This window comes from Amycolatopsis pretoriensis (assembly GCF_900107925.1).
Lineage (GTDB): Bacteria > Actinomycetota > Actinomycetes > Mycobacteriales > Pseudonocardiaceae > Amycolatopsis > Amycolatopsis pretoriensis.
Genome location: NZ_FNUJ01000013.1, coordinates 226,021 through 280,889, shown reverse-complemented (window position 1 = coordinate 280,889; position 54,869 = coordinate 226,021). Strand labels below are relative to the sequence as shown.

Sequence of the window (54,869 nt, the reverse complement as noted above, 5' to 3'; positions counted from 1 at the left end):
GAAGAAGGTGCGTTCGGTGAGGCCGACGGCCTGGGCGATCTCCGCGGCCGTCGTCTGCTCGTAGCCGCGGGTGGCGAACAGCTCGAGCGCGACCTTCTGCAGCCGCTCCGCGGTTCCGGGTTCCCAGCGCACCATGGTTCGAGTCTAGGTGATGACAGCGACTGACATGGAGGCGTAGGGTAGGGATGTCAGCCACTGACATCGTCTCATCCTCGAAGGAGTTCACGCCATGCGTGTTTTCGTCACCGGAGCCTCGGGCTGGATCGGCACCGCCGTCGTCGGCGAGCTGCTCGCCACCGGCCACGAGGTCAGCGGGCTGGCCCGCTCGGCCGGATCGGCTGCCAAGCTCGAGGCGAAGGGCGTCGAGGTCCGCCGGGGCGACCTCGACGACCTGGCCGGCCTCCGCGCCGGCGCCGAGGCGGCCGACGCCGTCATCCACCTGGCGAACAAGCACGACTTCGCCAACCCGGCGGTGTCGAACGCGGCCGAGCGGGCCGCGGTCGAGACCATCGGCGACGCGCTTTCCGGCAGCGGCCGCCCGCTGCTGCTGGCGTCCGGGATCGCCGGCATCCGGCAGGGCCGCCCGGCGACCGAAGCGGACGCCTCCCCGTTCCACGGCCCGGACTCCCCGCGCGGCGGCGCGGAGAACCTGGCGCTGGAGTACGCCGGCCGCGGCGTGCGGCCGGTGAGCCTGCGGTTCTCGCCGACCGTGCACGGCACCGGCGACCACGGGTTCATCGCGGTCCTCTCGGCGATCGCCCGCGAGAAGGGCGTGTCGGCGTACCCGGGCGACGGAACCAACCGCTGGGCGGCGGTCCACGTGCGGGACGCGGCGCGGATGGTCGTCCTCGGCCTGGAGAAGGCTCCCGCGGGCGCGCGGCTGCACGCGGTGGCCGAGGAAGGCGTGCCGACGAAGGAGATCGCGGAGGCGATCGGCCGGGCTTTCGACCTGCCGGTCGCGTCGGTGGCCCCGGACGACGTCGCCGCGCACTACGGCTGGATCGGCGGGTTCTTCGCGATGGACCTGGCGGCGACGAGCTCGGCCACGCAGGAACTGCTCGGCTGGACCCCGGAGGGCCCGACGCTGATCGAGGACCTCGACACAGGTGCCTACTCGGGCTAGGAACCGCGGTTGACGGCGCTGATCCGGTCCTGGAGCCGTTCCCGCGTGGGCGTCAGCGCGTCGCGCGGTGCGGGCTCCGGCGCCGGCTGCCCGGTCGCGTCGCCGGCCGGGCCCACCACCGGGAACACCGCCTTCTCACCCGGCAACGGCACCCCCGGGCAGATCGTCGCCGCCGGGCGGGGCGCGCCCAGGAAGTAGCCGCTCACCAGACCGTCCACACAGGAATTGCCGCTGACCGCGTACTGGCCGTGGAACGGCGAATCCGCCACCGACACCATCGGGACCCCGGCCGCCCGCGCCGCCGCCTCGGCCTGCTCGTAGCCCGTCTGCGGGTCGAACTCGCCCTGCACCACCAGCACGTTCTTCGCCGCCTCCACCGGCAGCGTCGGCAGCTGGTGGCGGGGGAGGTCGGACCAGAACCCGCACGGCTCGCTCAGCCCGTACGCCCAGCCGAACAGCGGGTAGGCCGGGCCCTGCAGGTCGCTCAGCAGCTTGTACCAGGTCGACGCGCGGGTCGGCTGGTCGCCGCACGCGACGGCCAGGCGGGTGCCGCCCACGTCCGCGTAGTCGGGCTCGGGCGGCGCCACGTCCGCCGCCGTCAGCCGGGCCACCGGGACGCCGAACTCGGCGCGGGACACGCGGTCGAGGTCGGCCGCCAGCGCGGCGGGCGGGGGCGGGGCGGTGCCGTCGAGGGCCGCCACGCCCTTGGTCAGCACCAGCGCGCCGACCAGCCACTGCCTCGTGCTGCCGTTGCCGACGAAGACCCCGTCGAAGACGTCCGGCGAGACACCCCGGCCGCGGAAGTAGCCGCGTACCCGCTCGAAGGTCTTCTTGACCTCGGGAACGGTCTTGCCGAGCTGGTCCGGGAACCGCCGGGCCAGCCACGGCGCGTAGACGCGGTCGAACTGGCGCTGGTCGATCTTCGGGAACGCCTCGAACGCGGCCTGCAGCCGGCCTTCGAAGTTGACGCTGGAGTCGAGGACGACCCGGCCGGCGTGTTCGGGGAACAGCGACGTGTACTTCGCGCCGAGCCAGGTGCCGTAGGAGTAGCCGAGGTAGTTCAGCTTCTCGTCGCCCAGCAGCGCGCGGATCAGGTCCATGTCGTGGGTGGTCTGCCAGGTCGTGACGTACGGCGCGAGCGCGTCGCTCTGGCAGGCCTCGGCCACCGCGCGCGGCGTCCGCTGGTGGGCCAGGATGCTGGCGGCCGAGCGGTCGCGCGCGTCGAGGCCGGATTCGGCGGGCAGCCGGCCGGTCGGCACCCGGCAGACGAACCCCTCGTCGTCGCCGCCCTCCTGGCCGGTGCCGCGCGGGTCCATGCCGACGAAGTCGAAGTGCTCGTTCACCTTCGGTTCCAGGCCGGCCAGCGCGCCGGCGAGCGACGTGCCCTGCCCGCCGGGACCGCCCGGGTTGATCAGGATCGCGCCGCGCCGCTCGCCCGTCGCGGCGGCGCGGCTGATGGCCACCTTGAGGTCCGTCCCCGGCGAGGGCGCGGACCAGTCCCGCGGCACGGTGATCCGCGCGCACTGGGCCTTGGCGGCCTTGAACAGGCAGGCGCCCCACTCGACCTTCTGCGTCAGGTAGGGCGCGAGCGGGTCGGGCGTCGTCGCCGCGGCCGGCGCCGTCGCCGCCACCAGGATCGAGACGGCGACCGCCAGCCCCGCTTTGGACGTCCGCACCGCAGCTTTCCTTCCGTGTTCCCCGGCAACCCGGGAACACCCAAGCACGGCACGACGGGCGCGGGCAGCCCGAAGACCACCGACGGCACCGAGATTTCCCTCGATCCGGTGATCAGCTCGGCGGTTCGGGCTCGCCGGCGTCCTCGTCGACGTCCTGGTGCTCGGGCTCCTCGCGGTCCGTCTCCGGGATCGGGACGTCGAGGTCGAGCTCCGGCACGCCGGGCGGGCGCGGCGCGTCGGGGGTGATGGGTCCGTTCTCGGCTTCGGTCATGGCACCCGGTTACCCGGGAACCGCTCGGCCAAGCGGGCCGCTCAGGAGCAGAACGCGGTGTCCACTGCGGACAGGACGGCCTTCTCCGCCTTCTCGCCGTCGCCGAACGTGCCCGGCAACGCGGTCACCGCCAGGCCGACCGAGCGGCCGTCCTCGGTGGCGCCGCCGCGGGTCTCGTAGCCGGGGATGTCGCCGCCGTGGCCCCAGTAGACGCCGCCGCAGCTCAGCGGGACGCGGAAGAGGCCGAGGCCGTACTGCCAGCCGGGGAACAGCGGCGCGTCGACCGTCTTGCGCATCTCCGCGAGCTGCGCGGGCGGCAGCAGCTTGCCCTCGAGCAGCGCCCGATCGACCTTCGCGAGGTCGCCCGGCGTCGAGATCAGCTGCCCGGCCGCCCCGCCCCACGACGGGTCCAGCTCGGTCGCGTCGACGACCTTCGTACCCGTGCTGTTCGCCAGCGCGTAGCCGTGCGGGTGCGGTCCCTGGATCGTGTCGTCGCCGGGTTGCGGCCAGTACGTGTCGCGCAGGCCCGCCTTTTCGATCACGCGGTGGGTGATCTGCTCCTGCACCGGGCGTCCGGTGACGTGCTCGATCAGCAGGCCGGCCAGCAGGTAGTTGGTGTTGCTGTACTCCCACTTCGTCCCGGGCGCGAACTTCGCCGGGTGGGCCAGCGCGGCGGCGAGCAGGTCGTGCGGCTGGAAGAACTTGTGCTGCACGTCCTCGAAGTTCTCGACGCCGAGGTACTCGGTGTAGTTCGGCAGCCCGCTGGTGTGCTGCAGCAGCTGCCGGACGGTGATGGCGTGGCCGTCGATGCCCTCGCCGCGCACCAGCCCGGGCAGGTACTTCTCGATCGGCGCGTCCAGCTCGACCTTGCCCTCGGCGACCAGCTGCAGGACGACGACCGCGGTGAACGTCTTGGTGTTGCTGCCGGCCCGGACGCGGCCGTCGCGCGGCACGGGCACCCGGCGGTCCAGCCGAGCGGACCCGGCGACCAGCGACGTGGACCCGCCGCGGTCACCCACCCAGGCGAGGGCCGCGGGGAACTTCTCCTGGCTCACGAGTGCGTTGAGGCTGTCCTGCACCGGAGACTTCGTGTCCGCGGCCGCCGCCGCGGTGGTGACGGTGCCCAGCAGCCCCGCCACGGTCAAGATCGCCACACCCTTGCGCATCGTTGCTCCTCCATGTCCGGATCGGTAACGGAAATGCTGCTCGAACCCGGCACGAAGATCAGTAGCGCGGGCTACCGGATCGCGGGTAGCGCAGGCACTACCGCGCGAAAATCCGTTGCCGAAGAGAACTTCGGCGTGTCACCGTCGCGCGCGTGAGCACGACTATGCGCGCGGCGGTCTGCGTCGGAGCCGGTGGCCCGGAAGTCCTGGAAGTCCGCGAGGTGCCGGTGCCGGCCGTGCGGGACGGCTGGAGCCTCGTCCGGGTGCTCGGCGCGGGCCTGAACCGGTCGGAACTGCGGACCCGGCAAGGCCATTCGCCGAACGTGCGGTTCCCGCGCGTGCTCGGGATCGAATGCGTGGGCGTCGTCGCAGAGTCGACCGATGCGGCGCTGCCGGAGGGCACGACCGTCGCGGCGGTGATGGGCGAGATGGGGCGGGAGTTCGACGGCGGCTACGCCGAATACGCGTTGCTGCCCAACGCTTTGCTGATGCCGCTGACGACGGCGTTGCCCTGGGACGTCCTGGCCGCGTTGCCCGAGACGTACCTGACGGCCCAAGGCGCGCTGGACGCGCTGGGGATCGGCCGGACCCGGCTGCTGATCCGCGGCGGGACGTCGTCGGTCGGGCTGGCGGCGGCGTCGATCGCGGCGGGCCACGGCGCCGAGATCGCGGCGACGACCCGCCGGCCGGACAAGGCGCCCGCGCTGACCGCGGCCGGCGTCACCCACGTCGTCGTCGACGACGGCGGACCGCTGGAGCTGCCCTGGCCCGACGGTCCCGACCACGTGCTCGACCTGGTCGGCGCCCGCACGGCGGTGGACTCGCTGAAGCTGGTCCGCCGCGGCGGCACGGTCTGCGTGGCGGGCTCACTGAGCGGCTGGTCGATCGCGGACTTCCAGCCGGTGGCGATGATCCCGTCCGGCACCCGCCTGACGGCCTTCCACAGCGACGACCTGAAGGGCCGCGCGGACGTGCTGCAGCGGATCGTCGGCGAGGTGGAGGCGGGGGTGTACCGGCCGAACGTCGACCGCGTCTTCGGGCTGGCCGAGATCGTCGAGGCCCACCGGTACATGGAGGCCGACCAGGCGAGCGGGAAGCTCGTCGTGATCCCCTAGCCGCCGGGGACCTCGACCGGTGCCCACAGGCTCGGCAGGTTGACCACGATGCCCTCCTGGCTGCTGCGCGCGATGATCACCACGGCCTCTTCGTCCGTCGGGTTCTCCTCGCGGTGCGGCACGTACGGCGGCACGAAGACGTAGTCGCCCGGCCCCGCTTCGATGCGGATCTCCTCGTCGCCGTCGGCGAAGACGAACACCGGGTGGCCGGACTTGACGTAGATCGCCGTCTCCGCCTCGCCGTGGTGGTGGTCGCCGGAGTTCGTGGTGGGCGCGACGTGCGTCTCGCCCATCCAGACCTTCTGCGAGCCCACCGTCTTGCCGGAGATCGCCTCCAGGCGGTTCATCCCGCTCGTCTGGTTCGTGTCGCCGGTCAGGTCCGCGCCGCGGATGTGCCGCAGCGGCTGGTGCCAGAGGTCGGTCATGCCGCCATCCTCTCAGAGGTCGAGCACCAGCCGGGGCGTGCACGAGCGGGAAACGCAGATCATCATCACGTCGCCGGCCCGCTGTTCCGCCGCGTCGAGCACCGAGTCGCGGTGGTCCGGCGTGCCGCCCAGCACGCCCGTTTCGCAGGTGCCGCACGTCCCTTCGCGACACGACGACAGCACCGGCGCGCCGGAATCCTCGACCACCTCCAGGATCGACCGGTCCGCGGGCACCGTCAGCACGCGGCCCGAGCCGGCCAGCTCGACTTCGAACGCCGTGCGCGCGCCCTCGTCCGCCTTCGGGGTGAACCGCTCGACGTGCAGCGCGTCCTCGGGCCACCCGGCGCAGTGCCGTTCCACCGCGGCCAGCAGCGGTTCCGGCCCGCAGCAGTACACCGCCGTGTCCGGCTGGGGCTCGGCCAGCAGGCCCGGCAGGTCGAGCAGCCCGTGCTCGTCCTGCGGCCGGAGCGTCACGCGGCCCTCGTGGCGGCTCACGTCCTCGGTGAAGGCCATCGACGAGCGCGTGCGGCCGCCGTACACGAGCTGCCACTCGCGGCCGGTCGCGGCGACCCGCTCGAGCATCGGCAGGATCGGCGTGATGCCGATGCCGCCCGCCACGAACAGGTACCGCTTGGCGTCGACGAGCGCGAAGTGGTTGCGCGGACCTTCGAGGGAAACCCGTTGCCCGGCAACGAGTTCGTCGTGCACGTACGCCGAACCGCCACGGCCGTCGGCCTCCCGCAGGACCGCCACCTGGTACGCCGACGTGTCCTCCGGCCGCCCGCACAGCGAGTACTGGCGGACGCCGCCGGGGAGCACGAGGTCGACGTGCGCGCCCGGTTCCCAGGCCGGCAGCGGCTCGCCGCCGGGCGCCCGGAGCGTCAGGCGGACGACTCCGTCGGCGACGGTTTCCTTGTGGGACAACACCAGTTCGAGGGTCATGCGTCGTGTCCTTCGGGGTGGGCGAGGAGCCATTCCCAGAGCTGCACCGGGTCTTCGAACTCGCGCTCGGCCGAGCAGTGGCAGACCGCGCGCAGCCGGTCGGTGCCGAGCACCCAGTGGATCCGGTACACGCGGTCGCCGGTGAGCATCGGCCGCGTCACGACGTGACCAGCCGCTGCAGCAGCCGCCGCGCGGCGAGACCGCCGGTGTCGATGTTGATCGACAGCTCCTGGTAGCCGTCCGGCTCGGTGGCGATCACCCGCTCCAGAACGTCGAGCGCTTCGACGTCCTGCAGGACGACCGTGCGGTTGTTCTCGGCGAGGAACGCCGACACGCCGTCGTCGTCGAGGGCGAAATCCCGGGCCACCGCCCAGAAGTCGTGCGTCGAGTGTTCGGTCTCGGGCGTGATCGCGTAGACGACCTCGACGTGGAAGGCGTCCGGGTCGCTGCCGTCGGGGTTCGGCACGGACCCGACCGGCGCGATCCGGCTGTGCAGCTTGTAGAGGCACGGCGGGGTGTACTCGATGTCCTGCCAGCGCGAGATCCGGCCTTGCAGGCCGGTGGACTTGGCGTAGAACGGCGGGCACGCGGCGTCGGCCATGTGCCGCGAGACGTAGACGATCCCGGCCTCGTCGTCGACCTCGGTCGTGATCGGCGTTTCCGCGACCTCGGGCGTCCCGATGTAGCCGCCGTGCAGGTACGTCTCGTGCGAGAGGTCCAGCAGGTTGTCCACCAGCAGCGAGAACCGCGCCTTCAGCGGCTCCATGCCGGCGACCGTCGTGTAGCCGGGCGCGTCGAGGTAGGGCGCCCGCGGGATCTTCGCCGTGTCCGCCTTTTCGGGGTCGCCGATGAACACCCAGACGAAGGAATCCTGCTCCGCCAACGGATAGCTCCGCAGCCGCGCGGTCCGGGGTACGCGCGTCTGTCCCGGGACGGCCACGCACTTGCCGTCGGTGCCGTAGGTGAAGCCGTGGTAGCCGCAGACGACCTGGTCGTCGACGAGCCGGGAAGGGGCCTGGGACAACGGGAACCGCCGGTGCACGCAGCGGTCGGCCATCGCGGTGACGGCGCCTTCGCGCGTCCGCCAGAACAGGATCGGCTCGCCGCAGACGGTGCGGCTGAACAGGTCCTGGCCGATTTCGGTGCCGTAGGCGGCGACGTACCACTGGTCGCGGGGGATCGCGCTCATCGGTTTCGTCCTTTCGTGGCGGGGCCCACAGCGTGCGGGAGCGGCCCGGTGCCCACGAAGGGCGTTTCCATAAGACGGAAAGGTGTCAGCCGAGTGCGCGGGAGATCGCGCGGGCGCTGGTCATGACCAGCGGAGCCAGCGTGTGCGGCGCGGCGCTGCCGTACCGGACGACGAGCGACACGGCCGCGACGACCTGGCCCCGCCCGTCGTGGATCGGCGCGCCGACCGAGAGGGCGTCGCTGGTGACCTGGCGGTCGCTGATGGAGAAGCCGTGCGTGCGCACGTCGGCCAGCAGGTGCCGCAGCCGGTCCGGATCGGTGACGGTTTCGGGCGTGTACCGCTCGATCGGGCTGTGCAGGACGTCCTCCTGCACGTCGGCGGGCGCGTGGGCGAGCAGGACGAGCCCGACCCCGGTCGCGGTGAGCGCGAACCGGCCGCCGACGCGCGTCAGCACCGGAACGGCACCGGACCCCGCGATCCGCTCGATGTAGACGACTTCGGTGCCCTCGCGGACGGCGAGCTGCACGTTCTCGCGGGTGATCTGCGAGAGGTCCTCGAGGAACGGCAGGGCCCGCTCCCGCAGCCCGAGCCCCCGCGGCGCGAGCGCCCCGAGCTCCCACAGCCGCAGCCCGACGCGGTAGACACCGGCCTCGTCCCGTTCGAGCGCTCCCCACTCGCAGAACTCCCCGAGGACGCGGTGCGCGGTGGCGGCGGGCAGCCCGGCCCGCCGGGCGACTTCCGAGAGCCGCAGGGCGGGCCGGTCGGGGGTGAAGGCGGCGAGCACCCGCAGCGCCCGCCCGAGCACGGGCCCGGTGGCCCCCGGAACCCGGCCTCGAGGTGGCATGACCGGCGAGCATAGCCCTCGGCCGTCACTTGCTCCGGGCCACGATGTCGCCGTACGACGTGGTGGCCTTGATGGCCAGCTCGGCCGTCCCGGTGTTCTTCAGGGCGTTGTCGACGCGGCCGTAGGACGTGCCCGCGTCGAGGGAAGCCGAGACCCCCGGCGCCGCGGCGACCGTGATCGCGCCCTGCTGGGTCTCCAGCACGACGTCACCGCGGACCGCTTCGGCGATGCGGATGTCACCGCGCGCGGTGCTGATCTGCGCGGGGCCGGCGAGGCGGCCGACCTCGACGTCGCCGTCGGTCGCGGTGAGGTGGACGCCGGCCGCTTCCTCGAGCCGGATTTCGCGGTAGGCACCCTCGAAGCGGACGTCGCCGAGGCGGCCGGTGCCGACCAGTTCCGAGGCCGCGGTCGTGGCCTGCACGTCCGAGCCGGCCGGCAGGCCGACGGTGATCTCGATCGCGCCGGTGGCGCCGAAGTACGGGTTCTTGCCCCGCGGGGCGTGGACGCGCAGGACGCCGTCGGCGTAAGTGACCGTCGTCTGCTCGGCGGCCTTGACGTCGCGGTGCCGGGCCGGGTCGGCCGGCCGGACCTCGACGGTGGTGTCGGCGCGGTCGCCGGCGGCGAGGTGGACGCGCCCGGCGGGCAGGTCCAGGACGGCGGTGATCGGGGCGGGGGTGGTGAAGTTCGGCATCGTGGTCTCCTCGGTTCCGGTGTCCCCGTCGGTGGGGACGAGAACCACGATGTCCGGCCGCCCTGACACCCGGCGGCCACCGGCCTGACATGCCGGCTGACACGCGTCAGGCCAGGTCCTCCGGCGGTGCCCAGAGCGGTGCCGTGTCGGCGCGTTCGGGGTGCAGCCAGCGGTGCCGGCCGGCGGTTTCGCGGGCTATCCGGAGGTACTCGCGGACGGGCTCCGGCGGGTCGCCGTCGCGCCACGCCAGCGACCACGGGTAGACCGGCTGCAGCTCCCGAGGCCGGTGCACCGGTACGCCGCGGTCGGCGTACCGGCGGGCGTAGCTGTCGAACTCCAGCAGGAACGCGCTTTCGGCCGCGCGGGCGAGCACGGCGTGGCAGTGCTCGAACGTGCCGGGGTTGCCCAGCCAGCGCAGGGCCAGGCCGGTCTGCTGCTCCAACGCGGTCAGGTACCGGCCGTGCACGTTGTAGAGCGCGGTGCCGGGAGCGTCCGCGAAGACTTCGAGGGGACGCTCGTGCAGCGACACGTCCGCCCGCCGCGGGTCGCCGGGCCGGCCGATGAGCCGGAACGGCTCCAACCGCAGCCGCTCGTGCCGCCAGCCCGCCGGGTACTCGGCCGTCAGCGCGGCGGTGACGCGGATGACGGCGACGTCGAGGTGGTCCTCCAGCAGCGCGGCGAGCTGGCGGGCGCTGTCCATCTGGCTCTGCACCACCTGGACGCCGGGGTGGGCCGCGACGAACGCGTCGGCGACCACGCGGCTGGTGTCCAGCTCGAAGATGTGCGCGACCCGCACGCGGTTCGGCGCCGGTTCGCGCAGCATCTGCTCCGCGGTGGCCAGCAGCTGCCGCGCGTGCTGCAGGAACCGTTCGCCGCGCGGGGTCAGCGTGACGTGGCGGCTGTCGCGCACCAGCAGCGGCGCGCCGACGTCGGCTTCGAGCCGGCGGATCTGCTTGGACAGCGCCGGCTGGCTGATGAACAGCTTGGCGGCGGCCCGGCCGAAGTGGAGCTCGTCGGCGACCGTGACGAAGTACCGCACCAGCCTGAGGTCGAGGTCCATCCGGGCCTTCCGCGCGAGGGTGGTGCCAACGATGCCATCCCGGCTATCGATGCGCACGCACCAGGTCTTGGACGCCGGGGCCGCGGACCGGTTGGCTGAGCGGAGAAACGGCTCGAAGCGGAGGAAGCGATGACGGACACCGGAACCCCGGTCGTGTTCATCCACGGTCTGTGGCTGCACGCCACGTCGTGGGAACCCTGGATCGACCACTTCCGGGCCGCCGGGTACGCGCCCGTCGCGCCCGGCTGGCCGAACGAACCCGCCACCGTCGAGGAGGCGCGGGACAACCCCGACGCCGTCGCCGACATCGGCATCGACGACGCGACCGACCACTACGCATCGATCATCGCCGGGCTGGACCGGCCGCCGGTGATCGTCGGCCACTCCTTCGGCGGCCTGATCACCGAAAAGCTGCTGGGCCAGGGCATCGGGCTCGCCGGTGTCGCGATCGACCCGGCGCAGATCAAGGGCGTCCTGCCGCTCCCGCTGGCGCAGCTGCGCGCCGGCCTGCCCGCGCTGGGCAACCCGGCCAACCTCCACCGGGCCGTTTCGCTGACCGAAAAGGAATTCCGGTTCGGCTTCGGCAACGCGCTGAGCGACGAGGAGTCGGCCGGGCTGTTCCGGCGCTGGACGATCCCGTCGCCGGCGCGGCCGCTGTTCCAGGCCGCGGCCGCCAACTTCGTGCTGCATTCGCAGGCGAAGGTCGACACGCACCGCGCGGACCGCGGCCCGCTGCTGCTGGTCTCCGGCACCGCCGACCACACCGTCCCGGACGTCGTCACCCGCTCGACGCTCAAGCAGTACCGGGACTCCACCGCGGTCACCGAGCTGAAGCAGTTCGAGGGCCGCGGCCACTCGCTGACCATCGACAGCGGCTGGCGCGACGTCGCCGACGCCGTGCTCGGCTGGCTGCGCGAGCACGGGGTCTAGGCGCGTGGACCTGGGTCTGGACGGCGCGGTCGCCGTCGTCACCGGGGCGAGCCGCGGTATCGGCCTCGCCGTCGCCGAAGCCCTCGTCGCCGAGGGCGCCCACGTCGTGGCCGGCGCCCGCGAGCCGGGGCCCGGCCTGGACGCGCTCGTCCGCGCCGGCAAGGCGCACGCGCTGGCCGTGGACCTCGGGACACCCGAGGGGCCCGGCCGGCTGGTGGAGCTGGCACTGGGCGAGCTCGGGCGCGTCGACGTCCTGGTCAACAACGTCGGCGCGGTCACCCCGCGGCCGGACGGCTTCCTGCTGGTCACCGACGAGGAGTGGACGCGGTCGCTCACGCTGAACCTGCTGAGCGCGGTCCGGGCGACGCGCGCGGTGCTGCCGTCGATGGTGACGGCCGGGCGGGGCAGCGTCGTCACGATCGCGTCGATCAACGCCACCCTGCCCGACCCCGGCGTGATCGACTACAGCGCGGCGAAGGCGGCACTGGTCAGCTTCACGAAGTCGGTGTCGAAGGAGTTCGGCCCACGCGGCGTCCGCGCCAACGCGATCAACCCGGGCCCGGTCGCGACGGACCTGTGGCTGGGCGCGGGCGGCGTCGCCGAGACGATCGCCGCGACCAGCGGGGCGAACCCCGCGGCCGTCGCCGACGAGGCCGCCGCCCACGCCGTGACCGGCCGGTTCACCCGGCCGGCCGAGATCGCGAACCTGGCCGTCTTCCTGGCCAGTGACCGGGTGGCGGCGAACATCACCGGCACCACGGTCACCGTCGACGGCGGTTACACGACCGAACTGCACTGAGCAGTGTCAGGCCCCGGGGCCGGAGTAGATCTCCGAGGCCTTGGGGGCGGTGACGGTCGTCGGCTTGTCCCAGTCGGAGAACTCGAGCGTGCCGCTCTTGGGCTCCTGCATGCGCAGCAGGTAGTGCGGCTCGCCGGCGGCCACGGTCGCCGTGCCGTCGGAGGAGGTGAAGGTGAGGGCCGGGATGCCGTCGGTGGTGGTCTGGCCGCCGGCGGTGAAGCTCGCCGAGTCCAGCTGGCCGACGGTGTTGTCGGTGAACGTCTTGTAGTCGAGGAACTGCTTGAACGCCTCGCCGATGCCGGCGCCGATCTGCGAGGTCGACGGGACCCACTTGTCCTTGAGCAGCTTGCCCACCGACGCCGGGATGCCGGCCTTCTTGATCAGCGAGTCGCTGAACCGGAAGAAGTACTTGTCGCCGGTGCGCAGGACCGGGATCTCCAGGCCGTCCTGCACGACGGTGCCGCTCGCGCTGTCCGGGTTGAGCTGCAGGTCGAGGTTGAGGTTCCCGCCCTCGGAGACGACACCGCGGACGTGCACGGCCTTGGCCTGCTTCGCGGCGTCGACGACTGCGGTACCGGCCTTCGCGGCGTCGAGCGAGGCGGCCGCGGGGCTCGCGGAGGTCGGCGCCGAGGTGGCGGCGGCCGGCTCCGCGGTGCCGCCGGTGCCGGCGCACCCGGCACTTAGGAGGGCGGCGACCGCCCCGGTGGCGATGAGCGCTCCCAGGTGGAGACGAGACATGGTGAGTGGGTCCGTTCGTGTAGGTCCGGGTGTTCCGGACACGAACGGGTTATCGACCAAGTGGGTGATGCGTTACGGCCTGTCGGCGGCTTTCCTACGTCAGGCTGATCACGACGCCGGTCTGGCCGGCCGGGACCGCGCCGTGGTGGGGGATGACCTCCCCGGCCGGGAAGACCTCGATGATCAGCATGGGCAGGCCCGGGTTCCGGACGAAGCCGCAGCTCCGCTCCTCCGAGCGGGTCGGTGCGGCGTAGCCGGCGGCCACCGCCGCGTCGATCCGGGCGCGCAGGACGTCGGGCAGCGAGCCGCTCCGGAGGGTGATCACGCCGAGCGTCAGGGGACTGGTGGACCACCCGCCACAGGAGAAGGAGTCGTCGAGCACGACTCCCGCCCGCGCCCCGATGCGGTCCGCGACGGCCGACAGCCGCTTCCGGGCCTGCCTGCCGAGGATCCTCACGCCGACCACGATATCCGGCCCGCGGGGCCGGGTGAATCCGTCGCGGGTCGTGTGAACCCAGCACCCTCGGGTACCCGGACCGGATCATGACCCCGCCCGAGGAGCCACCCGTGTCCCAGCCCGCCCAGCAGCAGACCCCGCCCGGCACGACCGCCGAGATGACCCCGCGGCCCGACCACGGCGAACACACCTACCGCGGCTCCGGCAAGCTGACCGGCAAGGCGGCCCTGATCACCGGCGCGGACAGCGGCATCGGCCGCGCGGTGGCGATCGCGTACGCCCGCGAAGGCGCCGACGTCCTCATCTCCTACCTGAACGAGCACGACGACGCGGAGGAAACCCGGCGCTGGGTGGAAGAAGCGGGGCGCAAGGCCGTCGTCGTCCCCGGTGACGTCGCCGACCCGGCCCACTGCCGGGCCCTGGTCGCCCGGGCGGTCGAGGAGTTCGGCCGGCTCGACGTCCTGGTGAACAACGCCGCCTTCCAGATGACGCACGAGACCCTGGAAGAGATCCCGGACGAGGAGTGGGACCACACGCTCGCGACGAACCTCAGCGCGTTCTTCCACCTCGCCAAGGCCGCGGTGCCGCACCTGAAGCCGGGGGCGTCGATCATCGGCAGCTCGTCGGTGAACTCCGACAACCCGACCCCGCAGCTGATGCCCTACGACGTCACGAAGGCGGGCGTCGCCAACATGTGCGCCGCGCTGGCGCAGCTGCTCGGTCCGAAGGGGATCCGCGTGAACAGCGTGGCGCCGGGGCCGATCTGGACGCCGCTGATCCCGTCGACGATGCCCGCCGAGCAGGTGGAGTCGTTCGGGCAGCAGGTGCCGCTGGGCCGCGCGGGACAGCCGGCGGAGCTGGCGCCGGTGTACGTGCTGCTGGCCTCCGACGACGGCAGCTACGTCTCCGGCGCGCGCGTCGCGGTCACCGGCGGCAAGCCGATCCTGTGACCGGCACCCGGCCGCAGTAAGGTCTCTTCTTCCGCGTCCAGCAGAGTGGCGTGCCGAGTCTCTTGGCCGAGCTCCGAGGTAGGCGCATGCCCGAACCGCAGCACACCGGCACGCTGCCCGGCACCCGTTCCGGGGTCCGCACGCTGGCGTGGCGCGGTGAGCTGGACATGTCCGCCGCGCCCGCGATCGGCCGGGTGAGCGTCGACGAGGACCTCGTCATCGACCTCACCGAGGCGACGCTCGTGTCCGCCGTCGTCGTCCGGACGCTGGTGCGCCTCCACGACGACGCGGTGCGGCGGCGGCACCGGCTCGTGGTCGTCACCCGCGACCGGTTCGTCGCCTGGAGCCTGCGGCAGGCGGACCGCCGCCTGACCGTCGCGAAGACGCGCGAGGACGCGCTCGCCCGGCTGGACGCCACCGCGTCGACCGAGGCGGTCGAGGGGCGCCGGGCCCGCAACCGCGCCCGCATCGCCGACGCGCTCGACGTGCTGTGCGAGCGCTACCACCTGGCGACCGCCGACGAAGCGTTCGAACTGGTGCGGGAGGCGTCGCAGAGCCACAACGTCACCATCCGCACCCTCGCCGCGGCCGTGCACGCCGTGCCGGCGCCCACCGGGCCCGGGTGGTTCCCCGGCCGCGCCCGCCGGGTGGCACCACCCACCGCGCTGCGCCCGGCGGGCCGGACCCCGCCCGCGCTGCTGACCGCCGCCCTCACCGCGTCCCTGCGGGTGACCGGCGCACCGCACGCGGCCGTGCACAGCATCGAGCCGCTCGCGGGCGGCCTCGCGCTGGAGCACCACCACGGCCTGGGCCCGCGGTACGTGGACTTGTTCACCCACCTGGACAGCGGCGCGGCGTGCACCCAGGCGCAGCACCGCCGCGAGCGGGTGGTCGTACCGGACGTGGCGTCCAGCCCGGTGTACACGGCCGAGCACCGCGAGGCGGTCCTGCGCGCGGGCGCGAGGGCGGCGCAGAGCACCCCGATCCTCACCCCGGGCGGCGTGTGCGCGGGGGTGCTGACCACCCACCACGACCACCCGGCCGACCTGCCCGGGGTTCCGGAGCTGGAGCTGGTCGACCTGGTCTGCGCGGACGCGGGCCGCTGGCTGGACTGGCACAGCCGCACGATCGTCCTCGACGCCCTCGAGCACCTCCACGCCCGCGCGACCTCACGCTGACGAAGAAACCGCGACCCGCGCCGGCTTCCTGCCGGGCGCGACTCGCAGCAGCGCGACGGCGACGGCGGCGAACCCCACCGCGTTGCACCCCCACGCCGCGAAGTCCAGCGGATGGCCGGCCACCACGACCGCCGCCACGAAGTGCAGGGGCTGCGCCACCACCGTCAACCCGGCGGCCCACCGCGGCACCGCACCCGAGATCCCCATCGCCACCCCCAGCACCACGGTTCCGGCGACGTGCCCGACGACGAACACCACCCCCGCCACCGCCGCGACCGGGTGGACCGCCTCGAACAACCGCGCCACCACGGCTTCCGGCAAGTGCTCCCGGACCCCGAACAGCACTCCGGCGTCGCCGGCGACGAGCAGGCCCAGCGTCGAGTACGCCGGCACGAGCAGCACCAACGCCGCGGCCGTCGTGCGGGGTGCCCCCGGCCGGGTCAGCCCGCCGGCCGCGAGGACCGCCGGCACCAACGTCAGCACGCCCACGAACCCGAGCCACACGACCAGCGACTGCGTGTCCGGAGCGGCCGCCACCTTGCGCACGACCACCGCGGCGTCGTCGGTCGTGTCGTAGGGCAGCACCAGCCGGAGCACCGCGATCGCGGCCGGGCCGATCGGCAGCAGCGCCGCGGTGAGCCACCGCGCCCCGCGGCTCATCGCGCACCCGCCGTGAGCCGCGGGGCTAGCACCAACGCCGCGCCGGCGATTGTCGCCGGCACTCCGGCGCCCGCCAGGACCACCACCGGGCCGGGCACGCCGGGCGTCACGGCGGCCGGGACCGCGCCGAGCGCGGACAGCGCCCGCAGGACGAGCAGGCCGGGCACCGCCCGCCGCGCGCCCCGCCCGGCCGCGACGACCAGGACCAGGCTGAGCGCGCCGAGCAGCGCGGCGGCCACGGCGACCGGCATCGGCGGGTGCTCGCCGTCGGTCAGCAGCGGGACGAACAGGTCCACCACGGACAGGAAGCCGAGCACCAGCAGCCCGGCACGCGTTGATCGCGACATTTCGAACCTCCTTCAGGACCCGTCCACGGTGCGGGTCCGCCCCTTCCCGGGGCATGAGCCCGCGTTCCGCACGGCCCCGGGAAAACGCCCGGCCGATCCGGGAACGTGGTCCCGGGACAGCGGGACCGCGAAGGCGGACACTGAGGCGCATGACGACCGGCCGCGGGCTCGCCGCGGGCCTCGGGGCGCTCGCCGTGACCGAGGCCGGCGTCGCCGTCGCGCTCACGATCGCCGTCGGGTGGTCGTGGCAGCAGGCCCTCGACGCGTTCGTCGTGACGAACTCGGTCATGGGCGTCGCCTTCGCGGCCTGCGGGGCGGTCCTCGGGTGGCACCGCCGGCGCAACCCGATCGGGTGGCTGTTCCTCGCGGACGGCCTCGGGCACGCCACCACGGCGGCCGCCGTCCCGCTCCTGCAGGCCCTGCACGACGGCGGCGCCCCGCTCGGGCTCCAGCGGCTCGCCGCGACGGTGTTCGCCTGGTCGTGGCCGTGGTCGATCGGGCTGTTCCTGCCGCTGGCGCTGGTGCTGTTCCCGGACGGCAAGCTGCCGGGCCGCCGCTGGCGCCCGGTCGTGCTCGCCCTGATCGCGACGGCGCCGCTCTTCGTCCTCGAACTCGGGACCAGCCCGCAGCCGCCCGTCCCCGGCCTGCCACCGGGCTACCTGACGCTGGCCGGGTACGACGCGCTGAGTCCACTGTGGACGATTTCGGAACTGCGGACGGTCCTCGCGCTGGCGCTGGCGGTCGTGGCCCTGGTCGTGCGCTACCGGCGCGGCGACGACGTCCTGCGCCAGCAGCTGCTGTGGCTGCTGCTGGCCACCGTCACCGTGGCCGCGCTGGTCGTGCCGTGGTCGTTCGTCGCGGGAACGCCGGTGGTGGTGCTGTTCGCCATCCCGCTCATCCCGGTCGCGGTGACCATCGCGATCGTGCGGCACCGGCTGCTCGACATCCGCCTCGCGGTGGCGCGCGTCCTCGCGTGGGTGCTGCTGTCGGCCGGCGTCGTGCTGGCGTACGGCGTGCTGGTCACCCTGCTGGACCGGTTCGTCTCCGCGCAGCTCGGCCGGTCCGCGGTCGCCACCATCGTGGTGGCCCTGGTGTTCGCGCCGGTCCTCCCGCGGCTGCAGCGCGCGGTCGGCCGCGCGCTCTACGGCGATCGCGGCGACCCGGCCCGCGTCGTTTCCCGGGTCGGTGAGCAGCTCGCCGGATCCGGCCTGGCCGGGGTCGTGACGGCGATCCGCGCCGCGCTGCGCGTCCCGTACACCGCGGTCGCGACGACCGGGGAAGTCCTCGCCGAGGACGGCGAAGTGCCGGAGGAGGTGACCGTCGTGCCGCTCGAGTACGGCGGCGCGGCGGTCGGCGAGCTGCGGATCGGCGCGCGCTCGGGGGAGGGCGGCCTCGGGACCGCCGACCACGCCGTGCTCGCGCTCGTCGCCGCGCCGCTCGCCGTCGCCGTCCACGCCACCCTGCTCTCGGACCAGCTGCAGGCGTCGCGGGAGCGGATCATCGCCGCGCGCGAGGAGGAACGCCGCCGGCTGCGCCGCGACCTCCACGACGGCCTCGGGCCCGCGCTCACCGGCGTCGCGCTCATCGCCGACGCCGCCGCCAACCTGCTCACCACCGACCCCGCCCGCGCCCGCGAGCTGCTCGGGGCGCTGCGCGGGGAGATCCGCACGGCCGTCGCGGACATCCGGCGGCTGGTCGAGGACCTGCGCCCGCCCGCGCTCGACGACCTCGGCCTCGTCGGCGCGCTCCGCCAGCGCGTCGAGCACCTGGTGCGGCGGGCCGACGGCGGTGCGCTGCTCGTCCGCCTCGACGTCCCCGGCGAAGTCCCGGTGCTGCCCGCCGCCGTCGAGGTCGCGGCCTACCGCGTCGCGACCGAGGCGCTGACCAACGTCGTCCGGCACTCCACGGCGTCGACCGCGGTGCTGCGGCTGCGCTGCGCCGAGGGGGACCTCGACCTGGAGATCGCCGACGACGGCCCGCCGGACGGCCCGTGGCGGCCCGGCGTCGGCCTGCACGCCATGCGCGAGCGCGCGTCCGAACTCGGCGGCGGGTTCGAGGCGGGCCCGTCGCCCGAGGGCGGCCGCGTCCGGGTGTCGTTCCCGCTGGGGGCACCGTGACCGCCCTGCGCGTCGTCATCGCCGACGACCACCCGATCGTGCGCGAAGGCATGGCGGCGCTGCTGAATTCGCTGCCCGGCTTCACCGTGGCGGGGATCGCCGCGGACGGGCGCGCGGCCGTCCGCGAGGTCGTCACGACCCGGCCGGACGTCGCCGTGCTGGACCTGCGGATGCCCGGCCTCGACGGCATCGCCGCCACGAAGGAGATCGCCCGCGCGGCCCCGGAGGTCGCCGTCCTCGTGCTGACGATGTTCTCCGACGACGACTCGGTGTTCGCCGCGATGCGCGCGGGCGCCCGCGGCTACCTGGTCAAGGGCGCCGAGCAGGACGAGATCGTCCGCGCGATCCGGGCGGTGGCGGCGGGCGAAGCGATCTTCGGACCCGCGGTGGCGCAACAGGTCCTGGACTTCCTCACCGCGCCGCCCGCCACCGACGAGCCGTTCCCGGAGCTGACCCGCCGCGAGCGCGAGATCCTCGACCTCCTCGCCGCGGGCCTGCCGAACGGGGCCATCGGGCGCCGCCTGGGCCTGGCCGCGAAAACGGTCGCGAACAACGTGTCGGCGATCCTCGCCAAGCTCCAGGTCGCCGACCGCGCGGCCGCGATCATCCGGGCCCGGGACGCGGGCCTGGGCCGCGGCTGACGCTAGTGGATGTGCGTCTGCCAGTCGTCCGGCACGCGGCCCTCGGGCCCGGGGACCGGCTGCGTGTCCGGCCGGTGCTCCGGCGGCGCCAGCGCGGGGCCGTCGTAGGCCTCGCCCGTCTCGAAGCTGTAGAACCAGTCCTCGCCCGGTTCGAAGCTGCGGATGAGCGGGTGCCCGGTCGCCTTGTAGTGCGCGGTCGCGTGCTGCGCGGGCGAGCTGTCACAGCACCCGATGTGGCCGCACTGGGCGCAGCGCCGCAGGTGCACCCACCACCCCTCGGCGGCGAGGCATTCCGCGCAGCCGGTCCCGCTCGGCGCGGCGGTGACGTCGATACCCTCGATTTCGGCCATGCCGACAGTCTGCCAAGCGCCGGGGCCGGGCGCATCAGCCCGGGGCCCGGCGCAGGTGCGGCGGTTCGCAGGCGACGTCGATCGGGCCGAGGTCGGTGCCGGGCGGGACGACCTCGTCGATCCGGTCGAGCAGGTCGTCCCCGATCGCCGCGCCGGCGCCCGCGACCAGGTCGTCCAGCTGCTCCTCGGTGCGGGGCCCGATGATCGCCGAGGCGACTCCCGGGTGCGCGGTGACGAACGCCAACGCCAGGTGCCGCAGGGGAATCCCGGCCCCGTCGGCCAGGGGAACGAGCGCTTCGACGGCGTCGAGCTTGCGCTGGTCGGTCAGGTGCCGCGGCACCCAGTGCAGGCGCCCGGCCGAGGCCGTTTCTCTGCGGTACCGGCCGGAAAGCAGGCCCATCGACAACGGGCTCCACACGAGCACGCCCAGGCCGTGGCGTTGGCAGACGGGCAGGATTTCCCGTTCGGCTCCGCGGTTGAGGATCGAGTAGTGCAGCTGCTCGGTGCGGAACCGTGCCAGGCCACGCCGTTCCGCCACCCACTGCGCCTCGACGATGTCGGACGCCGGCAGGTTGGAATGCCCGATGGCGCGCACCTTCCCCGCGCGCAGCAGGTCGGTCAACGCGCTCAGCGGCTCCTCGATGTCGGTGCCGGGCTCGGGGTGGTGCAGCTGGTAGAGGTCGAGGTGGTCGACGCCGAGGCGGCGCAACGACCCTTCGACGGCGGAGACGATCCAGCGCCGCGAGTTGCCGCGCCGGTTCGGGCCGGCACCCATCGGGCCGTTGCCCTTGGTCGCCAGGACCACGTCGTCGCGGCGGCCGCGCAGGGCCCGGCCGACGATCCGCTCACTCTCGCCGTCGCCGCCGTAGACGTCGGCGGTGTCGATGGTGGTGATGCCGTGGTCGAGGGCGCGGTGGACGATGCGGACGCACGCGTCGGGATCGGGGTTGCCGTACGGCCCGAACATCATCGTGCCGAGCGTGTAGGTGCTGACCTGGATGCCGGTCCGGCCCAGGGGACGGGTTTGCAAAGCTTTCTCCAACGGTCGGTCGCGGTGGGACGCGGCTCGCGCCCCACCGCGAGGCGGCTCAGCCCTGGGCGACGTCGACGATCCACGTGACGCCGAACCGGTCGGCCAGCATGCCGAACGCGGGCGCCCACGGGGCCGGGCCGAACTCCTCGATGACCGTCGCCCCCTCGGCGAGCCCCTTCCACAACGGCGCGACCTCGTCGACGGTCTCCCCGCGGACCGACAGGAAGAACGGTTCCTTCGTGATCGTGGTGCCGTTCTCCCGGCGGGTCGTCGGCGCGCCCGGGGTGGCCGGCCCGTCGGTGCCCGGGACGTCGTAGGCCAGCACCCGGAAGCCGTTGTCCGCGGTGACCTGGCCGAAGACCACCTTGCCCGCGTCGGGCAGCTCGGCGGGCATCCCGAAGTCGCCGTAGGTGACGACGGTGGCCTGGCCGCCGAAGACCGACGCGTAGAACTCGAGGGCCGCCCGGGCCTGGCCGGTGAAGTTGAGGTGGGCGGAAGTGGTGAGAGACATGGTGTTCCTTTGCGAGTGGTGGTCCGACGAGAGCCACACTGTCAGCAGTAGCGGTCAGGGAACGTCCGCTTCTCGTGGCACCATGGAAGACGTGCCGACCGCCTCTTCGACGGCGACCTCGGGTCGTCTGCTCTCGCTGCTGTCCCTGCTGCAGGTCCGCCGGGACTGGCCCGGCGCGCTGCTCGCCGGCCGGCTGGGCGTGAGTGAACGGACCGTGCGCCGGGACGTCGACCGGCTGCGCGAGCTCGGCTACCCCGTCCAGGCGGTCAAGGGACCGGACGGTGGCTACCGGCTCGAAGCCGGCCGGCAGATGCCGCCGCTGCTGTTCGACGAAGAGCAGGCGGTCGCGCTCGCGGTGGCGCTGCGGATCGCGGTCGGGACCGGCGCGGGCATCGAGGAGGCCGCCGCCCGGGCGCTGGCCACGGTCCGCCAGGTCATGCCGTCCCGCCTGCGGCAGCGCGTCGACCAGCTCGAAATCACCGCGGACCGGCGTTCGACGCAGGTCGGCACCGACGTGCTGCTCGCGCTCAGCTCGGCGATCCGGGCCACCGAGGAAGTGCGGTTCGACTACGGGGATCCGCCGCGCCGGCGCCAGGTGCAGCCGCACCACCTCGTGGTCCGCAACGGCCGCTGGTACCTGGTCGGCTGGGACGCCGGGCGCGAGGACTGGCGCACCTACCGCGCCGACCGGATGGCGCTGCGCGTACCGAACGGCCCGCGGTTCACGCCGCGGGAGGTACCGGGCGGCGACGTCGGGACGTTCCTCGCCGCCCGGTTCAAGGGGTCCGCCACCGCCGACGCCTGGCCGTGCCGGGGCGAAGTGGCCCTCGACCTGCCGCTCGCCGCGGTCGCGCCGTTCGCCGGGGACGGCGTCGCCGAGGAGGTCGCGCCGGGGAAGACCCGGCTGCGGACGGGGTCCTGGTCGTGGGCCGCGCTGGCCGCGAGCCTGGCGCGGTTCGACGCCGACCTCGAAGTCGTGGGTCCACCCGAGCTGCGGACGGCCTTCGCGGACCTGGCCGCTCGGGCCGCCCGCGCGGCTCGGTGATCAGCTGCAGGACGTCCCGTTGAGCGTCGGGGCCTGGAACGGCGGTGCCGAACCGGTGTAGCTCGCGTTGTAGCCGATCGTGGCGGTCGCGTTGGTGGCGAGAGTGCCGTTCCAGGCGGCGTTGTCGACCTTGACGACGTCACCGGTGTCGGTCCAGGTTCCATTCCAGCCCTGGCTGACGGTCACCCCGGGCGCGGAGAAGGTGAGCGTCCACCGGGTGACCGGCGCGCCGCGGTTTTCGAGGACGATCTCGCCGGTGTACCCCGTCGACCACGTGCTGACCACGCGGTGCGTCACCGTGCACCCACCGGTGGGCTGCGGGGTGCTGCTGGTGGGCGTGGTGGTCGGCGTCGTCGGCGTCGTCGGCGTCGTGGGGGTGGTGGTCGGGACCGGCCCGGCGGCGACGGCGAGGTCGTAGGCCCGCTGGGGCACGAACTGGCCGGCGGCGGCGAGGCAGCCGTCCGCCTCGCCCGGCGGCTTGACCCAGAGGAACGCGGCGATCGCGCTGTCGCCGGTCTGGTCGGTGCTGGCGGTGCCGATCGCGCGTCCGGCGGGGTCGCACCACTCGCTGCCCTGCGGCCCGTTGCCGTTGCGGCTGGTGTCGACCACGGCCTTCAGCCGCGAGTCGCCGAGCTGGCCGAGAACCGCTTTGTCGTAGGCGACTTCGTCGGCGGTCGCGCGGTAGTTGGAGACGTTGGTGGAGATGCCGTCGGCGCTGTTCGACACGTCCGCGGCCCGCAGCCGCGCGGCGGCGTCACCCGCGGAAAGCCAGGCGGAGTGCCCGATGTCGAAGTACACCTTCACCTGGGAGGACGCGGCTTTGAGGCGTTTGCCCGCGTAGGCGATCGACGCGGTGGTCTGGCTCTGCTGGTCGCCGCTCTGGCAGTTCGTCATGAGCGCGAGCACGTCGGGTTCGAGCACGATGGCCGCGGACCGCCCGGCCAGGCCGGCGGCGACCTGGTCGATCCAGGCCCGGTAGGCATCGTGCGACGGCGCCCCGCCGCCGCTCGCGCCCCCGCAGTCGCGGTTGGGGATGTCGTAGACGACCAGGATGGGGATCTTCCCGGCGGCGGCCGCGGCCCCGGCGTAGGCGTCCACTTCGCCGCGCACGGCCGAGGTGTTGGTGGTGGTGAACCACTTGGCCTGCGGCACGGCGGCGATCCGGTCCCGGATGACGGCGGCGCGCGAGTCCCCGGGGTTGGCGGCGACCCACTGGGCGGCGTTGGTGGTGGGGTCGACGTAGAAGGGCGACCCGGCGGCTTCGGCGCCGGTGCCGACGACGACCACGCTCCCGGCGAGGGCGGCCAGCACCCCGGCGGCCACTGTCCTGCTTCGCATGCACGTTCTCCTTCGAACGACTGTGAAGTGACGTCATCGCCGCGCCCGAGACGACTGGGAGCGCTCCCAGTGAGCCGAAATGGTAGCCGGGGAAACGGGATCGGGGAAGGGGTGGCGCCCGCGGCCGGCCTCAGGCCGCGCGGTGGCGGCCGGCCGGCCGCCGCGGGAAGCGCGGGCGGACGGGCGCGAGCGACGCCGGCGCGTCGTGCTCCGGGAGCCGGACGTCGTCGCCGTTGTCCAGCGCGTCGGCGCTGACCGGTGCCGGGGCGGGCCGGCGGCGGTGTTCCCGGTGCACCAGCACCATCAACACGATTCCGACGACCAGGAAGCCGTGGGTGAGCAGCCGGCCGGCGCCCACTTCGCCGTCGGAGAGGTCGACCGCGGAGACCACGCCGAGCACGAGCGCGAAGCCGCCGAACAACGGCAGTTGCGCTCCCGCCGCGCGCGGACGCAGGGCGGCCCACAGCAATCCGATGCCCAGCGCGAGGTTCCAGGCCGCGCTCTCGTTGCTCAGGTGGATCGCGGGCAGGGCGCCGGTGTGCCCGGCGTGGCCGTCGCCGGGCACGAGGAATTCCGCGAACCCCAGCCCGGACTGGACGAGCCCGACGAGGGCGAGCGCGACCCGTGCCGCCCACTTCTCGCGCGCCGGCGGCGGTGCGGTGGCGAGGATCGCGGCCGTGAGGTCGGGCACCGCCGGTGCCTGCCGCACCATCGACCGGCGCAGCCGGGCGGCCTGCTCCTGCCAGGCCCGGCACGCGGAACACCCGCCGAGGTGACGCTCCACTTCGGCTTCGGGCACGGGGCCGGGCTCGCCGTCGAGCGCGGCGGAGAGCGATTCCCGGAAAACTGCGCAGTCCACCACCAGATAGTCGGTCAGGCGCCCGTTCCGGTTCCGGCCGGTCCCGGAATCAGGAGTCCGTCTCGACGATCGCCGCTCCCGCGGCGGCCCGCTGCACCGCCTCGCACCCCGCCCGGGCGCTTGCCTTGCTCTCGTAGGCTTCGCCGGAAGCGACGACTTCGCCGTTGCCGGCCTTGAGGCGGAAGCGGTACTTGCCCGCCTTGTCCTGGTAGACCTCGAACTTCCCGGCCACGGTGACCTCCCGCGCTCGTCGGCTGCCCGTCGACGTCAACTCCGCGGGACCGGCCACGCGCGCCGCACCGCGAAGCAGCGTCCGGTGGTCTCAGCGGGCTCGTCCGTTGCGCCGCAAGCCGGTTCACCCGGGTGCCGCGTCACCGCGGTCCTCCGTGAGTTCGGGCAAAGCGGCCGTCACCAGCGTCCGTGCCGTGCGCCGGAGGCTGGCGATCGCCGCTTCGGTGTCGAGGCCGCAGAGGTCGGTGAGGGAGAAGAACGCGTCGGCGCTGACGACGGCCGCGAGGTCCTGCTTGAGCTGGGCCAGCCGGCTCCCGTTCCTCGTCGGCACGACCGGGTCCAGTGCCTCGTCGATGAGCCCGAAGCGGAAGCCGGGCCGGGCTCGCGCGCGGGGCGGGTTGACGACCGTCGCGGCGATCACCGCGCGGACGGACCCCTGGTAGGCGACCACCCGCCGCAGCAGGACCTCGGTGGCGAACTCCAGCCGGTCCGCCGGGTCGGTGCTGCCCGCGACCGGCTCGAGCGCCTCGGCGGGGGTCGGCCACATGCCGACCAGCGCGGCGTTGATCAGCTCCACGATCTCCGAGAAGTGGCGGTAGGCGGTCGCTTCCGAGACGCCGGCCAGCTCGGCGACCTCGGGCATGGTCAGCATGCGGCCGGAGGCGATCAGCGTGCGGCACGCGTCGACGATCGCGGCGCGGGTCCGCGCTTTCTGCTCGGCCCGGCTGACCCGGTCGCGTTTGCTGGTCGTGGGCATCCCGCTCCTGTTCTCCCGGCGCTCGCGTCCGATTCTCCCTCGGGCCCGCCGCCGTCCGCCGGACCACTAGTGAGAGTCTACTTGCGCGAGTGAACTCTCGTAAGTAGGTTGGTGTCGGATCCCCGGACTAGGAGCGCGGCATGGCGGACGTATCGGTCGTCGGACCGGATGACGGCGAGTCGATCGGCATCGGCACCACGAGGGTGCGGATCCTGGAGGACGGCAGCACCACCGAACACCGGCTCGGCATGGCGGAGATCGTCGTCGCCCCGCACACCGCCGGGCCGCCGCAGCACCGCCACGCCCAGCACGACGAAGGCTTCTACGTCGTGTCCGGCCGGGTGACCTTCACCGTCGGCACACGCGAGCACCACGCGACGGCGGGCACGCTCGTGATGGTCCCGCCCGGGGCGCCGCACACCTTCGCGAACCCCGGCGACGAGCCCGCGGTCATGCTGAACACCTTCACCCCGGACCTGTACGTCAACTACTTCCGGGACCTGCGCGACCTGATCGCCGGCGGCCGCACGCCGACACCCGAAGCGCTGACCGAGGTCATGCGCGCCTACGCCACCGAGCCCGTCCCCAACCCCCAGGAGCACACCCATGACTGACATCCAGCACGTCGACCTCGAAGATTCCGGCCCGGTCGACGTCACCTACACCGAGTACGGCACCGGCCGCCCGCTCCTGCTCCTGCACGGCGGCGCGGGGCCGGCGTCGGTGACTGCGTTCGCCGAGCGCCTAGCCGCGGACGGTTTCCAGGTGCTCGTGCCGGTCCACCCCGGTTTCGAGGGCACTGAGCGGCCGGAAGCCTTGACGACCATGAGCGGGCTTGCCCAGCTGTACTCCACGCTGTTGGACGAGCTGGACCTGTCCGGCGTCACGGTGGTCGGCAATTCGATCGGCGGGTGGATCACCGCGGAGCTGGCGCTGCTGGGTTCCCCGCGGGTCGCCGGGGTGGTGCTGGTCGACGCGGTCGGCCTGGACCTCCCGCAGGCGCCGATCGCGGACTTCTTCAGCCTCACGATGGACCAGGTGGCCGAGCTGAGCTACGCGAACCCGGACGCGTTCCGCATCGACCCGGCAACGTTGCCACCACAGCGCCAGGCGGCGATGGCCGCCAACCGAGCGGCTTTGCAGGTCTACGGCGGCACGACAATGGCCGACCCGACGTTGCTCGGCCGCCTGCCGGCCGCAACGACGCCGGCGTTGGTGGTGTGGGGCCGCGCGGACCGGATCGTGCCACCCGAGCACGGCAAGGCGTACAGCGATGCCTTGCCGGACGCGAAGTTCGTCGTGATCGAGGATGCCGGGCACCTGCCGCAGCTGGAAACGCCGGAGAAGCTGCACGCCCTCGTCACCGAATTCGCCAAGTCTTAAAGGAACGCGCCCACGGCGACCGCACCGGCGCACGTGACGCCGGTCCGGCTGCGGGCGACGCTCGACAAAACGAGCCCGGCGGTTCCCCAGATGTCCGCGGTCGTGCTGCCGTTGTCGCAGCCCGACTTGTCCGAGGAGCCGCTCTGTTCGGCCGGCCGGTATTGCTCCAGGATTGTCCGAAAGCTCAGTGCAGGGTGGTCTGGCATTGGTCATTGCCATCAGAGGTTTCGTTCGGCGTCCCGGTCAGCGGATCACAGCTGCGCGACCGGCAGGCCGAGCTCCGCGCACGTGTTCGCGGTGCCCGGGAACACTCCCACGGCACCTTCGGTAGCGCCGACGGCCTTCGAAGTGAGGACGCACGCGACGAGCTGCGGGATCCGGTAGGAGGTGGCTCCTGGTTGACGCGGCTGGAAGTCGTAGACGTTCGACTGCCAGCTGTCGACGCAGATCTGCATGATGTCGGCGGTGAGGTCGACGCGACCGTCCCGGCCGCCGACGCCGATCGCGATGTGCTGGTTCGGTGCGGTGCTGCCGATGTCGGCGGTGCGGTAGCAGTAGCCGATCTGCCGCTCGGTCGGCGCGAGCGGGCTGCCCGGGGCGGCAGAGTCGACGGCGCTGTGACCGCCGGCGACGACCATCACACCAACGGAAATTCCTGCAACGCCGACCAAAGCGGCAGCGACGCCGAGCAGCGCCTGGCGCCGCCGGCGAGCCTGACCTCGGGACTCGAGAGCGTCGAGGTCCAGCTGCAACGGTGGTTCGTCGGCGCCGAGTGCCCGGACCAGCAGGTCCTTTTCTTCGGTGGTCATCGGGTGCTCCCCTTGGCCGGGCCGGTCGCGGGTTCGCCGAGCAGCTGCCGGAGTGTGGTGAGACCGCGCGCGGTCTGCGATCGCACGGTGCCTTCGGAGATGCGCAGCACCTTCGCGACTTCAGTGCTCGTGAGGTCGCTGAAGTACCGCAGCACCAGGACCGCACGCTGCCGTGGCGGCACCTGCTGCAGGGCGGCGCGGACGTCGAGTGCGTCCGCGTGCTCCGCGCTCGCGGCAGGTGTGTCCGGTAGTTCGTGGCGCAGCTCGGCGCGGCGGTAGGGGCGGCGGGACTCGTCGATCGCCAGCCGGGCGATGACCCGGCGGGCGTAGGAATCGACGCCGCCAGGGTCGATGCGCTGCCAGCGTGTGTAGAGACGCAGCAACGCCGTCTGCACGAGGTCTTCGGCCAGCGCCCAGTCACCGCACATCAGGAACGCTTCCCGCCGCCAGATGACGGCACGGTCCTGTGCGATCTGGCTGAACTCCCATCGATCGGCCACGATCACCCCTCTCACCGGTACATACGAGACCACACCGGCAGACCGTTGCATGATCGCCCCAACCTGCATGAAACCACCCGACCGGAGCCTGCAGTGGCGCTGACGATCGCCCTGCTGAATTCCGGCCCGGCCGCAGCGCAGACCTCACCGAACCCGTGCGAGCCGTACCCGACCTGCTTGTGGATCCACGGCAACCAGGCAGCTCCGCCGAAGCCGGACCCGGACGCGCCGCCCACATGTTCCACGGCACAAATCGCCAGGTCCGCAGGGGCTGATCTCACCGACCGAGGATTCACGTCCGCGTCAAGCGGACGTCGTCCCAGGAAACCTCGCGCAGGTCGCGGTGCACCCACCTGGCGATGCGGTCGATGAGCCACGGCCGGCTCATCTCGTCCCGCTCGTAGCCGAGCAGCCGGACGCGCCGGTTCGGCGCGACCAGCACGGCCCGGATGACCGGTGCGCCGGCAGGGTCGACGCCGGCGATGAGGTCGGCGATGCGGCCGAGCCGCCGCCCCTCCGCGTCGTAGGCGGTCGCGCCCAGCAGGTCACTTGCGCGCATCGCGGGCTCCCGGAATCCGGCCGATCAGGTGGTCGCGCAGCCAGGTCTCCAGCGGCGGTTCGCTGAGGACTTCCCCGCGCAGCGACAAGGTGATGTGGCTGCCCACCTCGGTCACGTGCTCGAACGGGATCCGCAGCGGCGCAGGAGTCTCTTCGGCACGCAGCCGCGTCGCGACCGCCGCGAGCCAGTGCCCGAACCGGCCGCCGATCCGCCGGCCGAGCGCGACCTGCCCGGCCAGCAACGCGACGACCCCCAGCCGGCCGTCCTCGCCGACGGCGAGCTCGACGTCGTCGACCTTGCCGACTTTGGCGCCGGCGAGGTCGAGGATCTGGCGGTCGAGGAGGTGGAAGTCGATCCGCAGCGGGTCGGGTGTGGTCATTGGCCGGCTCCCGTGATGATCATCAGGGGGATCGCGGCGACCGCCGCGACGAGGATGACGCCGAGGTAGCCGACGCCGAGGATGTTGCGGACCCGGCCGTTGACCTGGTCGCCGAGGTACGCGCGGTCGTTGGCGACCACGAGGATCGGCAGGTAGGTCAGCGGCAGCACCACCGCCGACAGCAGCAGCGTGTATTCGGTGAGCTGCACCGGATCGATGGTCGTCAGCAGCAGTGCGGCGCCGAGGACGACGCTGGCGAGGACGACGGTGTGGAACCGGGCGGCCCGCCGCGGGGCGACGCGCTTGCCCCACTCCCAGCCGAAGTACTGGGCGACGGTGTAGCCGGAGGACAGCCCGGTTTCCAGCGCGGCGCCGAACGTCGCGGCGAACCACCGCGGCCAGTACGAGGACGGCCACTCCGCTCCCCGCCGCGATCTTCACCGCTCGGCGCGTCATCGGATCACCGTAGTGCCGGCGATACGGCTGGAAAATCCGCATCTATTCTCCTTGCAAACGATGCGTGATCGCTTCGATCACGGGCGCGCTCGGCCTCACCCCGAGCCGCCCGCCGCGCCGAAACCAGCGGCTGGCTCTGAGCTTTCAAGAGCGCGGGTCAGCGTGATCAGCGCTCCGGGTAACGGCCTGGATTCGCCCTCAAGAGTGACGTAGTCCCCAAATCTTCACGTTTGACCAGTGTCGCTATCGGGAAAGCCCTTGCCGGGGCGGTGTCGGAAGGAGCGCGCGTGACCGGTCGGGTCCCCCCTCAGGATCTGTTGCGAGTGACGACGCACCAATCGGACGACGCGCTCGTCCTGCAAGTCGACGGTGAACTCGACCTGCTCAGCGCTCCGGTCCTGGACGCCGCGGTCGCTGCTGCTCTCGAGAGTGAGCTGAAGCTGCTGGTCATCGATCTGACCGGGGTGACTTTCCTCGCGTCCATCGGTATGACGATCCTGCTCAGGGCACACCGGGGTGCCGGCCTGACCGCGGGCATCCGGGTCGTGGCTGCCGAGGGCGGTACGGTCGCTCGCGCTCTCGAGCTGACCGGTTTGTCGGAGGCGTTGAACGTCGTCCCGACCCGGGCCGACGCGCTCGCACGGTGACCGTCGACGTGCTCGATCCACCTCCTCGAGGCTCGGCGGCAGAAGGGCAGCGGTCGGACGCGGACTTTCACCGCAGGGCCGTTCCCGCCACCCCGCAGCAGCTGGCGACGCTCCGCGAACAGCTCGATGGGTGGGCTCTGCGCTCCGGGCTTAGCTCGGAGACGCATGAGGCGCTGCAGCTGGCGGTCTACGAGGCGATGGCCAACGTCGTCGTACACGCGTACCGGAGCGCGGCCGGCGTCCTCGACCTGCTGGCATCGATTCGCGGCGACAGCGTCGTCGTCATCGTGGCCGATCGCGGTCGGTGGCAACCCGCCGCCCGGCCGGGCCCGTTGCACGGGCGCGGGCTCCCGCTGATCCGTGCCCTCTCCGCGACTGCCGTGATCGAGGCGACCGCGGCGGGGACCACGGTCACCATGACCTTCAGCCGCGGAAAGCCTTGATCGGCTTCGATGTGCTGACGCAGTTGTTCGAGCGCTTTTGCCAACAGGCGTGACACCGCGCGATGTGCTCGGTGATCAGCCGGTCTCGCAGCTCGGCGCGGAGCTGGGCTCGGACAACCATTACGAGTGAGTACCCACGATCGTGTTGATTGCACAGGGCGTCGAGCAGCCCAGCCTGGTGGGCCGACGGGGTTATGGGCCGGTCGGCGCGTGGTGGCGCCGGGCGGTCTGCCGCTTGGCGCGCGCCATCTCCATCAATTAGGCGGGTTTCGGCGGTAGCCAGCCGAGCTGCTTGGCGGTGCCTCCGGTCGGCCTCGGAAGCGTCGATGAGGACATCATCGAATTTGTCGGACGCCCCAGAGCGCCTCGAGTTCCTGGCCGAAAACGAACGCTTCCGCGCACTTGAGAAAGTTTTCCTCTCCACGAGAGCACGGAAAGTAGTTGCGACAAACCTCCATCGGATACAACTGCCTGGCGTCGCGAAGGGCATAGTGAGCGGGTGACCTTTTCCGAATCAGCGGCCGAGGGCCCTCGCGTTGGAGGATCAGCCGTTTCCGCGTCGAGCCGACGCGTCGACGGGGCCTTGGTTTTGTCGATCGGAGGAGATATCGACCTGGCAGGCGCGCCCCGGCTGCGTCCCGCGATCGAGGTTGCCCTGGCCCAGCAGGCTGCGATCTTGATCGTCGATCTGACCGAGGTGTCCTTTTTGTCGTCGTCCGGGATCGGTGCGCTTGTCGATATTCGGCGGCGCGCCGGCGAAGGCACCGCGGTGCGGGTGGTGGCCACCCCGGTCGCGGCGCGGCCGATTTCTCTCACTGCTGTCAACCAGCTCATGCCGGTGTTCGGCACGCTGGCCGAGGCAATCCGGGGTTGACGCGATGCTCGGAGCGGGTTGCTGCGCTCGGCACTGGCACACGACCGTGTCGCACAGCGACATGAAGAAGCCGCTCGCCGCGAGGACGCTACAGCGCCCGAGCACCGGCCCAAGGCTGAGGCGCACCGGTCCGGCGCGGATGCCGATCGTCGCGATGCCGCCGGTATCAGGACGGCTGGTGTGCATCAGCGTCCCGTGTAGCTGCGGAATGCCCACGATGCCCACTCGTGCGGGCTCGTACCGAGCACCCGGCCGCCTTTGCCTGGTGTCGGCAGGCGATGTGCCGGGATATGGACGTGGAACATGATCCTGACCGAAGATCCGGCGAGCGTGCCGATCCGGTGGCCGAGAACGAGCAGTTGCGCGAGGCGTTGTCGACCCAGCCGTCGATCGAGCAGGCCAAAGGCATGCTGATGCTGCTGCGCCGCTGGACCGCCGCGGAGGCGTTCGAGGCGCTGGTCGTCGTGTCGCAGCACACCAATGTCAAGCTGCACGACGTCGCCACCGTCGTCGTGTCCGCCGGCAGCCGCGCCGAGGGCGGACTCGACGATTCGGAAGTCGATCGTCGGCAGCGCCTCGGTCTGGTAACACCTCGTCGATGACAGGCGATTACTGAACGCGACCATCTCCGATTGAGCGCCTGCATCGCGGGTAGCCCTCGCGGACAGGCCGCACTCGTGTGTGGGGGAGCACGGTGGCGGAGGGAGTCGTGACGTGCAGGTGAGCTGGGATGACACAGGTCAACCGGGGTGGCACATCCTCGGCCTGCGGGGAACCGAGCCCGCGGATCTTGCCCACGCGCGCCAGTGGGTGCACGACCGGCTCGACGCGCTCGCCGAAGCCCACCGGGCCGACGTCCTGCTTGTGGTCAATGAGCTGCTTGAGAACGCCTACGTGCACGCCGGCGGGCCCCGCGAGCTACGGGTTCACCACACCGGCGACGCGTGCGAGGTGACCGTCGCGGTCGCCGACTCAGGAAGCGGAAAGCCGCGGACGCGGGTTCCCGGTGCCCCCGGTGGTAGCGGCTTGGCGCTCGTCGAGCAGCTCAGCGCCGCGTGGGGCGTGAGCCACCACGACGACGGCAAGCTTGTCTGGGCGCGTGTCGGGTGCCCGCGGGACGAAGCCGGCTACTGAGCGGTGGGTTGTCCGGGGATGATGCGGGGTCGCGGCTGCGCGGGTAGGTGTCCGACGCAGCTCAGGACGTCGGTTCGGAGTCGCGCAACCGCGCCACCAAGGACAACCATTCGAGGGCCTCGGCGCGATCTTGGTGGATCGGGAGAATGCGGCCCAGCCGGAGCAGCTCGATCGGCCGGAGGATCGCGCGGTGCGTGGCGATGACCGCTGACGGGATCCCGCGGGCGTGCGCGGTGGTGACGGCTTCGAGCAGGACGGCCAGCGCACCGGCGGAGCAGAACGTGACGTCGGTGAGGTCGAGGACGAGCGCGGCGGGGGACAACCGCAGCTCGGTGGTCACCCGTTCGTGCAGCGGCGTCGTCACCGACAGGTCGAGTTCACCCCTGACGGCGACAGTGGCGTGCTCGCAAGTGGTGGTGACGGTGATCCGCGCGAGCGCGCCGTGGCCGGTGTCGAGGTCGTCATGCCTGGCGGCAGCGGGGGTGAACATGAAGCCTCCTCGTCGACGCGGGAAGGCGGGGTACAGCCTTCCCACGCGGCCGGACTGCGGGTGAACGGGCCGGGGCGGGTGCGGTGGCGGCTGCGGTTTCAACCGTGGTGCACCGTGGTACTGCCCAGCCGGTCCCGGGTTCAACCGGCCGCGCGGGACGGCTCTTGCGGCCGGGCGCCGGGTGCGCCGTTGAGGCGGTGGCGTTCCCAGGTGTAGAAGGCCTGGCCGATGGCGCCGAGCATCATCCCGAACGAGCCGATGATGAACAGCCAGATCGCGAGCGTTTCGGTGGTGTGCCAGATGAACAGGACGCTGCCGACGAAGAAGATCACGTTTCCGATCACGCCGATGGCGAGGTGGATGGCCGGGAACTCCCGGACGAAAAACCGGACGGTCACGGCAGCAGTCTCCTTCCGCAGGGCGAACACGATCTCCCGGCCGCGTACCCGGCGAGGCGCGCCGGTACACAGTTACACGACACAATAGTTCGAGTGGACAACTAATCCGGGTAGGTCCTCAGGAGGCACGTCTGGATGCGGACGATGTCCGGGGTAGAGCGATCCTAGTTAACGTCAAGGAAGAGCGAAGCGCTTCTCGCACAGGGTGTGCTGCAGGTCGCCGTGCTCGTCGACGCGGTTGAGGACGTCATCGGCGGTGAACACATGAATTCACCGGTCTGCCCACCACGGTCGCTCTCGGAATTCGCCGGCACGACGGGTCCTCGGTGGGACGCGAGCCGGACGGCCGGAGCTGCTGTTGGTCGCTGCAGTGCGCGTCGAGTGGGGTGAGCCACCGCGTCTGCTTCGCCAGCTCGACGAGGTAATCGAACAGTGGGACTCGGTAAGGCCCGATGAGAGCTGCGAGCTGGTGCCACACCGCTCCGGCGGCCTCTCGCAGGACGGCGGAGCGTACGGCTGCCGGTTGGGATGGCCGCGGCCTCAGTGCGTCGTCTCCTTCACTCAGGCCTAGGCCTGGTTCGAAGGTGACGACGGGCAGTGCCGAGAGTGGGCGGCGGTGCCACCCCGTCCCCGGGGGTGGCACCGCCTGATCAGGAGAGACTCAGCCGAACACGAACCAGAAGAACGCCGCAGTGGCCTTCCTGCCCGCCGAGTCCGTTACCGTCACGGTGACCTGTCGGCTGTCGGCCCGGGTCGGGGTGCCCGAGATGACTCCGGTGGCCGGGTTGAGGCTCAATCCGGGTGCCAATGCGGTCGAGGCCCACTTGTACCCGCCGGAACCGCCGGTGGCCTGCAACGGCAGGTTCACCGCCTGGCCGGTCCAGCTGCTCTGGTTGCCCGGGTTGGCCAGCTTGAGGTCGGCGTTCTGGCCGCCGGTGACCGTCAGGCTGTAGTGCGTCGTCTGGGTCGACTTCGCGCTCTTGCCGGAAATCGTCACGTCGTACGTTCCGGCCGGGGTGCTCGCGCTCGTCGAGATCGTGAGCGTCGCGTGGCCGCCGACGTCCACGCTCGCCGGGGTGAACGCCGTCGTCGCGCCCGAAGGCAGGCCCGTCGCGGTCAGCGCGATGGCGCCGGCCGGGGTGTCTCCGCCGGGCAGGTGCGGGGCGATGTCCGCCGCGTACGTGGACACCCGGGCGTAGACCGCGTACCAGTCGCACCCGGTCGACATCCACGAGAACACGCCCACGACCGCGTTGCCGACCAGGTACGGGCCGCCGCTGTCGCCGACGCACGCACCCGCGTGGTGGTCGGCGTAGCCGGTGCACAGCATCGCCGGTGTCTTGTACTGCTCCTGCCCGTGCGGGTCGGTGAACCGGCCCTTGCACGCGCTGTCCGCCGCGACCGGGACGTCGGCCTGGCGCAACACATTGCTGTAAGTGTTGGCGCCCGTCTCACCCCAGCCGATCGAGATACCCCGCGTCCCGGCCGCTTCCAGGCTCGGGTCCGTGTTGAGCTTCGGGTACGTCATTCCGGCGGGCACCGGCATGTCCTTGTCGAGGGTGACGACCGCGATGTCCGCCCCGGCGCTCCAGTCCGTGTAGGCCGGGTGGACCCACTGGGACGCGATTTCGGCGGTGGTGCCGGTGTTCTGCGTCAGGTCGTCGGCGCCGTAGACGAACCACTTGTGGCCCGGCTTCTCCAGCAGGCAGTGCGCGGCCAGCAGCACGGTGTGCGGCCCGAACAGCGTGGCCGTGCAGGACTGCTGTCCCGGGAACGCCGAGCCCTCGCGCCGCATCGAGATGATGAACGGGTGCGCGGCCGTCGTCGTCGGCGAACCCCCGACCACACTCGGGGACGCGCCGGCCGGAGCGGCGGCGGTGACCGTCGTGCTCACCGAACTGCCCGCGGCCACGCTGCCGGAGGACGGCGAGGCGGACAGCGTGAAGTCCTGTGCCGGGGGCGGGGTGTCGCCGCCGCCGAGCAGCTTCGCGCCCAGCGCGTCGGCCTTCGGGGAGCCCCAGCCGGTGCACAGGTCGTAGCCGGTGCCCGCGTTGTAGGTGCCGTTGCCGCCGGAGGTGACGTCGTGGAACGTCGAGGCGTAGTCCGCCGAACCGGCGATCTTGTAGATGTCCGGGTTCAGCTGCCCGAGCCGGGACTTCCCGCCGCCGAGCGACTTCTGGTTCAGCATCGCCACGTATCCCGCCCACAGCGGCGAGGACAGGCTGGTGCCGCCGACATCCTGCCAACCACCGTTCATGTACACCGACAACGCGCCGGCGCCGTAGTCGGCCACGAGCGAAACGTCCGGCACCGAGCGATACTGGTTGGTGCCGGGCTGCCAGTCCGGCCGCGGGTAGATCTTCGAGTACGCGCCGCCGGAGCGGGTGTTGCCGCTGCCGCCCTGGTTCCAGCACGTCTCCGACTGCCAGGTGCCCGCGCTGTCGGAGGTGCGCAGCTGGGTGCCGCCGACGCCGGTGAACAGCGGGTCGCTGGCCGGGAAGTCGGCCTGGATGGTCTTGTTGTCGCCCTGGTAGCCGCAGCCGGTGGCGCCCCAGTCGCCGGACGCCGAAAGCATCGTGACGCCCTGGGCGGCGAGCTGCGTGTACGAGTCGTGCGACGCCGCGATCGGGTCGGCTTCGCAGATTTCGCCGTTGAGCCACGAGCCGGAGAGGATGGTGATCCTGTTGTCCGACGCGATCTTCGCCATCTCGTGCACCCACGCCTGGTCGCTGTTGGGCGCGGAGTAGACGATCTGCTTGGCCTTCGGGGCCGTGGCGGCCACGGCCTGGATGTCGAGGGTGACCTCCAGCTGGTCGCTGCCGGGGTTCGGCACGCCGCCGTCGACCTTCACCAGCTCCGGGGTGACGGCGGGCTGCTTGAAGTACTGCGTCCAGGCGTCGATGTCCGACTGCTTGAAGGTGTCGAACTCGATCAGCCCGACCGTCTCCCCCGAGCCGTCGTACGAGCCGGACAGCCCGCTCATGCTGTAGGCGGTGCGCAGCTGCGCCGGGGTGTACCCGCCGGCCGGCCCGGCCGGACCCGCGGGGGAACCAGCCCGGTGCGCGGCCGCCCGGTTGGTCAGGCCCGTGACCCCGCGGACGACGGCGGCGATGTCGGCCGGCACCGCGGCGGGCTTGGTGGCGTTGAAGAAGCGCTCGCCGGTGGCCGAGCGGAAGCCGGAAAGCGTGGTGGTGAAAGCACTTTCGACCTGGCTCGGAGTGCCGGACGCGGTGACGACCTGGCGGTTGCCCGTGACGTCACCGACCCGAAGTCCCTTGCCCGTCAGGTAGTTCCGCACGAGTTCGACCGCCCCGGCGGTGGGCCCGAAGCGCTCGGTGTACTCCGCGGCGCTCAGATACCGGTGGTACAGCGGGGATCCCGGGTCGGCCGTGGCGACGACGTACCGTTCGGCTCCCGCTGCGTCCCGGGGTTTCAGCGCGACGGAGACGGTGACGTTTCCGGGGATCGCCGAGCTGTCCGCGCCGGCGCCGGCCGGGATGGCGGGGGCCGTACCCAACGGCACCAACGGGGGTGGCCCGGCCGAGGCCGGCGGTGGGGAGATGACCGCTGTCGCCAGGAAAACGGCGGCGAGCAGAGCTGGTTTTCTCATGTGCTGCTCCGGAGATGTGAGGAGGAATACAGCACTACGGACCGTAAGAAGCGGCTTCCCGATTTGCCAGGAGAAGTGACGACCACACTGCGCCGGAGAGATATCCGCTGCTCAACTGGCCGTGTTCACAGAATTGCTACCACACCCACTCGACACCGATGATTCCCGCTCCGACATCCCGGGCTGCCACGGCCACGACCCTGCTGTCCGTCAGACGCAGCCGCTCCACCTTCCGGCGTGGGGCCGCGAGATCACGCCGCTCGAAACGTTCAACGCTCCGCGGGACCGTCCGGCCGAACTGAACCTGACACGTGTAAATAGAAGCCGGCCGGGTCAGCCTGCGGTGGTAGCCGAGTACAGGCCGGCCACGCGAGAAGACGAGCTCGTACTCCACGGCGGCGACGTCTCCGGCGGCCAGCTCCCGGTCGAAGAACAGCTCGGCCACCAGCAGGCCACCGCCCGCGTCCTTGCGGACCCGGCCCGCGCGGCAGCAGAACACCGCGGCAAAGCGCGGCGGCGGCCGGGTGATGTCCTCGGTCTGGTAGTACACCGGCATCCGGGTGACGCCGTCCGTGGTGGCCTCGCAGACCACCCGCACCCGTAGCAGTCGCTCCTGGTGTTCGTCGTCGACGACGAGTTCGTCGTGCACCGACCTCAGCCGGACGTCGTCCTCGGGCGGGAGGTCGAATTCGAGCGCCGTCGGCCGCACGGAGGGCCACAACCGGCGCCGCTCCAGCAGCGGCGTCCGGCTCCCCTGACGAAGGCACCGCTGCTCTTGCGGCCCGAGCAACGACGTGAGGGCGCCGATGGGCAGCCCGAGCACCTGCTCGAGCTCGACGACCGCGCGCAGCGACGTCTCGCGCTCGGGTTTGGACCGTCCCATCCGCCAGTACACCAAGGCGCTGCGCGAGACCGACACCCCGCGCGCGGCGAGGTGTTCGCGGACCCGGTCCAGAGTCAGCCCCGCGTCGCTGATCGCGGCGTCGAGGGCTGCCGCGAACGTTTCACGGGACGAAGACACGGCGCCCACTGTGACGCCCGCAAGTCCGGCCGACCACCGCCGTTCGTCGGAAATCGAGTTCACATCGTGAGAAGCGCTGCCAAGGAGCAGGACTTTCGTCGGTTCCGCAGCCTCCTGCTCCTGATCATGCTGGACGGGTGAACCGGCCGTCGCCGGGCTCGTTCGCGGTCACGCTGGACGCCGCGATCGACGAATCCGGGTTGTCTCTCGAACGGCTCCAGCACCACCTCGCCGCCCGCGGGGTACGGCTCTCGCGCTCGGCGCTGTCCTACTGGCGGCGCGGACGGTCCCAGCCGGAACGCGACACGTCGATGGTCGCCGTCACGCAACTGGAATCCGTGCTCGGCCTCGAAGCCGGGACGTTGACCTCGCAGCTCGGCCCCAAAGCGCCTCGCGGGCGCTGGCTCGGCGAGCCCGCCTGCCGGATCGAGCGCCGCCGGCTGTGGCCGCAGTTGCGGGCCCTCTCCGGCGAGCTGAAGCCACCGCCGGACGGCCAGCTGTCGTTCTGGTCGATCCACGACCGCATGCTGCTCGACGAGCACGGGGCCGAGCGCGCCCTGCAGGTCCGGATGGTCGCCGAAGCCACCGTCGACGGCGTCGACCGGCTGATGAGCTACTACCAGGCCGACTCGTCCCTGACCGCCGATCCCTGCTACCACTACGTCCGCTCGGCGCGGCTGGGGCAGGTCTGTGTGGACCGCGCGACCGGGATGGTCGCCGGTGAGCTGCGCCTCGCGCAACCGCTCACGTTGGGCGCGGTGACCGTGGTGGAGTACGAGCTCCGCTTCCCGCCCGGGCCCCCGATCGACCACTACCACCGCCGGTTCACCCGGCCGATCGCAGAATACGTCTGCCAGGTGAGCTTCGGCCCGCGAGTGCCGCGCAACGTCCGCTCCTTCGAGCAGCGGGGACTGGGCGGCCCCGAGCACCCCGGCCGCCCGTTGTCGGCCGGGGGCACGCACGCGGCGACCCTCGCGCTGCGCGACGTCCGTCCTGGCATCTGTGGCACTGGTTGGCAGTGGTGACGGCAATTCTGTGAACAACTGACGCCGACCAGGGCGTTCGTTCCACCGTCGACCCGTCGTTCGCACACCGTCCCGTGCCTTGCTCACCCTCGCCGCCACCTTCGCCTTCGCGATCAGCGGCACCGCCACCGCGACCGCCGCCCCCACGGCCGGCCACGACACGCAGCGGACGTCGATGGCCGCCGAATTCGGCACGATCCCCGCTGCCGCGACCGCCTCGACCATCGGCGACATCTACCCCGCGAAGTGGCGCAACGTCCCGCAGGACTCCGTCGTCGACGACTGGAACATGTACAACCGCGAGTGCGTCTCGTGGGCCGCCTTCACCATCGCCCGCCACGGCGAGAGCGCGAACAACTACGGCGACGCGAAGTACTGGGACGACAACGCCCGCAACCACGGCTACCGCGTCGACAACAAACCCACCGCCGGCTCCATCGCCCAAACCGACAACGGCTGCTACGGCCACTACCTCGTCCACGACGTCAGCACGTCCTCTTTCCGCTACATCCACTTCTACAACTGATTCGGAGCTGACGTGCGTACTGTGGGCCGAAGGCTCCTGCTCGCGACAACAGCGTTGACTGTTGCCGTTGCCCTCACCCCGCAATCCGCCAAAGCTGCCGGCGACGCCGCCCACACCCTCTACTACCCCGCCGACATCGGCTCGAGCCCCGCCAAGCACTCGCGGCGGCGAACACCGGGCAGTCGGGCTCCGGTAAAGAAATGCTCGACGGCGCCAAGTACTCGATCGCCGAGAACACGCGCTCGGGAAGCGTTTTCCAGGCCCACATCGACACGGCCGAGGTCGCGGCGGCCGGGTACTCCCAGGGCGGGGGTGGCGCCATCGCCGCCGGTGCCGACCCGCTGGTGAAGACGACGATCCCGATCATGCCCGGCCCGCAGGGCACGGAAAAGGCCCTGCACGGCCCGGCGTTCTACGTCTCCGGCCAAGCCGACATCATCGTGCCCGCGTTCTACGTGCGGGCGCGCTTCACGGCGACCAGCCAGGTTCCGGCGGTTTACGGCCAGCTCGCCGGAGCCACGCACTTCCTGCAGGGCGACACCCGTTACCGGCTGCTCGGCGCGATCACCGCCTGGCTGCAGTACCACCTGACCGGTGACCAGGCGGCGAAGAACGTTTTCCACGGTCCGAATCCCGACCTGCGGCGGGACACCGCCGCATGGTCGGCCTTCGATCGCAACAGCAAAGCCGACGGCGTCTGAAAGCGTCTTGCTCAAGACGGCTGCCACAACCTGACCTGCGATGCAAAACCGAAGATGGGCTCTGGCCGGCGAATGCGCGGTGCGCCTGCGGGCAATCGGCAGCCAGAGCACCATCGACCCAGCCGAGCAGCCATCGACCGAATCGCACGTCGCCCTTCCCAGTGGGGGCGCGTCACCGGGAACTGCATCCCGAGGGACGACCGCATCCAGTCCGCCGGACGGCCTCAATTTCCGCAGCAGGACGGGAGCGCCGGCGTCCAAGCCGATTCAACTGGACCGTGGCATGTACCCGGGCGGCTTCATGATCGACGTCGGCTGCTCGACGGGTGTTGCTGTGGCAACGGTGCCGGTTGGCTAGCTCGGCGAGTACTCACTGCTCCTAGGTGTGCCAGTCGACTCTCCGGGCCCCCATGCATTACATGGTCAGCACGGGCCATGGGGGGCCGAGGGAGTAGTGGCCATGGGCAGGGTGGTGCACGTGTGCGTAGTGGTGCAACCCGGCATCGAGATCGGTCACGGCGTCCGGATCGGAGAGCGGCGTGGCGGGTGCCGGGTCGAGGCTGGGATTCTGGAGCGCTTCGTCGCAGCGCTGACCGTGCGTCGAGGTGCTGCTGCATGCAGCAGCTCAGCCAAAGCCCTGCCGCGGTCCGGGCCTCATCCCGCTCGCTGTGCCGTGCTGTGGTGGGGTCGCAGGTACGGAGGTAGGCCTCGACTGCTGAGCCTGCGTGGCCGAGCAGCACCACCTCGACGCTTGAGAGCTGCCCGGCACCAGGCGGACTCGGTGACGCGTCCGGGAGACGTTCCCCGGACACTGCCGGGCGTCCGCACATCCAGCAGACGCCGCCTGTGGCCGGAACTCGCCGAATCCCCACTTCGCGGGGTGCGGCCGCGCTCATGCCCGATATCGTCTCGCCGATCGGTTGCAGCTACTGCTGTGATCACCTGATCGAGCGTTCGCTGGTCGCGGCCGACGGGCCGATCCCGTAGGCGCCCTTGACTCGGGACAAGGACATCGTGCCACCGGCAACGGGCTGCGGCGCCGATTCGGAAGCCAGCCTGGGCAGGTTGGCGATTTTGCTCGGCTTCGCGGCGGCGACGATCGCGTTCGGCGGCACTGCGGGCGAGCTGCCGATCGCGTGTCGCCAACCGGCATCGTGTCGAGCGCTGATCTGCAGGCCGAGGGGGGAGATCGGCCGCTGTCACACCCCAGGTACAACGCTGAAGCGAGATCGCGGCGTATCGAGCCGCGCGACAATCGGTGTTTCGAGCGCAGGGCGGATCACTTCCGGCCGTCGTCTCGACCGCTGATCTTGACCGTGCGGCGTTCGTCGGGATCTTGCGTGCCCAAGCTCGACGCGTGGCGGCTCGGTCAACCCGCCTGGGCGACGACGCTGGCGGTCGGCCAAGTGTCGTCCTCGACCAGCGTTCGGGTCACCCGGACGAGCTCGGTGGCCGCGACCTCGGCAGCGGGCGGGATGCGGCCGGCTCGCGGCAAGGCCAGGACAATGGTGCGGGAGACCGCCGGATCGGCGATCGGGCCGCCCTGGAGCCGCCCGGCTGTCACGTCTTCGGCGACCCCGGCGGCGGGGAGCACGCTCCAGCCCTGACCGACGGCTACACGAACGTTGCCATGGAGGTCGCCGACGACGCGGCCCGGAAGCTGGCCGGTGCAATCCCGCGGCGCGCGTTGCACCCGGCTTGCGCTCTCGGGCTCCCCTCGGGCTCGCAGAAGACCACAGTGGACAGAGAGGAAGCGGAAGAAATGTTTCCAGATACCACAAAACCCCCGGCCGAAGAGAATCAGACCTGGGGTGGTGGAGGGTGCGCCATCAGGGACTCGAACCCCGAACCCGCTGGTTAAGAGTGGTGATCTTGATGTGTCGGATGGTATCGACTGATGCCGGCCAAGGTCGTTTTCCTCGGTCGTGGGGTGGCTGCGGTGTCGGCCTGTGTCGCGGTCCGTCGTCGCGTCCGTGCGCTCTCGGGCTCCCCTCGGGCTCGCAAGTGCCAAGCCGTGTCGTCCGGTCCAGGCCGCCAACGGCGACCCGTTCGCCGAGGCCGAGGCGGCTCTCGAGCAGATAGATGTGGCGGTGTGGCCGTGCGGCGGGTCGGGGAGTGGCTTGCTCAAGACCTTGCCCTGTCCATCCAATGCGTCTGCACAGGTCTGGTCGCACTCGGTGCGGCGTACGCCTCGTATCGCCATGGATGTGAGTTCGCACTCCGCTTCGGTGCGGAACCGGCGCCGTCCATCGGCATTTCACGGTGCAGGATCGGCTGGGCCCATCAACGCCACCTGCAGGTGAGGGGCGTTGATGGGCCGGGCTTTCAGCAGATAGCGGCGGGAGCCGGATTCGACTCGGCCACCTGGCCGAGTCGAACGCGGTCGCCGGTGCCGCCGCCTTCGCGGGCACGGTTGACGAGCCGGCGGATGAGGGACATGGACGATCTCCTTTGTTTAATGAGCGGGCGAGCCGGTGAGCCGCATCAGGCGGAAGCAGTGCCTGCGCAGCAGCGAGGTGGACTGGCCGGGGGCGGACGTGAGCCGGCGCGCGATCCGGGCGGTGGGGCGCGGCTTCCAGCGTAACTGGGACGCCAGGGGAAAAGCCGGATCCAAGATCGTTCCGTAGTCTGCGACGGCCTCGCCCAGCGAGCCGGCGACCGGCTTCGGAACGGGGTTGGCCAGGTACAGCGGTTTACCCGTCGCGGCGGCGCGGGCTGTGTCGTGACCATGGTCGCCCACGATGAAGTCGGCGGCTGCGGCGAGTTCTTGCCAACCGTGCCCGGGTGGCAGGAACTCCACCCGTTCGCGTACCGTCCGTCCGGCCCAAGCAAGCAGCTGCCGCCGGCCGTGCCGCGTCCACACCTCCGCGTCGAGGCGGCAGACCAGGCGGACTTCCCGGGCCGGCAGTTCCGAGGCGAGCCGCCGGAGAAGAGCGGGGCTCCGGCCGAGGAGCGACTCCGGTCCGCGGGCCGACAGCACGAGGCCCAGCTTTCGGCCGCCGACGGTCCGGACCCGGTTGCGGCAGGCGTCGGACAGCTCGTCGTACCCGGGGTCGCCGACGACCACCGCGTGCCGGCCCGCTTGCGGTGCGATGGCCCGGAGCCGGGTCATCGCACGGAGATGCGGAAGACCGATGAGCGTTGGTTCGGTGAGGCTCGATCGTCGATCGAGCAGCCGGGTGAGCGCGGTGACGCAGCATCGGCCGTGCTGGTCGACTATCTCGCCGTCCACCGAGACTTCGGGGAGCAGCAGCAGCGCGCCGTTCGGCCGGCCGGCTCCCGCCGGTGCCGCGGCGATCACCAAGTCGAACCGTTCGCGGACCGCACGCTCCCACGGTGTGGTGAGCGCACCGATCGTGGCAAGGAAGTCCCCGATGGGCACCTCGGCCGGACCCGGCGGCCGGGTGAAGACGACCTGGAGCCCCGGCACTTCTTCGATCGCCCGCACCGCCGTGTACAGGCGTTCGGCCGACGCCACGCTGTGCACCACCACCAGCACGACGCGCCGCACATCGCAGGTGGGGGTGCCGTACCCCGCCGTCCACCAGGGGGTGAAGTCCGCTGGAAACGGAGATCCCATAATCGCCTCCTCGAAGGGTGTTCCGAACGATGCCAACGTCCCGGTCGGGCGTTGCGGAACCCGTTGCGAAAGGCGTTGCGACCCGATCGGGCGAGGACGGCCCGCCGCCGGTCTGGTTGACTGAGAGTCATGGACGAACCTGCGGTCGACCTGCGGATTCTCGGCAAGGTGCGGCTGCGGGTGAACGACCGTGAGGTACGTCTGGAACCTCGACAGGCGATCGTGCTCGCGATCATCGCCGCGGCGGGCGGCAAGATCACCACGGACGACCTGTCCGCACGGCTCGGGGTGAACGCCGAGACGACGCGGTCGCACCGCGCCCGGATCCGGAAGGGCGCGGGCGTAGACCTGGTGACGTCCCAGAACGCGACCCTGCGGCTGGCTGTCGCGCCGGAAGCGGTCGACCTGTGGCGGTTCCGCACTGCACTCCGCAGCGGGGCCGGCCGACCTTCGCATGTGAAGCTGTCGCTGTTGCGCGAAGCCGTCGCCCTGTGGGCCGGCGCTCCGTTGAGCGGACTGGACTCGCGTTGGGTCCAGGACGACGTGACGAAGCTGAGCGGCGAAGGGCGCCGGGCGTTTCTCGAGCTGATCGAGCTCGCCACCGACGCGGAGGGCCCTGAGGGCGCGGTGGGGCACGCGATGCGAGCCGGCGAGCTTTTCCCCGACGACGACAAGATCCGGATCGCGCTCTGGCGGACGTGGTCCCTGAACGGGCAGACGACCGAGATCACCGAGGATTGCCGTCGGCGCGCGGCGCTGCCGGTGAAATTCGGTTCACCTGCGCGCGGGCAACTGCGCAAGGAAGCCGAAGCCCTGATCGCCCGGGCTCGGCAGACGTCGGCGGCGCTCCCGGAACGAAGGCCGTATTCGTTGCCGGCGGTGCGATCGGCGGTGTATGGCCGAGCAGCCGAACTGGAGCTCCTCGACACCCTCACCGAGGCCGGCGGAGTCCGGGTTGTCACGGTCTGCGGCCTCGGCGGTCTGGGCAAGACGGAACTGGTGGTCCAGTGGGGACACCGCGTCGCCGGGAAGTTCCCCGACGGGGTCCTCTTCGCCGACCTGGGGGGCTTCTCCCCGTCCGGTCCGGCTCGGCCCGAGGCCGTGCTCGCGGACTTCGCGAAGCAGCTGGGGATCACCGCCGGCGGCTGGTCCGGTGCTGCCTTGTCCGCGGCCTACCGCACGGCGGCGAACAACCGCGCGATCCTGGTCGTCCTCGACAACGTGCGTGACCATCGGCACGCGGCGGACCTCGTGGCCGCGGGGGAGCGCAGCTGCACGGTCATCACGACGCGGGCGGCCGTGGCCTTGCCGGCGGTGGCGGCGGGGCACGTGCTGACCCTGGCCCCGATCAGTGCCGAGGCCAGTCTGGAAGTCCTGCGCGACGCCATCGGCCCGGAGCGGATCACGGCGGAACCGTTCGCGGCGGCAAAGCTGATGGCGGCGTGCGGAGGAGTACCGCTGGCGGTCCGGCTGGTCGTGGCGCAGGCGCGGCTGAACCCGGGCACCGGCCTGGACGGCCTGTTGGCCCGGCTGTGTTCGGCTTCGGCTGTGCTCGGCGTGAAACCCGGAGGAGAGAGCGAAGTGCGTGACTCACTTGCGTTGTCGTACGCGCCGTTGTCCGCGGCAGCGGCCCGGGTGCTCCAGGTCGGCGCGCTTCACCCCGGGCCCGAGATCGGCCTCGACGTCATCCCGTTCCTGTCCGGGTTGCCGTTGCCCGCCGCCCTGGACGCGGTGGACGAGCTCTTGCGGGGCAGCCTGCTCGATCCGTTGCCCGGGAACCGGTTCCGCCTCCACGACCTGGTCCGTGCCTTCGCGCGGGAACGTGCGGACGAAGAGCTGCCGGCCGCGGAATCCGCGGCGGTCCGCAACCGGCTGCTGAGCTGGCTGCTGGCTGCCGCACGGTTGTGCGATGCGGCTCTTCGCTCCGGCCGGGGCCTGCCGGACGACCTCTCGGCGGCCGAGGGTGCGCCGCTGCCCGCCCCGGCCGACGAAGGCGACGGGCGCCGATGGTTCGAGCAGGAGCATGAAACCCTGCTCGCTGTGCTGGACTCGCCGGATTTCCGGCCGTACGCGGAATATCGATGGCGGCTGCCGCTTGCGCTGTGCTGTTACCACACCCGCAACGGCCCTTGGCTCACCGCGGAGCGCCTGCTGGCTTCGGCCGCGGAGATCACCAAGGAGGAACTGCCGGAACCCGACCGTACGCGGTACCAGGCGGTGTGCCATCGGGTGCTGGGCAACATCCAGCGGAAGCTGCGGAAGTTCGGCCTCGCGGAGCACAACCTGGCTTTGTCGATCACGCTGGCGGAGCGGGCCGACGCACCTTTGGACCAGGCGAACGGGCACCAGCAGCTGAGTGTCCTGCAGGAAGATCAGGGCAACTGGGCGGCCGCGCGGGACCACGCGACGATCGCCGGGTCTCTGTACGAAGTGCTCGCCGACGACCGCGGAGTGGCGGCGACGCTGCCCACCGAAATCCACTGCCACCTCGAGCTCGGAGACCCGGCGCTGGCTCTCGAGCGCGCACCGTTCGCCCTCGAGCTGATGACGCGGGCAAGCACACCGTACAACCGCGGGGCACTGCACCGCGTCCTGATGGACTGTCATATGAGGCTGGCGCAACCCGCCGAAGCGGTCACCCACGGGGAGGCCGCCCGCGCTTGTTACGCCGAGTCCGGGGCACCGACCAACGAGGTCCGGGTGCTGGCCGGGCTGGCCGACGCGTACGCCGCAGCGGGACGGCCCGAGGACGAGCTACGCGCGCTACGGGACTTCGCCGCCTGTTACGACCGGTTGCGGCAACGAGAACCCGAAGACCGGAAGCTGTACACCGCGGTGAAGACCCGCTTGGCCGCGCTGGGCGCCTGAACCCGTCAGCTTCCGCTGTGCTCCTCCGGTTCGTCGTCCTCGTCGGCATCGCGCATCGGCAGGATGTACTCCTGGGCCTTCCGGGCCAGGTGCAGGGGCAGCGGCCTGCCGAGCGCGTCGCGATAGTCGGGCGCCTGCCTCAGCTGGTGCACTGCCATCGCCAGCGCCCGCGGTTCGTCGCCGGCACCGGGGTGACAGGCGAGCACCGCGATTTCGGCGAGCCCGGGATTCCACGCGGGCCGGTCGACGTCGATCGTCGATTCGCCGGCCCGCTTGCCCTTGCGGAGCTCGCGAGGCTGTAGCTTGTGCGCCTCCACCGCCGACCGTTGCGCGGTGGAGGCCTTTGGGGTGGTGCTGTAAAAGACCCGGCCGTCCGCTGGCTCGGGGACTTCCCACAGGTTGGCAGGCAGCCCGTTCACGCCGTCACCTTCCGCCAGACCCCACCACTGCGGGGTCTCCCGTCGATCGCCGGTACGCACCCGGACCAGCCGCAGCCAGGGATTCGGCCGCCCGGCGGGAGCGACGCCCGTGCGGATGAGGTCCCGGTGCACCTCCCCGTCCTGGACCCAGGTCCAGTGCTGCCGGATGTTCTGCGCGTCGGCCAGGAGAACGGTCGGCTTGCCCCGGACCTCGGCCGAGGACAGCGCCCGGTGCAGAAACTCCTCCGTGGCGGCCTGCTGTTCGTCGCGGGTGCGCGGCCAGTCGAATCCCGATTCGTCACTCTCACCGAGGTCGGCGAGGTCGTGCTCGGAGACCGCGGCGAGCGCGGGCAGCCGGGCCAGGTAACGCGGGTAGGCGATCCACGCCCCCAGACCTTCGAGCGCCTCGCCGTCCCAGGCCACGACCTCGCCCGCAGCATCGGCACCCGGGCGCACCAAAACGGCGACCGGGAACTTGCCCTTGGCCGACCGGGCCGTCGCACCACGGGCTTTCGTCGCCATCCAGACGGCGAGGTACTGGACGTCGTCGGGCAGGCCGATGGGGATGTCCGTGCGAGGGACCACGGTCGCGCCCAGCTGCCGCAGCGCGTCCACCCAGGACGACTCGGCCGCATCGGGCAGCTTCTTCTCCGCGCGCGAGGAAGAAGGCGTCGTGATGAACTGGGTGACGACCCCGCTGTCGGCCGCGCCCAGCCGCAACGCGAACTTGGGATCGTTCCGGCCGCGGAAGACCGTGCGTCCGTGGATCTCGACCAGCGCGACCGACGGAACCGCCGTGTCGGCGCCGTTCTTGGCGAGGAACTCGGCCAGGTCGGCCCGGCGCTTGGCCAGCGCCCGGGCCGCGCGGTCCGCCCGGTCCCGGGCCGGTTCCCACGGCACGCCCAGGCTGTCCGTCAGTCCGTTGTCCAGGCGCAGGCAGCTCAGTGTCACCGCCAGCTCCGGGGTCCGCCAGCGGAGCACCACGGGTTCCCCGCGGCCACTGCGCTCGTGGGCCTCGGTGCTCACCTCGCCGGCGCCACCGTCGCCCTCGAGGCCGAGCACCTCGGTGAGTGCGACGATCGCCTCGTCGCGGGTCTGCTCGGTACGCCAGAGCAGCCGCGCGGTGAACTCCGGCGTACCGGACCAATCCGCGTACAGCCCGGCCAACGAGGCACGCCTGGAGTGGTGGAGCGCCACCTTGGCGGCGGCCGTCCTGACCTCGGAGCCGCCCAGCCGGACGTTGGCGGGCTTGTTCACGGTCAGGGCCGATCGGACGAGATCGGGGACCCGGGCCAGCCCCGGCAGAGCGGCTTCGGCCCACTCGACCAGGCGAGACCGCTCGTGGGACATGAAGCCGGCGCCCACGCCGTGCTTGCCCATCGGCGTGCTGTACGCGATCAGCGCGTCGACGCCGCGTTCCCCGGTGAACCAGCGCTCGGGTTCGCCGAGCAGGTCCGCCGGCTCCGGAAACGCCCTGGCGGCACCCGCGAGCTTCGCCATGAGCCGGGCGGGACCGCCGTGCCGCCACGTGGGCTCGTCTCCTCGGCGAGTCACGTACGCCACGCTGTAGCGGTCGCTGACGGGAACGCCGGGCAGCCAGGCGGTGACCGGACGCAGGTAGACGGCACTGTCGCGGCGGTGGCCCAGCCGCACCAGTCCGCTGTCCGGGGCGGGGTGGGTGGCCCAGCGGCGTACCCCGAAGTGCAGGTGCACCCGCGGCCGCGAGTGGAACGGCACGGTGTGGAGGGTGACGGCGACCGTGACCGAGAACCACCACCGGCCGTGGTCGTCGTCGTGGAAGAGCGGCTGGGACATCAGCTCCGCACCCTGCTGACGCGCTCGGCGCGCGACGGGCCGGAAGTGCAGCACCTGGCCACCGGAGTCGTACGGCCCCGCTTCCTGGATCCGGCGGGCGAAGTGCTGCGTCGTCAGCAGGTACTGGTTGCTCGTCGGCCGTGCGGTTCCGCCGCCGCTGACGTCGCACCGCGCCAGTGACACCTCCTGGCGCCACCAGGTGGGGGCGTGGTCGTCCAACGCCTCGCACACCCGGCTCGCCTCTTCCGGATGCTCCCGGCCGATGTCCTCGATCCAGAACTCCAGCAGGCGCTGCAGGATCGGCACCGGCAGTGGCTCACGTCCATCGGCCGGGCAGTACAGCCACGTCCGCGGACCTTCGCCGGCCGCGACCTGCCGGGGCAGCACGCCGAGACGCACGTCCAACGCCTGGAGCAGGGAGTCCAGCCGGTAGGTCGGCGGTGCCTGCAGCCGGTTCCGGTCCGTCCGGCCGAGGTTGGCGAGGTCGAGCACCCGGGTGGCGAGAGCTTCGGGGAACTCTAGGGTGTGGAAGCCGGCTGTGAGGTCGTCATCGGCCGGCTCGTAGGCGGCCCGGCGGATCGTCGTGTAGCGCGGCGCCATGGTCAGGTCCTCCGGGAGCCGGGGGCGTCCAGCGCGATGGGCTCGGCTTCGTCGAGCATCCGGCACAACGCCCGGTAGACGGGTTCGTAGAGCAGTTCCGCGAGCCGGGCGTCCGCGGGGGCGACCGGCTCGTCGTCCGGCCGCGGGGCGAAGTACGGGCGCAGGGCGTCCCGGATGCCGTGGAGCAGGCTGGACCGGGCGCTGTCGCGTTTTCTGCGCCGAGGGCGCTGCGAAGCGTTCGGCGACTGTGCTTCGGCTGCCGCCGGTGCGAACTTCGCGTCGACGAACACGACCCGGGCGGCGACCCCGCCCCGGACGAGCCTGCCGATCACCTGCCAGAGCACGACCAGCTGATCCCAGGCGAACGAGCGTCGTTCGTCGTCGCTCAGCACCGAGTACGCGTACTTGCGGATCAGCAGGCGGCCCCACTTGCTGCGGGCGAGCGCGCGGAACGCCCGGCCGGCGGCGTCGAGTGAGCCGTGGGCGGTGACCAGGTCGGCGAACGACGCCGGCACGGTGTCCTCGGTGTCTTCGGAGGTCGGCAGGCCGCGCGTGTAGCGGCTTTCCCAGTCGTTGATGGCGAGCACGGACAGCCCGATGTCGGTGGGCACCGGGTGCGGCCGGGTCAGCAACAGCGCCACGCCGAGCGCCGCGTCGTTGTCCCGGTTCAGGATGTTGTACCCGCGTTCGATGGCCAGCATCGGCGCGACGAGGACCCGGGCCATCGCGTCGGTGGCGAACAGGCCCGCGTTGCCACGCCGGACGGTTCCGGCCAGGTTGTCGGTCCCGTCGGCGAGGGCTGCGTCGAGGTCCTCACTGTCCCGGACCAGTGCTTTGACGTGACCCCGCCAGCCGGGCATCTTGTTCAGCTGGTTCGCGACGTCGCGGGCATCCTGATAGTTCCCGACGAGGAGCAGTGCGCGCTGGCGGTTCGGGTCCCCGACGGCCCGGATCTCTTCCTCCAGCGGCGAAATTCCGCTCGGCCCCGGCTTGCCGAGCCGGTCGACGAGCGTGCGCAGCAGCGTCGGCCGGATCCGCGAGGACTGCCCGGACAGGCTGATGGGGTTTCCGCTCTCGTCGTGGAAGAACCGCATCGTGAAGACGGTCTCCCGGACCCGCTGCTCGGCCTCGTCCGACGGCCGCAGGACCGCGCCGACCGGCGTGACGACGTGCGCGCGCGTCGAGGTGCCGGCCCAGCTGGTGCCCGAAAGCAGCAGCACGTGCGGCCCGCCGCGGCCGGTCGAGGGGTCCGCTCCCAGCGAAGGCAGGGACAGCAGGAGCTCCCGGCCGACGCCGGTGCACCGGAAGAAGCGCAGGGTGCCGGTCACGCCGTCCCGCTCGCCCTCCCGCTCGTCGACGACGTACTGGAAGCCCAGAACGTTGCCCATCGGCGACTCGGGTACGAGCGGGAGGTAGTCCATCGGCGGCCGGCGCATCAGCTCGTTCTCGGTGGATTCCAGCCGCATCGCGTCCTCGACCAGCGGCCAGAGGCGGGTTAGCCGGTCCAGCCGGTGGTGCAGCGCCGAGAGCAGCAGGACGAACTCCAGCTTGCGCACGAGCGGGTCGTCCTCGGCGACTCGGCCCGGCTCGTCCGGGGTGCCGAGCACGCGGAGTTCGCCGACGACGGCGGCCAGCCGGCGCGCGACGGCCTTCCGGTTCAGGGTCTGCAGCAGATCCTGGGTCGTCCGGGTCAGCCGATCGGTCGGCGTTCCGTAGGGCCCGTTGTCCCCCAGCGGATCGTCCCGGAACTGGTCGAACACCGCTTCGGCAGCGGTCCGGGGGACTCCCGGCCCGTCCACCAGGGCTTCTTCGTCCTGCTCGTCGTCGGGCTCGGCGGCTCCGGTCCGGTACAGCTCGGTAAGCAGCTTCCCTTGCAACGTCCAGGAGTTGAAGTACTCGATACCCACCCAGTCCCGCAGCTTCTCGTCCGCGATCAGCATCGAATAGAGCTGGTTCGTGGCCCCGGTCACGACGGAGAGGGCCACCTCCCAGTTCCGCACGTTGCGGTCGGACAGCTGGAGCCGCCCCGCCCGCGAGAGCTCACGGATGTTGTGCGTGGACAGGGAGTCCAGCCAGGAGTGGGGCTCACGGGAGACGAGCGTGGCCGTCGGCGCGAACACCATGTCCAGGTTCATCATCACCCGGTCGGCCTCGTCGACGACGATGAGATCGCTGCGCAGGCAGGCCAGCTCGAGCTGGCGCAGCCGCACCCCGCCGAGCTGCCCGGGCACCGGGCTCGCCACCAGCGACGCCATGGTGGCGATCCACACGCGCGCGTCCACCTGGGCCCGCGCGTTCTCGTGCCGCGGGCACTCGTGCCACAGCGGACAGCTCCAGCGCTTCCGATCACCGGCCCGGCCACCGCCGGAGTACAGGTTCGAGCACGGGGCGTCGACCGCCCGCACCGGCGTGGCCGGCGCCCGCAGGGCATCGATCGGGCACGGGGTGCCGAGGTCGGCGAAGCCCTCGTCCTCGTGGTGGCCAGCCAGCCGCACGTGCCCGTTCGCAGCGAGCCGGCGGTGCAGCCCTTCGACGTGCTGCTCGCGGTTGGCCGATCCGATGATCGGCACCACCATCCGGTCACCGAGGAAGTGCCGTAGTTCCCGCGCGATCGCGAGCTGCTCGGCGACGTCCCCGACGACGAGCGTGATCCGCAGCGGTTCGTCCTGGCGCGCGGCCCAGACCGCGAGCACCTTCATGAGGGTGCTCTTGCCGACGCCGACGACCCCGACGGCGTGGAGGAGCCCGTCGAGCCGCAGCCGGTCACCGTCCACGAAGTCGTGCCCGTGGACGTCCCGGACGAGCAGCCGCGTCGACGCGATACTGGCTTGCCAGTTCGTACGCTCGCCCGCGACCGCGGAGGCGTCCATCCACGCCGCGGTTTCCCCGAGCGCCGCCCAGGTGATGTCCCGGGGCGCGCCGTTCGTCACCGTGCGGGTGACGAGATCGTGTCCCGGCAGGTCACGGGCCCGGTCCGCGATGTCGTCGGGGATCTCCACCTCGACGCGCTGGTCGCGGTCGAAGTAGAAGTGGGGGCCCGCGGCGGCCGGGGTGACCTCGGCGTCGACGAAGTCCGGGAGGGTGACCAGGGCCCGCTCATACACCGCGAACCGCTTCTCGAGGGAGGTCGTCCCGGTCCAAACGAACGACTTGAGGTCTTCCGCGATCCGGAAGGCGCACAGGTCGCCACGCACGTCCCGGTAGTCGCGCAGTGCCTCGAGCCAGGCTTCGGGTCGGCGCAGCGGCCAGAGGCGGTGCCGGACGCAGGTGATCATCCGGTTCCGGACCGGGTCACTCGCCAGGCCGCTCGCCTCGGCGAACGGGTATCCGCCCAGCAGCGGCCAGACCGACGTCGGCGGCTGGGTGTCGTCGAGCCGCGACAACAGGGTCAAGCCCAGCTCCACCGGGCAGAGTACGTCGAGGGGCAGAGTCTCGCCGGACCGGCTGACTTCCTCGGTGAGTTCGGCGTACCACTTCTTGCTACGCATCGCCGGTCACCTCGTGCCGGATCAGGTCGAGGAACCCGTCCTCGGAAAAGAGCATCGGCGAGTTCGCGTGCTCCTCGGCGACCCGCAGGTAGGCCGGGTCGGCGCCGGTCCGGTACCGGGCCACGACCCAGCACACGGCGTCGGTGCCGGAACCGCCCACCGACGCGGCGATCGCCCGGCCAAGCAGGGCGGGGTTGTGCCAGTCGACGATCTTCACCGTGCGGGCTCGCCCCTCGGGCACGGTCACCCGCAGCTCACCCGGACCGGTGAGCGGCCAGCACTCGACAGCCGCCCCGGACTGCTCCAGCGCGGTGGCGAAGTGCCGGACCACCCGCCCGGGACCGGCGACGAACTGTCGGTGCCGGCGATCTCCCTGCACTTTCACCTGGTCTTCGTGATCCCAGCGCTCGCCCGGCACCACGACCCCCGCGGCCCGGCACTCGTCCCGTTCGCACCACCAGGCGTTTTCCCCGGTTGCCAGCAACGGACCACCGCAGCCGGCGCACGCGTGGATCTCGCCACCCACGTCGTAACCGGGACCGATCGGCACGAAGAACTCGCCCAGGAAGTCGTCCAGTGGGCCGATCCTGGCGCCGAATCGCACCTCGTTGTACCGGTCGTTGCCGAGGACCTGGTACGTGGTCAGCAGATCTCGCATCGCGCGGTACGTCGAAGCCCGGTTGCGTTCGGAGGCGAACGCCGCCATCGCCGCCATTCGGCGGGACACCTCCAGAAACGGATTCGGGACTTCCGCGCAGAGCGCGATCTCGTGGCAGAGCGCGGTCGGTGCGCCCGAGTCTTCGTCGAGCAGCAGGTCGTCCGGGGAGTAGCCGGCGGCGGGAAGCACCAGGGGCCAGGCGCCCAGCGGGCGTTCGTAGCCCCAGCGGACCAGGCCGGGCACGGACGACGACGGGTGCGCGCCCCGGCGCAGGCAGTGCAGGGCCAGCCGGTCCAGGACACCCTGGACCGGCGCCGGATAGGGCATCCGGAAGGCGGTCAGGTCACGCAGTTCTTCGAGGGTCAGCAGCGCGCTCGCGACCGCGCCGAGCAGTTGCTCGTCCTCGTCACCGGCCATCACGGGGCGGGCCGCCGGACCGTGGCGAGGTACTCGGCACCGGCTGTGCACCATCGGCGTACCTCGCACTCCGCGCAGTCGCGGCCCGGAGCCGGCGCGCAAGCCGTGTCACGCAGCAGCGGGCCCACCAGCTCGCCGATGACTTCCCGGGCCTCGGCCAGGACCACCGGGGCCCCGGGGTCCAGCTCTTCGAGGGCACATCCGTCGGCTCGGAGGTGTTCAAGCTCGATCCGGGGTGCGACGGCCGTGCGCTTCGCAGCGCCGGCGGACAGGATCAGGACCGCCAGCGCCAGCTGAGGGAACTGTCGCAGCAATGGCCGGTCGCGCCGCACCCTGTGTCCCGACGTCTTGGTCTCCCGCCACACCCAGCCGCCGGCCCGCCGGTAGAGCAGGTCGGGTGTGCCGCCGAAAACCACGTCCAGCCGGGAGTCGCGCGCGACGACGAACCGGTGGCGCTCGGCCCGCACCTCGTCGACGTCCGGGAACGGGCAGAGCGTCGTGTGCTGGGCCAGCATCGCCCGCGCGGTCCGCCGGTCCTCCGCCGGGAGCGCGGCGAGCTCCTCGCCCACCGGATCGCCGGGACGGCAGCGGCGCGGGCGGCCGGTGTGCCGGTCCCGCAAGGTCGC

General features: G+C 71.9%; 58 protein-coding genes and 1 pseudogene (2 of these 59 only partly in view). 21 read left to right on the top strand and 38 right to left on the bottom strand.

The features are described 5' to 3' along the window. Positions 1-135 carry the 5' end (the start) of a TetR/AcrR family transcriptional regulator gene (locus tag BLV96_RS43520; protein ID WP_086670139.1) on the bottom strand. Its footprint begins 444 nt before the window's first position, so only the first 135 of its 579 coding nucleotides appear in the window; it begins with the start codon at positions 133-135; its stop codon lies beyond the left edge, outside the window. 94 nt (positions 136-229) lie between these two features. Here BLV96_RS43520 and BLV96_RS43515 point away from each other — a divergent pair, with 94 nt between their 5' ends. Beyond that, entirely contained in the window at positions 230-1,123 is an 894-nt protein-coding gene (locus BLV96_RS43515) for an SDR family oxidoreductase (RefSeq protein ID WP_086670141.1), read from the top strand. On the opposite strand, the gene BLV96_RS43510 is transcribed toward BLV96_RS43515, so the two are convergent. The 3 genes from BLV96_RS43510 to BLV96_RS43505 form a co-directional block, all read right to left on the bottom strand. Beyond that, entirely contained in the window at positions 1,120-2,799 is a 1,680-nt protein-coding gene (locus tag BLV96_RS43510) for an alpha/beta fold hydrolase (RefSeq protein ID WP_167379920.1), read from the bottom strand. The two genes, BLV96_RS43515 and BLV96_RS43510, sit on opposite strands and share 4 nt — an antisense overlap. A gap of 112 nt (positions 2,800-2,911) precedes the next feature. Further along, complete coding sequence (locus BLV96_RS50130; protein WP_158104045.1) at positions 2,912-3,070, bottom strand: hypothetical protein; 159 nt, start codon at positions 3,068-3,070, stop codon at positions 2,912-2,914. Positions 3,071-3,111: 41 nt separating this feature from the next. After that, positions 3,112-4,236: a serine hydrolase domain-containing protein gene (locus BLV96_RS43505; RefSeq protein ID WP_086670143.1), complete on the bottom strand. Its 1,125-nt coding sequence runs from the start codon at positions 4,234-4,236 to the stop codon at positions 3,112-3,114. A gap of 152 nt (positions 4,237-4,388) precedes the next feature. Here BLV96_RS43505 and BLV96_RS43500 point away from each other — a divergent pair, with 152 nt between their 5' ends. Further along, positions 4,389-5,351: a zinc-binding dehydrogenase gene (locus tag BLV96_RS43500; protein WP_244180919.1), complete on the top strand. Its 963-nt coding sequence runs from the start codon at positions 4,389-4,391 to the stop codon at positions 5,349-5,351. Here the strand turns inward: BLV96_RS43500 and BLV96_RS43495 are convergent. The 7 genes from BLV96_RS43495 to BLV96_RS43465 all read right to left on the bottom strand — a co-directional run bounded on the left by BLV96_RS43495 (position 5,348) and on the right by BLV96_RS43465 (position 10,502). Further along, entirely contained in the window at positions 5,348-5,776 is a 429-nt protein-coding gene (locus tag BLV96_RS43495; protein ID WP_086670148.1) for a cupin domain-containing protein, read from the bottom strand. The genes BLV96_RS43500 and BLV96_RS43495 overlap by 4 nt on opposite strands. Before the next feature lie 12 nt (positions 5,777-5,788). Beyond that, positions 5,789-6,718, bottom strand: coding sequence for a PDR/VanB family oxidoreductase (locus BLV96_RS43490; protein ID WP_086670150.1), 930 nt, complete (start codon positions 6,716-6,718; stop codon positions 5,789-5,791). Next, entirely contained in the window at positions 6,715-6,879 is a 165-nt protein-coding gene (locus BLV96_RS43485; protein WP_086670152.1) for a hypothetical protein, read from the bottom strand. Before BLV96_RS43485 ends, BLV96_RS43490 begins: the two co-directional genes overlap by 4 nt. Next, positions 6,876-7,907, bottom strand: a complete 1,032-nt coding sequence (locus tag BLV96_RS43480) for an aromatic ring-hydroxylating oxygenase subunit alpha (RefSeq protein WP_086670154.1) — start codon at positions 7,905-7,907, stop codon at positions 6,876-6,878. The genes BLV96_RS43485 and BLV96_RS43480 overlap by 4 nt, the downstream gene beginning before the upstream one ends. Positions 7,908-7,992: 85 nt before the next feature. After that, positions 7,993-8,751: an IclR family transcriptional regulator gene (locus BLV96_RS43475; protein WP_086670156.1), complete on the bottom strand. Its 759-nt coding sequence runs from the start codon at positions 8,749-8,751 to the stop codon at positions 7,993-7,995. A 25-nt stretch (positions 8,752-8,776) separates the two neighbouring features. After that, positions 8,777-9,442 carry a DUF4097 family beta strand repeat-containing protein gene (locus BLV96_RS43470; RefSeq protein WP_086670173.1) on the bottom strand — a complete coding sequence of 222 codons (666 nt, stop codon included), beginning with the start codon at positions 9,440-9,442 and terminating at the stop codon, positions 8,777-8,779. Positions 9,443-9,548: 106 nt separating this feature from the next. Beyond that, entirely contained in the window at positions 9,549-10,502 is a 954-nt protein-coding gene (locus tag BLV96_RS43465; RefSeq protein WP_086670158.1) for a LysR family transcriptional regulator, read from the bottom strand. Positions 10,503-10,631: 129 nt separating this feature from the next. Here BLV96_RS43465 and BLV96_RS43460 point away from each other — a divergent pair, with 129 nt between their 5' ends. Together BLV96_RS43460 and BLV96_RS43455 are read left to right on the top strand one after the other, a co-directional pair. Then, the gene (locus BLV96_RS43460; RefSeq protein ID WP_086670160.1) at positions 10,632-11,432 is read left to right on the top strand and encodes an alpha/beta hydrolase; all 801 of its coding nucleotides are present in this window, start codon (positions 10,632-10,634) and stop codon (positions 11,430-11,432) included. A 4-nt stretch (positions 11,433-11,436) separates the two neighbouring features. Then, a complete protein-coding gene (locus BLV96_RS43455) occupies positions 11,437-12,231 on the top strand; it encodes an SDR family NAD(P)-dependent oxidoreductase (RefSeq protein ID WP_086670162.1) in 795 nt (264 codons plus the stop codon). A 6-nt stretch (positions 12,232-12,237) separates the two neighbouring features. Here BLV96_RS43455 and BLV96_RS43450 read toward each other — a convergent pair whose 3' ends face one another. Together BLV96_RS43450 and BLV96_RS43445 are read right to left on the bottom strand one after the other, a co-directional pair. Then, a complete protein-coding gene (locus tag BLV96_RS43450) occupies positions 12,238-12,969 on the bottom strand; it encodes a hypothetical protein (RefSeq protein WP_086670163.1) in 732 nt (243 codons plus the stop codon). A 94-nt stretch (positions 12,970-13,063) separates the two neighbouring features. Continuing rightward, positions 13,064-13,426: a hypothetical protein gene (locus BLV96_RS43445; RefSeq protein WP_143051117.1), complete on the bottom strand. Its 363-nt coding sequence runs from the start codon at positions 13,424-13,426 to the stop codon at positions 13,064-13,066. An 86-nt stretch (positions 13,427-13,512) separates the two neighbouring features. On the opposite strand from BLV96_RS43445, the gene BLV96_RS43440 reads away from it, so the two are divergent. Continuing rightward, positions 13,513-14,376, top strand: a complete 864-nt coding sequence (locus tag BLV96_RS43440; protein ID WP_086670167.1) for an SDR family oxidoreductase — start codon at positions 13,513-13,515, stop codon at positions 14,374-14,376. An 86-nt stretch (positions 14,377-14,462) separates the two neighbouring features. Further along, positions 14,463-15,554, top strand: coding sequence for an ANTAR domain-containing protein (locus tag BLV96_RS43435; RefSeq protein WP_086670169.1), 1,092 nt, complete (start codon positions 14,463-14,465; stop codon positions 15,552-15,554). On the opposite strand, the gene BLV96_RS43430 is transcribed toward BLV96_RS43435, so the two are convergent. Both BLV96_RS43430 and BLV96_RS43425 read right to left on the bottom strand, forming a co-directional pair. Continuing rightward, the gene (locus BLV96_RS43430; RefSeq protein WP_091390322.1) at positions 15,546-16,214 is read right to left on the bottom strand and encodes a hypothetical protein; all 669 of its coding nucleotides are present in this window, start codon (positions 16,212-16,214) and stop codon (positions 15,546-15,548) included. The genes BLV96_RS43435 and BLV96_RS43430 overlap by 9 nt on opposite strands. After that, complete coding sequence (locus tag BLV96_RS43425) at positions 16,211-16,561, bottom strand: hypothetical protein (RefSeq protein ID WP_086678240.1); 351 nt, start codon at positions 16,559-16,561, stop codon at positions 16,211-16,213. Before BLV96_RS43425 ends, BLV96_RS43430 begins: the two co-directional genes overlap by 4 nt. A gap of 149 nt (positions 16,562-16,710) precedes the next feature. Here BLV96_RS43425 and BLV96_RS43420 point away from each other — a divergent pair, with 149 nt between their 5' ends. Then, the gene (locus BLV96_RS43420; RefSeq protein ID WP_086678239.1) at positions 16,711-18,678 is read left to right on the top strand and encodes a sensor histidine kinase; all 1,968 of its coding nucleotides are present in this window, start codon (positions 16,711-16,713) and stop codon (positions 18,676-18,678) included. Next, positions 18,675-19,319 (top strand): response regulator transcription factor, encoded by a 645-nt coding sequence (locus BLV96_RS43415; RefSeq protein WP_086678238.1) that lies wholly within the window; start codon positions 18,675-18,677, stop codon positions 19,317-19,319. The genes BLV96_RS43420 and BLV96_RS43415 overlap by 4 nt, the downstream gene beginning before the upstream one ends. A 2-nt stretch (positions 19,320-19,321) precedes the next feature. Here the strand turns inward: BLV96_RS43415 and BLV96_RS43410 are convergent, their stop codons facing one another. Genes BLV96_RS43410 through BLV96_RS43400 form a run of 3 tightly spaced genes read right to left on the bottom strand, consistent with a single transcriptional unit; the run spans position 19,322 to position 21,213 of the window. Next, a complete protein-coding gene (locus BLV96_RS43410) occupies positions 19,322-19,669 on the bottom strand; it encodes a UBP-type zinc finger domain-containing protein (protein ID WP_086678237.1) in 348 nt (115 codons plus the stop codon). Between the two features lie 34 nt (positions 19,670-19,703). Beyond that, a complete protein-coding gene (locus tag BLV96_RS43405; RefSeq protein WP_086678236.1) occupies positions 19,704-20,699 on the bottom strand; it encodes an aldo/keto reductase in 996 nt (331 codons plus the stop codon). A gap of 58 nt (positions 20,700-20,757) precedes the next feature. After that, complete coding sequence (locus BLV96_RS43400; protein WP_086678235.1) at positions 20,758-21,213, bottom strand: VOC family protein; 456 nt, start codon at positions 21,211-21,213, stop codon at positions 20,758-20,760. A 91-nt stretch (positions 21,214-21,304) separates the two neighbouring features. On the opposite strand from BLV96_RS43400, the gene BLV96_RS43395 reads away from it, so the two are divergent. Further along, positions 21,305-22,258, top strand: a complete 954-nt coding sequence (locus BLV96_RS43395; RefSeq protein WP_086678245.1) for a helix-turn-helix transcriptional regulator — start codon at positions 21,305-21,307, stop codon at positions 22,256-22,258. Here the strand turns inward: BLV96_RS43395 and BLV96_RS43390 are convergent, their stop codons facing one another. The 4 genes from BLV96_RS43390 to BLV96_RS43375 all read right to left on the bottom strand — a co-directional run bounded on the left by BLV96_RS43390 (position 22,259) and on the right by BLV96_RS43375 (position 25,443). Beyond that, a complete protein-coding gene (locus tag BLV96_RS43390) occupies positions 22,259-23,581 on the bottom strand; it encodes a glycoside hydrolase family 6 protein (RefSeq protein ID WP_086678234.1) in 1,323 nt (440 codons plus the stop codon). Positions 23,582-23,726: 145 nt separating this feature from the next. Then, a complete protein-coding gene (locus BLV96_RS43385; RefSeq protein WP_244180917.1) occupies positions 23,727-24,455 on the bottom strand; it encodes a zf-HC2 domain-containing protein in 729 nt (242 codons plus the stop codon). A 49-nt stretch (positions 24,456-24,504) separates the two neighbouring features. Then, a complete protein-coding gene (locus tag BLV96_RS43380) occupies positions 24,505-24,744 on the bottom strand; it encodes a YegP family protein (RefSeq protein ID WP_244180916.1) in 240 nt (79 codons plus the stop codon). A 66-nt stretch (positions 24,745-24,810) separates the two neighbouring features. Beyond that, positions 24,811-25,443 (bottom strand): TetR/AcrR family transcriptional regulator, encoded by a 633-nt coding sequence (locus BLV96_RS43375; protein ID WP_086678231.1) that lies wholly within the window; start codon positions 25,441-25,443, stop codon positions 24,811-24,813. 140 nt (positions 25,444-25,583) lie between these two features. Here BLV96_RS43375 and BLV96_RS43370 point away from each other — a divergent pair, with 140 nt between their 5' ends. Together BLV96_RS43370 and BLV96_RS43365 are read left to right on the top strand one after the other, a co-directional pair. Beyond that, complete coding sequence (locus BLV96_RS43370; RefSeq protein ID WP_086678230.1) at positions 25,584-26,057, top strand: cupin domain-containing protein; 474 nt, start codon at positions 25,584-25,586, stop codon at positions 26,055-26,057. Next, positions 26,050-26,826 carry an alpha/beta fold hydrolase gene (locus BLV96_RS43365; RefSeq protein WP_086678229.1) on the top strand — a complete coding sequence of 259 codons (777 nt, stop codon included), beginning with the start codon at positions 26,050-26,052 and terminating at the stop codon, positions 26,824-26,826. The genes BLV96_RS43370 and BLV96_RS43365 overlap by 8 nt, the downstream gene beginning before the upstream one ends. 251 nt (positions 26,827-27,077) lie before the next feature. On the opposite strand, the gene BLV96_RS43355 is transcribed toward BLV96_RS43365, so the two are convergent. The 5 genes from BLV96_RS43355 to BLV96_RS43335 form a co-directional block, all read right to left on the bottom strand. Beyond that, entirely contained in the window at positions 27,078-27,635 is a 558-nt protein-coding gene (locus BLV96_RS43355; protein WP_086678227.1) for a hypothetical protein, read from the bottom strand. Beyond that, on the bottom strand, positions 27,632-28,135 hold the full coding sequence (locus BLV96_RS43350; protein ID WP_425266217.1) for a SigE family RNA polymerase sigma factor: 504 nt from the start codon (positions 28,133-28,135) through the stop codon (positions 27,632-27,634). Before BLV96_RS43350 ends, BLV96_RS43355 begins: the two co-directional genes overlap by 4 nt. Positions 28,136-28,427: 292 nt before the next feature. Further along, complete coding sequence (locus tag BLV96_RS43345) at positions 28,428-28,694, bottom strand: PRC-barrel domain-containing protein (RefSeq protein ID WP_086678225.1); 267 nt, start codon at positions 28,692-28,694, stop codon at positions 28,428-28,430. Continuing rightward, complete coding sequence (locus tag BLV96_RS43340) at positions 28,681-29,073, bottom strand: hypothetical protein (protein WP_086678224.1); 393 nt, start codon at positions 29,071-29,073, stop codon at positions 28,681-28,683. The genes BLV96_RS43345 and BLV96_RS43340 overlap by 14 nt, the downstream gene beginning before the upstream one ends. Further along, positions 29,070-29,426 carry a divalent metal cation transporter gene (locus BLV96_RS43335; protein ID WP_244180923.1) on the bottom strand — a complete coding sequence of 119 codons (357 nt, stop codon included), beginning with the start codon at positions 29,424-29,426 and terminating at the stop codon, positions 29,070-29,072. The genes BLV96_RS43340 and BLV96_RS43335 overlap by 4 nt, the downstream gene beginning before the upstream one ends. 390 nt (positions 29,427-29,816) lie before the next feature. Between BLV96_RS43335 and BLV96_RS43330 the strand changes: the two genes are divergently transcribed. The 5 genes from BLV96_RS43330 (at position 29,817) to BLV96_RS43310 (ending at position 32,627) form a co-directional block, all read left to right on the top strand. After that, complete coding sequence (locus tag BLV96_RS43330; protein ID WP_086678223.1) at positions 29,817-30,176, top strand: STAS domain-containing protein; 360 nt, start codon at positions 29,817-29,819, stop codon at positions 30,174-30,176. After that, complete coding sequence (locus tag BLV96_RS43325) at positions 30,173-30,619, top strand: ATP-binding protein (protein ID WP_244180915.1); 447 nt, start codon at positions 30,173-30,175, stop codon at positions 30,617-30,619. The genes BLV96_RS43330 and BLV96_RS43325 overlap by 4 nt, the downstream gene beginning before the upstream one ends. A 499-nt stretch (positions 30,620-31,118) precedes the next feature. Continuing rightward, positions 31,119-31,493, top strand: a complete 375-nt coding sequence (locus tag BLV96_RS43320) for an STAS domain-containing protein (RefSeq protein WP_086678222.1) — start codon at positions 31,119-31,121, stop codon at positions 31,491-31,493. A 290-nt stretch (positions 31,494-31,783) separates the two neighbouring features. Then, positions 31,784-32,095, top strand: a complete 312-nt coding sequence (locus tag BLV96_RS43315) for an ANTAR domain-containing protein (protein WP_086678221.1) — start codon at positions 31,784-31,786, stop codon at positions 32,093-32,095. A 118-nt stretch (positions 32,096-32,213) separates the two neighbouring features. Beyond that, complete coding sequence (locus tag BLV96_RS43310) at positions 32,214-32,627, top strand: ATP-binding protein (protein ID WP_244180914.1); 414 nt, start codon at positions 32,214-32,216, stop codon at positions 32,625-32,627. Between the two features lie 61 nt (positions 32,628-32,688). Here the strand turns inward: BLV96_RS43310 and BLV96_RS43305 are convergent, their stop codons facing one another. The 4 genes from BLV96_RS43305 to BLV96_RS43290 form a co-directional block, all read right to left on the bottom strand. Further along, the gene (locus BLV96_RS43305) at positions 32,689-33,117 is read right to left on the bottom strand and encodes an STAS domain-containing protein (protein ID WP_086678219.1); all 429 of its coding nucleotides are present in this window, start codon (positions 33,115-33,117) and stop codon (positions 32,689-32,691) included. Between the two features lie 140 nt (positions 33,118-33,257). Then, on the bottom strand, positions 33,258-33,515 hold the full coding sequence (locus BLV96_RS43300) for a YrhK family protein (protein ID WP_086678218.1): 258 nt from the start codon (positions 33,513-33,515) through the stop codon (positions 33,258-33,260). 661 nt (positions 33,516-34,176) lie between these two features. Beyond that, entirely contained in the window at positions 34,177-37,125 is a 2,949-nt protein-coding gene (locus BLV96_RS43295; RefSeq protein ID WP_086678217.1) for a trypsin-like serine protease, read from the bottom strand. Positions 37,126-37,261: 136 nt separating this feature from the next. Next, entirely contained in the window at positions 37,262-38,146 is an 885-nt protein-coding gene (locus BLV96_RS43290; RefSeq protein ID WP_143051115.1) for an XRE family transcriptional regulator, read from the bottom strand. A 137-nt stretch (positions 38,147-38,283) separates the two neighbouring features. On the opposite strand from BLV96_RS43290, the gene BLV96_RS43285 reads away from it, so the two are divergent. From BLV96_RS43285 to BLV96_RS43275, 3 genes are all read left to right on the top strand, one after another. Next, the gene (locus BLV96_RS43285) at positions 38,284-39,171 is read left to right on the top strand and encodes a hypothetical protein (RefSeq protein ID WP_086678215.1); all 888 of its coding nucleotides are present in this window, start codon (positions 38,284-38,286) and stop codon (positions 39,169-39,171) included. Between the two features lie 79 nt (positions 39,172-39,250). After that, the gene (locus BLV96_RS51385) at positions 39,251-39,697 is read left to right on the top strand and encodes a CHAP domain-containing protein (protein WP_086678214.1); all 447 of its coding nucleotides are present in this window, start codon (positions 39,251-39,253) and stop codon (positions 39,695-39,697) included. Positions 39,698-39,897: 200 nt separating this feature from the next. Then, positions 39,898-40,398: a poly(ethylene terephthalate) hydrolase family protein gene (locus BLV96_RS43275; RefSeq protein ID WP_086678213.1), complete on the top strand. Its 501-nt coding sequence runs from the start codon at positions 39,898-39,900 to the stop codon at positions 40,396-40,398. 938 nt (positions 40,399-41,336) lie between these two features. On the opposite strand, the gene BLV96_RS50125 is transcribed toward BLV96_RS43275, so the two are convergent. After that, positions 41,337-41,513: a hypothetical protein gene (locus BLV96_RS50125; RefSeq protein ID WP_158104170.1), complete on the bottom strand. Its 177-nt coding sequence runs from the start codon at positions 41,511-41,513 to the stop codon at positions 41,337-41,339. A gap of 254 nt (positions 41,514-41,767) precedes the next feature. Then, positions 41,768-41,992 carry a type 2 periplasmic-binding domain-containing protein gene (locus BLV96_RS43270; RefSeq protein WP_086678212.1) on the bottom strand — a complete coding sequence of 75 codons (225 nt, stop codon included), beginning with the start codon at positions 41,990-41,992 and terminating at the stop codon, positions 41,768-41,770. Between the two features lie 504 nt (positions 41,993-42,496). Between BLV96_RS43270 and BLV96_RS51600 the strand changes: the two are divergent. Then, positions 42,497-42,634: pseudogene (locus BLV96_RS51600) on the top strand (DUF2637 domain-containing protein); the annotation flags it as partial. Between the two features lie 219 nt (positions 42,635-42,853). On the opposite strand, the gene BLV96_RS43265 reads toward BLV96_RS51600, so the two are convergent. Then, the gene (locus tag BLV96_RS43265; protein ID WP_086678211.1) at positions 42,854-43,978 is read right to left on the bottom strand and encodes a hypothetical protein; all 1,125 of its coding nucleotides are present in this window, start codon (positions 43,976-43,978) and stop codon (positions 42,854-42,856) included. A 129-nt stretch (positions 43,979-44,107) separates the two neighbouring features. Between BLV96_RS43265 and BLV96_RS43260 the strand changes: the two genes are divergently transcribed. Next, positions 44,108-46,846 (top strand): NB-ARC domain-containing protein, encoded by a 2,739-nt coding sequence (locus tag BLV96_RS43260; RefSeq protein ID WP_086678210.1) that lies wholly within the window; start codon positions 44,108-44,110, stop codon positions 46,844-46,846. 5 nt (positions 46,847-46,851) lie between these two features. Here the strand turns inward: BLV96_RS43260 and BLV96_RS43255 are convergent, their stop codons facing one another. The 4 genes in view from BLV96_RS43255 to BLV96_RS43240 are tightly spaced (at most 2 nt apart) and all read right to left on the bottom strand, a layout consistent with a single transcriptional unit that may run on beyond the window. Then, positions 46,852-49,680, bottom strand: coding sequence for a pPIWI_RE module domain-containing protein (locus BLV96_RS43255; RefSeq protein WP_086678209.1), 2,829 nt, complete (start codon positions 49,678-49,680; stop codon positions 46,852-46,854). A gap of 2 nt (positions 49,681-49,682) precedes the next feature. Further along, complete coding sequence (locus BLV96_RS43250; protein WP_086678208.1) at positions 49,683-53,168, bottom strand: pPIWI_RE_Z domain-containing protein; 3,486 nt, start codon at positions 53,166-53,168, stop codon at positions 49,683-49,685. Further along, a complete protein-coding gene (locus tag BLV96_RS43245) occupies positions 53,161-54,243 on the bottom strand; it encodes a pPIWI_RE_Y domain-containing protein (RefSeq protein ID WP_086678207.1) in 1,083 nt (360 codons plus the stop codon). Before BLV96_RS43245 ends, BLV96_RS43250 begins: the two co-directional genes overlap by 8 nt. Further along, a protein-coding gene (locus tag BLV96_RS43240) for a PD-(D/E)XK nuclease family protein (RefSeq protein ID WP_208608486.1) crosses the window boundary here: on the bottom strand, positions 54,243-54,869 show its 3' portion. It continues 918 nt past the right edge of the window; 627 of the gene's 1,545 nt are visible here — the last part of the coding sequence; its start codon lies off the right edge, out of view — the gene reads right to left on this strand; the stop codon is at positions 54,243-54,245. Before BLV96_RS43240 ends, BLV96_RS43245 begins: the two co-directional genes overlap by 1 nt.

Coding starts and splice junctions, on each gene's coding strand:
- BLV96_RS43515 (WP_086670141.1), top strand. CDS start 230: ATGCGTGTTTTCGTCACCGGAGCCTCGGGCTGGATCGGCACCGCCGTC.
- BLV96_RS50130 (WP_158104045.1), bottom strand. CDS start 3,070: ATGACCGAAGCCGAGAACGGACCCATCACCCCCGACGCGCCGCGCCCG.
- BLV96_RS43505 (WP_086670143.1), bottom strand. CDS start 4,236: ATGCGCAAGGGTGTGGCGATCTTGACCGTGGCGGGGCTGCTGGGCACC.
- BLV96_RS43495 (WP_086670148.1), bottom strand. CDS start 5,776: ATGACCGACCTCTGGCACCAGCCGCTGCGGCACATCCGCGGCGCGGAC.
- BLV96_RS43490 (WP_086670150.1), bottom strand. CDS start 6,718: ATGACCCTCGAACTGGTGTTGTCCCACAAGGAAACCGTCGCCGACGGA.
- BLV96_RS43480 (WP_086670154.1), bottom strand. CDS start 7,907: ATGAGCGCGATCCCCCGCGACCAGTGGTACGTCGCCGCCTACGGCACC.
- BLV96_RS43475 (WP_086670156.1), bottom strand. CDS start 8,751: ATGCCACCTCGAGGCCGGGTTCCGGGGGCCACCGGGCCCGTGCTCGGG.
- BLV96_RS43470 (WP_086670173.1), bottom strand. CDS start 9,442: ATGCCGAACTTCACCACCCCCGCCCCGATCACCGCCGTCCTGGACCTG.
- BLV96_RS43465 (WP_086670158.1), bottom strand. CDS start 10,502: ATGGACCTCGACCTCAGGCTGGTGCGGTACTTCGTCACGGTCGCCGAC.
- BLV96_RS43460 (WP_086670160.1), top strand. CDS start 10,632: ATGACGGACACCGGAACCCCGGTCGTGTTCATCCACGGTCTGTGGCTG.
- BLV96_RS43450 (WP_086670163.1), bottom strand. CDS start 12,969: ATGTCTCGTCTCCACCTGGGAGCGCTCATCGCCACCGGGGCGGTCGCC.
- BLV96_RS43440 (WP_086670167.1), top strand. CDS start 13,513: ATGACCCCGCCCGAGGAGCCACCCGTGTCCCAGCCCGCCCAGCAGCAG.
- BLV96_RS43435 (WP_086670169.1), top strand. CDS start 14,463: ATGCCCGAACCGCAGCACACCGGCACGCTGCCCGGCACCCGTTCCGGG.
- BLV96_RS43430 (WP_091390322.1), bottom strand. CDS start 16,214: ATGAGCCGCGGGGCGCGGTGGCTCACCGCGGCGCTGCTGCCGATCGGC.
- BLV96_RS43425 (WP_086678240.1), bottom strand. CDS start 16,561: ATGTCGCGATCAACGCGTGCCGGGCTGCTGGTGCTCGGCTTCCTGTCC.
- BLV96_RS43420 (WP_086678239.1), top strand. CDS start 16,711: ATGACGACCGGCCGCGGGCTCGCCGCGGGCCTCGGGGCGCTCGCCGTG.
- BLV96_RS43410 (WP_086678237.1), bottom strand. CDS start 19,669: ATGGCCGAAATCGAGGGTATCGACGTCACCGCCGCGCCGAGCGGGACC.
- BLV96_RS43400 (WP_086678235.1), bottom strand. CDS start 21,213: ATGTCTCTCACCACTTCCGCCCACCTCAACTTCACCGGCCAGGCCCGG.
- BLV96_RS43375 (WP_086678231.1), bottom strand. CDS start 25,443: ATGCCCACGACCAGCAAACGCGACCGGGTCAGCCGGGCCGAGCAGAAA.
- BLV96_RS43370 (WP_086678230.1), top strand. CDS start 25,584: ATGGCGGACGTATCGGTCGTCGGACCGGATGACGGCGAGTCGATCGGC.
- BLV96_RS43365 (WP_086678229.1), top strand. CDS start 26,050: ATGACTGACATCCAGCACGTCGACCTCGAAGATTCCGGCCCGGTCGAC.
- BLV96_RS43355 (WP_086678227.1), bottom strand. CDS start 27,635: ATGACCACCGAAGAAAAGGACCTGCTGGTCCGGGCACTCGGCGCCGAC.
- BLV96_RS43345 (WP_086678225.1), bottom strand. CDS start 28,694: ATGCGCGCAAGTGACCTGCTGGGCGCGACCGCCTACGACGCGGAGGGG.
- BLV96_RS43340 (WP_086678224.1), bottom strand. CDS start 29,073: ATGACCACACCCGACCCGCTGCGGATCGACTTCCACCTCCTCGACCGC.
- BLV96_RS43315 (WP_086678221.1), top strand. CDS start 31,784: ATGGACGTGGAACATGATCCTGACCGAAGATCCGGCGAGCGTGCCGAT.
- BLV96_RS43305 (WP_086678219.1), bottom strand. CDS start 33,117: ATGTTCACCCCCGCTGCCGCCAGGCATGACGACCTCGACACCGGCCAC.
- BLV96_RS43295 (WP_086678217.1), bottom strand. CDS start 37,125: ATGAGAAAACCAGCTCTGCTCGCCGCCGTTTTCCTGGCGACAGCGGTC.
- BLV96_RS43275 (WP_086678213.1), top strand. CDS start 39,898: ATGCTCGACGGCGCCAAGTACTCGATCGCCGAGAACACGCGCTCGGGA.
- BLV96_RS43265 (WP_086678211.1), bottom strand. CDS start 43,978: ATGGGATCTCCGTTTCCAGCGGACTTCACCCCCTGGTGGACGGCGGGG.
- BLV96_RS43260 (WP_086678210.1), top strand. CDS start 44,108: ATGGACGAACCTGCGGTCGACCTGCGGATTCTCGGCAAGGTGCGGCTG.
- BLV96_RS43255 (WP_086678209.1), bottom strand. CDS start 49,680: ATGGCGCCGCGCTACACGACGATCCGCCGGGCCGCCTACGAGCCGGCC.
- BLV96_RS43250 (WP_086678208.1), bottom strand. CDS start 53,168: ATGCGTAGCAAGAAGTGGTACGCCGAACTCACCGAGGAAGTCAGCCGG.
- BLV96_RS43245 (WP_086678207.1), bottom strand. CDS start 54,243: ATGGCCGGTGACGAGGACGAGCAACTGCTCGGCGCGGTCGCGAGCGCG.